This window comes from Pseudomonas sp. SBB6 (genome assembly GCF_024213215.1).
In the GTDB taxonomy this organism is placed as follows: domain Bacteria; phylum Pseudomonadota; class Gammaproteobacteria; order Pseudomonadales; family Pseudomonadaceae; genus Aquipseudomonas; species Aquipseudomonas donghuensis.
This window is the reverse complement of record NZ_JANAVH010000005.1, coordinates 314,654-365,415: the sequence shown is the minus strand read 5'-3', so window position 1 is coordinate 365,415 and position 50,762 is coordinate 314,654. Positions and strand designations below refer to the sequence as shown.

The window sequence follows — 50,762 nt, the reverse complement described above, 5'->3', positions numbered from 1 at the left end:
CAGGCCCAGTACATAGCCGCCCAGGGCCTTCGCCGCCGGCGCGATGCCGCCGAACATATCCTTGAGCTGCCCACCCTGTTGCAAGGCAACCATCATGATCGGCTGACCAGCGACGATCGACGTGAAAATATCAGTGAACTGAGCCGGCACACCTCGCAGCGCTGCAGCGGTAGCCTTTGCAGTCATGCCAGTGCTGCTCAGTGCAGCATCTGCACCGCCCAGAGCTGCCCTCGCCTGGTCAACCTTCCCCTTGTACTCAGCGAAAGTCTCAGGGTCGAGGGCGCCGCTGGCTTTGAACCCCTGCAGCTTCTGCTCCATCTGATCCAGACGGCTCATGGCTGCGACCGTAGGGTCGATTTTACCGAGCAGGTCGTCGAGAGCCTGGCCCTGATCGCGCTGGGCGGCGGTTGCGGTCTTGGCGGATCCAGCCAGGCGCTCTTCTGTCGCCAACAAAGCTTGTGCACGGGTGTTGATGGCGGCCTGCCGGCTGGCGTTATCCGACAGCACGGCATTCGCCTGGCTGGTAACTTCGGCGGTTTGAGCGGTTGCACGGTTCAGCGATTGAACGTACTCACTCGCCTCCAGCGAAGCTCGTGCCATGGTCACCAGCCGTGCCTGCTGCTCATCAGCAGTTTCGGCAGCACGGCGGCTGGCCTGGGCCCCGGCGTCCGTGGCAGTGGTCAACGCAGCCTGCGCTTGCCCGGCCTGCTCAGCCCCGGCTTTGAATGCAGTCATGCTCGCCGCGGCGGTGGTCACGGCACGGCCGACCGTGATCATCTGCTGTGCCAGCTCAGCCTGCTTGGCGTTGAGAGCCTGCAGCTCCTGAACAATCTGCCGGGTATCACCCTGCATCCCGCTCAGCGCTGACTCCCAGGCGCGCCCGGTCTTGCCCGCCGATTCCTCGCTACGCTTGCCAGCGTCTGCCAGCTTGTCGAGGTCGCTTGCAGCCTCGACAGCATCGCCGGAATCAACCTTGATCCCAAGTTCGGCAATGGTGGTCATGATCTACTCCACGGATTCGGCCATGACGGCCAAGGCCTCGGCCTCCATTACACGGAGATCGGGAAAAATATCGGGAAGGTCGCGGCGTTTGATGCCAAGCATCGAGGCGGTGAGCGGGATGATCGAGTAGTCCAGGCCTGAAGCACCGCCTATGCCCGTCCGCCACTGGGTGGACATCGCTTCGAGCAGGCGGAAGGCTGGCCAGGCGTCCGGCCAGACCTCTACCTCTTCCTCATCGATGTCGTCTGGCGTAAGCCCCAAGGCCGCTAGCTGCTCGGCGGATGGGCCACGCTCATAGCAGGCGCGGGCCGCCGCCCTCAGTTTCCCAGGCGTGCCGGGTTGTAGGCGTTCTGGAAGGCGTCGATGACAGCTTTTGGCGCACCAGTGCAGGTGCGCACCAGATTGAGGATGGCGTCGTCGCTGAACTTGTCGTCGAGATCCCAGCCAACCACGATGTCCTTCAGCTGCTCTGCCTGAAGCTCGATCTCGGCGGTGGTGGCGTCCTTCCAGCTGACACCCTCTTCCTTCGCCTTCTCCGCCCAGGCGTCACGCGCCTTGTTCCACCGATCGAACATCTCGGACAGCGCGATACGGTCCAGGTAACGGAACTCGAACCCAACCTCCACCGGATCGGAGCCCACCCGTGGAAGCTGCACAGCTGCGCCGAACGTTGGGTTCTGCGCGATTTTGATCTTTGCCATGGGATCTCCTTACGCGCCAGCCAGGTAACGAAGCGAACGAGCAGACAGACCGACGCTGATGGTTCGGGTCATGACGTTGTTCCGCTCCATGGTCGGATCAGGGGTGATGCTGACGTAGCCCGGGTACAGGATCTGGTCACCGTTGCGTAGCTTCATACGGATCACCGCGAGCTCTTTGGAGGTGTCGTAACCCTCAACAGCCTGCACGTAAGGCGCAGTAGGCTGGTCTTCCACCACGATCGACAAGGTGGTCGGGTTGCGGTTGGTAGGGAACTGCTTGTCGTCGTCATCTTCCAGATAGCCGACGGTCGCATACTGCTGCTCACCACCGGCCGAGTTGAACGACGTGACCTTCGAGATCTGAACCCAGTCGGAAACCGGGTACACGGAACCCACGCCCGCGCCTGCGGTGAATTTTTCTACGTCGCTGGTATCGAGACCAGCCATAGAGAACGCGTCATCGGCGACGTTTGAGGCCTTAACGGCGCGGTCGCTGATGAGTGCCCAGCCGGAGTTGATCAGCAGTACGTCGCCGTTCTGGATAGTGTGACCGGCAGCGGTCGCCACCGGCGGCTTTGCGTTGGTGAGTGCCGTGAACGCTACGGCGGCGCCAATGACTCTGGCGATCTCGAGCGTAGCTCCGTTCGGCAGCGGGAAGCGTGCGGCCATGGTGTATTTCCTCATTGATGCCCGCCGGGCGGCGGTTAGTTATGCCCCAGCGGGCGGTTGGTCTGCGACACCCTGGTAGGTGAAGCTGGCCGGGACCGTGTAGGTCGCCGGCTCGGTGATGGTGGGCCCCTGCTCCAGCGGCTCGACGATCAAGCCTTCGAAGCCGCTGCGGCTGAGTTCGGTGTCGACGCGGAACAGCGTGCTGAGCTCGTCGACCAGGGCATCGGCAGTAGCCAGGGCCTGGCCTGCCGGGCAGACGATGCTGATCTGGTAGATACCCCGGTACTCATAGGCCTCGGCAGCCAAGTAGCGGGTCGTGGTGCTGGCCGGCAGCAGGAAGGCCCGGAGGTAGGTTTCGTCCGGAGCGGCCTCGAAGTCTTCCTCCATGTGCGCGACCCGGATCGGGCGCGCAGCTGCCCAAGCCGCCAGCTTGATCTCAATCGCCTGGCGGGCGCGTGCGTGGCTCATACCTGGTTTTTCCTGATCTGCTCTTCGACAATTCGTTGAAACTTTTCTAGGGTCACCCGAACCATGCCGTGAGGCGCCTGGGTACTGTGGCCATACTCGAGCGGGATTGCGTATTTCAAGTTGTTCACGATGTAAGCCGTCTGGCCTATGGTCAGGGCCTGCACCTGGGCCAGCAGGTCAGCGATCGCCTGATTGCCCGATGGGTCGATGCGATCAAGCTCACCGGTAGCCGGCGTATCGATCGAGAACTGCCAGTTGCCGCGGAACCTGCCGCCGACATAGCCCTGGCCCGCCACCAGGCCGTTCACGGCGAAGTTCTGCTCGCGCTCGGTCTTGGTCAGGGGTTTGGCGTACTTCACACCCTTGCGCAGCTTGCCTGCCTTGGTGAAGTTGTCCTGATTGAGATTGATGATTGTGTTCCGGATCGCCACTCTGTAGTCGTAGTCATCAGCGGCCCGGACATTGGACTCTTGGTGCGCTACGTTGGCCGCCCAGATCTCTGGATTGCCGACTGGCGACATTGTGATGACGCTGGTGCCGACCTCAATCACGATTCCTTGAAAAGTGGCATCCAGAGCCTGCTGCGCCTGCTCTGCGAATGATCGAATGCTCTCGGCGAATCCGCCCTCCAGCCCGCCATATCGCTGCGTCATGTGTGAACCGCGTGGCATGGTCACTTCCTCAACTGAATGGTCCAGGTAGCCCGAGCAGGGTCTTCAGACACGTTGAGTGCTCGATAGCCGCTAACTTGGTCGCCAGTTTTGGGCGCCGCAGGGGTTTCGCTAACCTCCCCACCCTGCTCTTCGAACAGCTCGTTCTGCAGCACAAGCAGCTTCACGTCCTCAGTCTGGATACGTGATCCATCAATTTCCTTGGCCAAGTAGCTGCCGAACACCCCGCGACCGGTGTAGCGAATGGTCGTGGCAGGCGCTGTGCCGCCGATCGCCGGGTCATAACCACCCTTAATGGTGCGGCTGCCAGCTACAGGCTTCACTGCGTCGGCCAGGCCGTCGGGATCGCTAAACGCCTCGGCCAGCTCCGCCTGAATCTCTTCGCGCATGCCCATGGTCAAATCCTCTTGAGCATGAGGGTCCCGGAACGACGCATCCAGGGCGCAATCAGGTCCAATGCGAAGTTCTCAGCCGCGGACAACTCGACTGAGCCCTCGGCGTAGGTCTTGCTGGTTGAGGTGCCAGCCTGAGCTGACACGGTCTTGCTCAGCACCTCTTTGCCTGTGTTCTTGTAGAGCTTGTTCTCGGCAGCCAGCTTGGCCACCTGTGCACCGGCGGACACGATCGCGTCCGGCACCGGGTCTGGCACCGTCCGCCTGATCTTGGCCGTGAGCCAGGCATTGGCCATGGCTACGGCAAGAACCGCATCACCGGAGCCCGCCCAACCCGGCCCAAGCTTCTGGTCGACGTCAGGGACGGTGATGAAGTCGGTCATGGCTTATTCCTTCGGGATCAGGGCCTGCAGGTCGGGCTTGTTGAGGGCGGCGTCGAAGGTGATGCCCTGGGCCGTCAGCCACTCCTTCAGCTGCGGGACCTTCATTTTGTGCGGATCGGTCTCGTCGTCGCCGCCCTCTACCTCAATCGCTTTGTCGATCTCGGCTTGGCTGCTCACAGAGGCATAGCCAGCCGGCGGGTAAGCAGAAGCCTTGTAGCCCTCCGCTACCCACTGGGCGATGGTCGGGCCGTCCAGCCGTAGGCCTTCTTCGATCTCGCTGACGCTGATGCCTTGTCGCTGGTACGCCTCGCCGATATGAGGGGCATCGCCCTGCACAGAAACCGAGGTGGCGCCGTCGATGACGCCAAAGAACTGATCCAGGCGGCGATAGCAGGTGCCGCGCTCGCTGCCCGGGGAGTTGGTGTAGATGACTTTCATGGTGAGCTCCTGCGCAGGGCGCCATGCCGGCGCCCCACATCATGGGGTCAAGGGGTGGCAGTGCCGCTGATGACAGCGGCGAACGGAACCTGCTTGCGGTCGAACACGCGCTTCCAGTTCGCTGCGGCGGCGTACTGAGCCGCGGTCGGGCTCAGGTTGCGGTTCTCGCTGCCCTGCCAGCTGAAGCCGGCCGGCTGGAGGATGTAGGTCTTGCGCTCCCACAGGACCTCGGCGCCACCACCGTTGCCGCCATCCGGCTTGCGCTGCATCTCGACTGGCATGTGGGGGGTGCCCTCGCCATAGCCGAAAGCACCCTGGCCGAAGAACAGCGACAGGTACTGGCCTGGCGCGTAGGTCAGGGCGTCGTCCATGAATACCGGTTTGCCCAGATAGGTCGCCAGGATGATCTTGCCCTGCGAGTCGCGCAGGTACTCGATCATGTCCTGCTTCACCATCTGGTTCATGACGACCGAGTGCACACCGATGGCGGCGAACATGTCGGCGGCGTCGCCGGCGGTGAAGGCGGCGTCCTGGAAGGCATTGGCGCTAATCGAGGCGCCTGAATCCTTGACCATGTCGCCGCCGTTCTGGGCGATGTTGGCCGCGATGATGCCGCGGCCGGCGCCCATCAGGTAGCGCTGCCACTGGCGGGTCCAGTAGGTGCCGAAGCGGTTGCGGATGTGCTGCATCGGCTCGGAATTGGCCAACTCGGCAGCCAGGTCGGAGACACCGTAGCCTTTGTTGAGGTACAGGGTCCGGGCGCGCATGCTGCCCTGCTCGGCCTTGCCAACTTCCCCCTGGTCATCGGGGTTGTCGTTGGAGATGTTCGGCGCCTCGTCGGCATCCAGGTCCTGCCAGTAGCTGATCTCGGACGTACCCTGTCCGTTCTTGGCGATGTCGTCCAGAGTGGCCGAGCGGGTGATGATGCCCGACTCGAAGACGGCGGTCTTCTCAGGGGAATTCACCGCTTCGAGAGTGCCGTAGTAGTCGGACACGAAGATGTCCGAAAGTTGGGTAGATGCCATGGGTTAGGTTCCTCGGGTGGCTTGGAGTTTTTTGAAAGCGTCGGGGTTGTCACGAGCCATCGCAGCGCGCTCGGTCTCGGTGTACTCGCCCCATTTCTTCGTGGCCTTGCCACCGTTGTCGCCGGTCTGCCCGGCACCCTGAGCCCTTGGCCACAGGTGGGTAGCGGTTTCGCGCAGCGATTCCGCCCATTCGAGAGGAGACAGCGGGGTCTTGCCGTCCTTCCCGTACACGACTTCGCCGGCACGGTCGGTGGCAACGGGCTCGCCGTCTTCGCTCAATTTGAAGGTGCCCCGGGCGCGGAGGATGATGTCCTCGGCAGCCTCGGGCAGCGCGCCGGCCTTGATGGCGGCAGCGCGGATGGAGTCGGCCAGGACCTTGTCGCTGTACTTGGCAGCGAAGGCCTCGGCCTTGTCCGCACGCTCGTTGGCGGCCTTAACCTGCTTGTCCAGGTCGGTGCGCAGGCGCTCGGTGCGGCGACTGATCACTTCGTCCAGCTTGCCCTCGGCGATCAGCTTGGTCTCTTCGTCCTGGCCAACTTTGGCCAGCAGGCCCTTAACCGCTTCGATATCCAGGCCGTCGAACTGGCCTTTCAGCTTGTCCAGCTCGGTCTTGATGGTCTTGTTGGAGCCGATCAGCTCTTGGTTCTTGGACTTGAGGCCCGAGACCTCGCCGTCCAGGTATTTCTGCACCTCGCCGCCGAGCGCTGCCTTGAGCGCCGCAACTTGAGTGTCGTCGAGGGTGAGGCCGTGGGCGGCCGGGTCGAAGTCAAAAGGCATGTGGCTATCCCCTTGGGATTAATTGACCCGCCTTGCGGGCATAAAAAAACCCGCCGAAGCGGGTTTGTCAGAAATTAGCGTAAGGGTATTCGTTGCTCAGTGGGTACAGTGCTATTCAGGCGGCGCAACTGCCCCATCAGATTTCCATGAAGTCCGTTCTGGGTAGCTTTTGCTCGCCTACTGAGCTCAGCAGCAATCAGCTGCCCTGGTCCGTTGTAGATTTCCTCGTAAGAGCCATCTACGAACATTTTGATACCAAGATAGTATTCAGGTACATGTTTGGTAGGGAATGTTAGGTGATTACTAAACGTAGTCTTGATCTGGACAAGACGACCATCTTCAGCAACGGCGTCGTGATGCCTTGTTAGGCCTGGGTTTAACGTCAACCTGTAATGGAGCTGCGCTACTACCTCACCAATGTCTCCAACCAACCGGCCATCTGGAGTAAATGGTTTCTCAGGGAACGCTTCTCTGAGCATCGCTACCGATTGAAACAGAGCATCCAGCGCCGCCTGGAGCTTAACTTGTGCCTCCATGGATCAATCCTCTCCAAATCATGGGAGAGTACCTCAAAGCTCTGCCCGTTCGAATGCTAAAGGCTCTAACTCTTTTAGCTGTTTCAGCGTGAGCGGCTTGAAGTTCTTGTCCAGTTGCAGCGCGGCAAAGCGCTCGGCTGTCAGGCCGCCATCGCGGAATAGCTTTGCGCGGACGGGGCCCAGCGCGGCGTCTTGAAAAGCCGCTGGCTGCGTTTTCAGCCATTGGTAGTAGCCGAGCCCTGCCGATACCTGCGCACCGCCGCCAGCCCCCACAGATGCCCGCGTTGCGCCTTCGGCAAACAGCGCCGACAGCCTGGTTACCGGCACAGTAGTCGAGCGGCAGTTGACGTGCGCCGGCGGCAACGGGCCCTTCCCTACCTCGAACACCCGACCGTCCAGGCTCTTGCAGAGGGTGCTGGTTTTGCGGTCAAGCGTTGACACCCAGCGATAACCCGGGATGACATCGGAGTTCGCCTTGAGCGTCTCCATGCGCGCCGTGGTGGCCACATGCTGGACTGCGGTCTGAACGATCGAGCGAGCGTTGCGGTTGCTTACAGCCAGGACGCCGTCGGTGAAGTTCTGTACCGCGGTACCGCGAATGGCCTGGGTGATCTCAGCGTTGGTCTGACCCTGCGCGACGCCGAGCCGTATGGCGTTCGTTACCCGAGTCGACTCCGTGCGTGTCCAGCCGTTGAGGAAGGATTTCAGCAGCGTGCCGCCGTCAATCCCCGACACCTGCAGCGGCTGCGTGTTGATCGCCGTTCGGATCAGGGCATCGGTCGGCATGATCGCGTCGATCAGCAGCGCTTTGGCCAGGCTCCGGCCTTCGAAGGCCGCCTCATACAGCGCGATGTCCACCAGGTCGGACTGCATGCGGTCGCCGAATGCCTTGTAGATCTCCAGCAGCTTGCCGCCCACCCGCCCCAGGAACTCCTCAAGCCGGCTGCGGCTGTATGTCGTCAGCTCCTTGCGGGTGAGCTGGTCGCGGACGTGGGTATCAGCCCTGCGCAGGTAGGTCTCGAACTTCTTGACCTCGCCAGCCTTGAGTCGCTCAAGCAGTACCGAGTGGCGGCTTACCTGCTCCAGCAGCTTCTCGTCCGCCGTTTGCTCCGGTTTCGTCGCCATCTTCTTTGTCCAGGTTGACGCCGCCCGCGCCGTGGTCGTCGCCGATCAATTCGGCCTCTTCGTCGTAGGGGCGCTCGGGAAGCTTTCCGGTGGTGAGGTACTGCCAGTAAGTCTCGGCGCTGATGGTGCCGGCCATGACACTCTTCTGCAGCTCGGCCAGGACCTGGGCGTTGACCTCTGGGATCACGAACTCAGGCTTGACCGTGAAAACGACCTCATCCGGGTTGTAGCCAGTCCACTCGGCCGCGTAGCGCAGGGCCTGCTCAATCGCAGCGGCCGCGGTGATGACGATGCTGTGCAGCGTGGCGTGCTGGTCGTTCTGGCGCGTCTTGCGCGCTTCGCCGGACTCGGTGCCGGACACGTCCATGACCTTGGCGCCAGCTTCAAGGGCCGCGTTCTTCTGGTCTTCCATTGCCGTGCGGACGGCCTGGATGCCGGCGCCCTGAAACTCGAGGTATCCGCATGATCCGCTAGGGCCGAGGTCCCACGCAGCAGACGGGCCGGTGACGCTGAGCTCCACGCTATCATCCAGGCCGGAGACCCACGGTTGAGGGTGGCTGGTCTGATGTAGCGCGGTGAAGTAGTCGGCGCTGAGCTGATAGGACTTCAACGCGGCCCGCGCCATGGTCAGCAGCGGGATCTCGTCCACGTCCGGTGAGTTGTCAGTCGATCCGCAATAGATGACCGGGATGTACTCCAGACCGCGCACCAGTTGATTGTCGGTACCGACAGTACCCAGAGGACGCGCGTTCTCGACCAACTCGCCGGCCTCGTTACGCACGGCGGTGTAGCAGACCTCGCCTTCCATGTAGAACTCGCGGAAAACCGTCACGCACTCATGGCTGTAACGGTCCTCTGCATCCTTCTTCCTGAACTCACGGAACACCGAGAGGACCAGGTCCTGGCGACCACCCTGATCGGCGGTGTCCCAGTTGATGGCGTTGCGCACCGCGTAGGTGGAGAAATACGGCTGCCCCGCGTCGTCGACGTTGACCACCAGCGGCACCCGGCCATGGGATATGGCCTGGCGCACGATACGCAGGAACAACTGAATCAAGCCGAAGCCGTCGGCGGTAGCATTCTCCTCCAACTGCTTGAGGCCGGCAGGCAGTTTCACCTCAGGAATCAGTCGTGAGACCAGGCCCATCATCGAGCGCAGCGAGTCGCGCACCCAATGCTCGTACTGGGCGCGGTCAGTGTAGTTACGGTAGAGGTATGCGTTACCCGCGCCGTCCAACTTCTCTGCCTCGACCATACCACTCGGCTTTGGCAGATTGCGCGGACTGCGTTTGATAGCGCCCTCGCCCTCAAGGGCATCATCCATCATCCGCCACTCAGCAATGTGAGCGTCGTAGTCTGGGTTGGTTGATTGAACAGGCATTACGCCAAACCTCCGATGCGGCGGACACCGCCTGTGCGTTTACGTCGCGCCATGGCAACGGCGAAATAGCGGAAACCGTCGGCCGGGTGGGATGACCAGTCATGAAGCGGCTTATCCTTCCAGCACCCACGCTTGTCGTCCCACTCCTTGCGGTAGCTCTCAAGGGCGGTAATGCCCTCCTCACACTTGGCTTCATCGAAGGCGCAGTTCGGGAGGATCTCCCGCGCCTGCTCGATGCCTTCATCCACGCCAAGCTTAGGGACCACCTTGAACGTCATGCAGTACTTCTGCCCGTCGATCTCGTAGCCCTCGCGGGCCAGCTCTCGGCGGGTCTTGCCGTCGCTGCCGAACTCGCGGTTGTCGATGTCGTGCGGGCCCCAATGCTCACCGTAGGTGTAGCCGCGATCCTTCAGCACCTTCATGTAGTGCCGCAGGCCTTCGCCGCTGTTCTGGTAGAAGTCGACTACGTGGTATTCCTCGCCAACGATCCGGACAAACCAGATGGCCGTGGAGTCGCCCACGCCGATATCCCAGAACGTGTGCACCGGCAGGTGGCTGTTGTCGGGCAGCTTGCCGATGCGCTGGGCGGCGTACAGCTTGGTGAACTGCTTGGCGTAGTACGCGCCCTCGATCGTCTGCTGGAATGCTTCAGCAGGGATCGACGGGTACTCACGCTTCATGTCATCGCCGAGGGTCTTTTCCTTGGCGCTGTACCAGGCGCGCTGGCCTGGGTTGGTGACGATGCCGTGCTTGGCGGCCAGGTCGTCGAAATACTTTGTCAGGCGGTCCGGGATGGTGACATCAGTCGGATCAAGCCAGTACAGCGGGTTCCGCCACCAGCTGAAGAAGAAGAACTTCCAGTCCAACAGGCCCAGGGGCACGCCGGAGAGCTGCTGCTTCTCGGCTGACTGGCTGTAATCGAAGAAGTACCCCGCCCGGCCCTCGGCAGTCGACTCGATGGTGACGAAGCACTCGGCGGCCACGGCCTCAAACGCACCAGTGACGATCTCACGCGCCTTGTGTGGAAACTTGGCGCAGATCTTCCCGAACTCGGAAACGTGCAGGTAGCGCAGCGTACCGCCCCGGAACGAAGTGGAGACGTAGAGCGATCCGCCCTTGCTGAACACCAGCTCGCCCGCGGCATCGTTGCGTGCCGGGTTGGCCGCCTTGATCTCCTTGGGCAGGTGGTCATAGGCGTACTTCACCTTCTCCCGGAACAGGCGCTTGGCGTCGTTCAAGGTGTGGGCGATCAGCGCGCACTTTGCCGCCTCGAACAGCGCTGCATCCAACTGGACGATGCACACCAGGGTAGTGAACCCGAGTTGCCGCGCCTTCAGGATGATGTTGCGGGTATGCATCCCCTGGAAGTAATCGATCTGCTCCTGCGTCATGCGAAAGCGGACCTTCTTCCCCTGCTTGTCGGTAATGAAGTACAGGTTGTTCAGCCGCCAGAACCGGTCCCGGAGCAGTTTCAGGTGCTCGGGCTTCATGGGTCAGGCTTCCTTCGATAGTTCATCCATCAGCTTGGACAGTTCGTCCGCTTCGTCTGTCTTCTCCTTCTCGTCCAGGCCGAATGCCTGGCGCTCGAGCACCTGGAGGTTCTTCATTGCAGCTGACAGTTGGAACAGGGTCTTGGAGTTACTTGGGAGGGCCACCGCGGCAAGCATCGAGGCGCGGCGCATACCGTTGCTGTCCTCGGCGGTCTCTTCGTCGATTGCCTCCTCAATTTCCTCCCGGCGCTGGATGGTGGTCAGCAGATCATCCATCAGCAGGTTCGCAAGGTTCGTGGCCTTGCGGATGTCGCGGCGGTGGCTGCGAACTACCTGCGCGCCCTCCTCTGCGGCCTCTTCGATGATTTCGGTGTCGAGTTCGCGGTTCGCGCCTTGATCGTTGCGAACCTCACCGCGAACCAGCTTGCTGCGAACCTCTTTACGCACCTGGTCGGAAAGGTCACGCGTCCAGTTCAAGGCCTTGGCCTTCTTCCTGATCGCGGTGTCGCTCACGCCCTGGCGCTCTGCGATGGTTCTGATGGAGAGCGCCCCGGCCCGGTAGGCTCGTTCGATCGCCTCCCAGTCGGGTTGCTTAGTTGTCATCTGGTTTCCTGGCGCTTGAAATGATTGGGTGTTGCCGGTATTGGTGTAGTTTTTCCATTAGGACGTTTATGGAAACTTCAAACATTGGGCACTTCGATAATACCGTCGGCCTTGTCTTTGCCCGCTTGTATCAAGACTTCCCAATCCGGCAGGTCATCGACCCGACGATCTTGGCCCCTCTAGTCAGGCCTAATACGGATGGCTGGGAAGACCGATATCAGCACCATCAGAGAGTTTTCATCGCCACAATGATCTGGCTCATAGAGGCAGGTTACGTATGGGCATCACCCGTTAGGGACGAGAACGCTGGCGTGTTTTTGGAGTGTGTACTTTCGGCCAAAGGGCTAGAAGTGCTCAATACACCGTCAAGCCTCGGCCCATCAATTGGCTCAACCCTGAAAGACGCAGCACTATCAACGTCCAGCGATACAGTGAAGGATCTTGCCAAAGAGGCCCTTACCGCAGGCGCCACACTTGCTTGGGGCTTCGGTAGATCACTCCTAGGCGCCTAGTCGGAAACCGCGCCCGAGCAAATGAGTCTGACCCCGTTGCGCTCTACGCACTTCTCGTAGTCGTCATAGGTGATGGTGTTGCCTCGGGTGATCTGGGAGTCGTAAGCAATTACGCCGTCCTTGTAGGCAATAGTGGTCATGTGTTGTGCCCTTCCAGCGGCTGAGCAAAGGTGAACTTCACACCTTCTTCCGGGTAATAGGTGGAGTAACTGGCGTCCTGGAGGATCACCCCCTCACCCAGTACCTCCACCGCAGCACTGCCATACTTGGCGACCAATGCAGCCTTCAGGTCATCCTCTGACAACGTCAGCTTGATGTTATGGAAGTGGACAAGCGTCTTCTTGATGCTCATGTGGGCTCCAGTTTCGCGCCACGAAACGGCGCACCTTGAATTAGTGGCGCGGGTTACTGATTCGCGCCATTCAGGTTGCGGCGAATCTCAGCCAAGTCCTGAGCAATCTCCCCCAGGTCCTTATCCCGACGCTTCTCAGCCCATTTGAACCAGGCGCGCACCAAGACCCAGGCGGGCAGGCCGCAGACGAAGATCAGGCCGCCGATAGCGATGATCCCCACGTCATCGTTGGCCCAGTTGCCTATCTCCAGCCAGCGGACAATGAAGGCGCCACCGCAGATACTGGAGACAGTGGTACTGATCATGGCGACGACAAACTCACGCACCGTCTTAGGCAAGGTCATAGCCATGACGACAACGGCAGCCAATACAGCTACGAAGCCGAAGGCGCCAAGCTTGTACAGCGCAATCCCACCAGCAGCAGTGAGCGGACCGGGTTCGGACATAGTGGTGACTCTCATAGGCACTCCCGGCGTGAGCCTGGTGGTGGCAGGGATAGATCCGGCCCCAGCAGCACTCCCAGCTCGGAGCAATGGGTGTGGTGGAGCCGAAAACGAAAAAGCCCAGTTCAATGACTGGGCCTGGAATAAATACCACAAAAACGTTGTAACACCACAAATTAGTAGTATACTGGACTCATCCAAACAACGAGGCGAGGTGATGAAGTACAGCGAGTTCAGACGATGGTTGAAGGCCCGAGGGGTGATCTTCGAAGCAGGTAAAGGAAGCCACTTCAAGGTCACCGCCCCAAACGGCAAGCAAACGGTCTTTGCGGACCACGGCTCAAAGGAAATGAAAGAGCCAACCCGCAAAGGAATCATCAAACAGCTGGGGCTTGAATGAGCCCCAGCTCACTCGCATTCATCACCCGCAAACATTCAACAGAGAGCCGCCGAGTGGAGGGCTAGCAATGTTTGATTACCCCGTGACTATTCACGAAGACGAAAACCCAGGTGTCGCTGTTACCTGTGACGACCTGCCAGAGCTCAACAGTGCCGGCGACGATATCGCCGATGCGCTGCGGGAGGCCGTGGACGGGATTGAATCCGCGTTGTCGCTCTACGTGGATCAACGTCGCGCCATTCCTGCCGCGTCCGAGCCAGCACCTGGTCAGCACGTTGTGCGGCTACCAGCGGTGACTGTGGCGAAGATCGTACTGTGGAACGAGATGATGGCCCGCGATATGCGCAAGGCCGATCTGTGCCGTCTGCTGGGCCTGGCCCAGACTCAAGGCGATCGCCTGGTCGACTTCCTGCACACTTCGAAAATGGAGGCAATCGAGAAGGCTCTGGCTGCTCTTGGCAGGCGCCTAGTTGTCACTGCCGAGTCCTACACTAACTACGAAGTCATTTACACCCAAAACGGGGAGCGGAAGTCCTTGTCGCTTTTGTTCAACGATGCTCTTGACCCATGGACTGTGTTGCTTGCGAGACTCAAGCTGGAGACTCCCAAAGACTTAGAATCACCTTCGCCTGAGCAGGTCTGTCGAGCACATGGGATATCCGAAGCTTTTGGAATCGCCAAGTAAGCATCACAGCTCTTTGCGAGGCGCTGAATAGGTATGCGGTCTTTCCCGCCGTCCGCCAAAGACCATCACGACGCTGGCACCCAACTGCACCAGTCTCGCCGATCCGGTCTCGCACCACCCATGAAGCGTACATGGCATGAGTGCGCGGGCTGCCGGTGTTATTCCGTAGCACTGTACTACCGGCTAATCAGTGTCCAGGCCTCCCGAAGGCTGCCCTGGCTGCAGTGAATTCAAATAGCTGGCGAGATCTCCACGTAGTAGGCCTTGCCTACCTCCATCTTCTCGGCAACCTCGGTGACGATACCGGCGCGGAACTCGCCATAAGGCGTGTACTTGCCGTAGATCGCGTCTTCGGTATCGGGATTGCTGGAGTAGACGGCGCCGAGGCGAACAGTGCAGAGCTGGCCCTGGCTGTGCTCATTCGGCGCCACTTCGTGGCAGATCATCTTGCAGCGCATGCGATGCGACATAGCGGTTCCTCTGATGAGAGCAGGTTGGCCTATCAGTCTTTCGCCTGCTGAGAACGAAAAAACCCGGCTCAAGGGCCGGGTTCTTCGGGATTTTTGCCAAAGGCAAAACTATAACAATGGCGAAATCATGCCACTACGCGTGCGGGAACGCAATAGGCCCTCAAGCGGCCTCCTTCATTTCGTACAAAACCGCCCCGATCGGAGACAGCGCCTTCTTGTCGATGTCCTCGCACACCTCGAAGCAGATATCCACGAAAGGCTCCCAATCCCTGGCCCATGCGCACGATGGAAGACTCACGCCGTAGACATCATCGATCCATTTCTTGAACCACTCAGGGCTTGCGAATGGGTCTTCACAGGAAGACTGCCCGCCCTGGTGCATGCGGCGGTACCGGAACATGACACCCTTGGCGACGTACATGCACCGCTCACGCTTGGCAGCAGTCATGCGTGGTGACCGACTCACTGCCAGACTGAAAACCGTTTCCTCGGCCGACTCACGATCATCATCACTGCAGTGCGGCGCGTACATGAAATTGCCGAAGGTTCGCACCTGGTCATGAAGTCGGCCGATAGCGGCTTGCACCTGTCCAGCCAGCGCCTGGTGCACTGCATGGCTCGCGCTGCGCTGCTTGTCAGTGGTCTGCACCATGGCGCCCAGCAGGCCCAGTTGCTCAATGAACGCGCCTTGGCTGTCCCAGGCCGTGTACAGGCAGTCATGCCATGCTTGGCGTGCGCTGTTCAGTTGCATGGGCCGCCCCTCCGCTTGGCCTTTCTCAACAGAAACTCCTCGTAGCTGCGCTTGCGGGCGACTGCGGCACCCCAGGTAAGCACGGCGCCGGATGCCACAAGCATCGCGGCCAGAATGAAAAACGCCCATGCTGGGGTCATGCTGCAGCCCTCCGATTTAGTTGGTGTTCGCATCGCTTGCAGCGGGTCCAGTTTCCAGCCTCAAACATCGGCACCTTCTCCGTGCTAACCGCATCGATCCCACAGAGCGATTCCCAGTAGTAGGCCCGCCCTTGGCTGGTAATGGCGCCGAAGCCCTTGATGCGCGCGAAGTGGTGAGCCTTGCCCCTGATCGGGAACATCGGCTTCAGCCAGCCGCGTTCGGCTGTACTCGCAGGCCCGGTGATCATCACTACCTGGTTCATGCAGCCTCCTTCAGCTGTTTGATCTTTGCCCGGTACTCGGCCTTGATGGCCTTCAGGTCTTCGATGGTGTACTTGCAGGCCTGATGCGGCCCTTCCAGCCAAGCCACCCGGTCGGCTCCAATGCGCTGAACCAGCCGGATGCGGTACTCGACCGCGTTACCGGACAGGTTGCGATTGCACTTCACGCACTGGCGATGCACGTTGAGCGGCTCGAAGCGCAGCTCCGGGCACGCCCCTACGGATCGATAATGGCCGGCGTCCCAGCGGCTGCCGGTGATCAGGTCGTGGTCGCTGGGCAGCGAGTCGCAGCTGATGCACGGTAGGTGCTGGTCGCGCAGGCGGATGTAGGTGTTGAACTCCGCCTGGGCCTCGCGCATGTAGTCGCTGCGGCTCTTGAGCTTCTCCTTGCGGACTTTGATCTCGCGGCGCTTGCGCTGGTCGATGGCCTTTCGGGCTTTGTCGTGATTCGCCGGCGCCAGGGCCAGGGCACACTTCACGCTGCAGGCCTTCTGCGTCGACAACGATGGCCGGAACTTCTCGCCGCAGGCCTTGCAGGTCTTCTGCTTCACTTCCTTGAGGGCAGTTCGTGTCATGCAGCCCTCCCGCGGCGCTCGCCGTAGATCGCCATCATCAGGTCCTCTGGATGCGGTAGGAGCAACTGCAGGCTCTCCGCGCAGTAGGCGTCCAGCAGCTCCAGGTATTGGGTCATCTGCTGGGTGCTGAACTTGCGGGTCTTGGCACGGCCAACGCGGTACCGGGTGCCGTCGGGCAACTCCACCGGGTGGACCTCGGCCGGCCACAGTTTGGCGACCAGGATCTCGTGCCACTCTTCGCTGCTTGCTGCCTGGCCGTAGGAATCGCGCAGGTGCTCCTGGATTAGGCCATTCCACATCCACAGCAGACGGTTCTGGGCATCGCTGCGCTTGTTCCGCACCTCGACGATGGTCAAGCGTCGCGGCTTGGCCAGGTCCAGGCCGGTGAGGTATCCGATCAGGCGAGCACGGTCTTGCTCGGTGCGGAGCATGAGATCAGCCATGGGATGCCTCCTTGGCCATGACCGCATCAAAGCTCTCAACCCGGGTATCGGTCTGCTGGTCGAACTGCGCGTCGGTGAATCCCTGGCGATTTGCTACGCGGCGCACACCGCGATACCGCTCGGCATCCTTGCGCAGCGCCGCAGCCTCTGCCCTGGCATCATTTAGCGCAAATGCCAGCCTCTTCTTGTCAGCGGCGTAGGCGTCGTGCGCTTCGCGGGCAAGACTCAGCTCTGCCAGCAGCTGGAGGGCTACCTCCTCCACGGTGTGCCCCCCAAGGAATCCATCCAGCGCATCAGTGCGCAAATGCAGATCCTGGTCGCCAGCCCTCCAGGCGCCTACCACTGCCCACAGCAGGGGCTGCAGCTTTGATTTGTCGATATTCATCAGAATCGTTCCTTCGATTGCGCTGCGGCGATTGCCTCGCGAGCCTTACGCTTGCGCAAATACGTATTGACCCGATCGGTCTGCGCCTTCTTGCGCTTTTCACGGTCCTGTCGGGCCTTAGCGGCCTCAACGATTGAGCGGACTTCAGCGAGCTTCTCGCGCAGCTTCGGGGATGCCTGGACGGTACTGCCGGTGAGCAGCCCGGCAATGGCTTGGCCGTCGGCGGTAACAGGGGTGATGCGCAGATCGGCCAAGTACTTGGCGCCCGACTCTTGGGTGATCAGTTGCATGCGCACAGCCGATTCGATGGATGTCACTCGACGAACCGGATCGAATCCGAGGGAAACACTCCAGGCAGCTGGTTTCGCTTCAGCCCGCGCCCCGGCAACCATCCGTTCGTAGGCGCTCATGAACGCCATCCGGGCACCGACCTTATCGCCCAGCGCAAGCACCGGTTGCGCCGCAGCCATGGCCTGCTGAATCTCGGCAGTCATCACCACGGTCTCGCTTTCATCGCTGGCGGTCAGGGCAATGGACCACGCCTCATCCTTGCCAGGGCGACCGTCAGCGGCCTGCACTCGCTGCAGGATGTCGGCCATGGCGAGCTTGCCCTTCACTTCCAGCCGACAGGCCTTCAGGGCGGCGCGGACGGTAGCTACTGGGTAAGCGCAGAGGTCCTCAGCCATCATCGCGGCAGTGCCTGGGTTCATTTCCTGCCCCATGGCTTCTGCCGTAGCGCAAATGGCAGCAGCCAGCCCGGCAACCTGGGCATCGTTCATCTCACAGGTACTCATTGCGCTCCCCTGCCTGGCGCTTGGCCAGAACCAGTTGAGCCGCCTGTTCAGCTGCGGACAGGTTCGCCTCAGTGCGCTCCATCTGGCGCGCGGTGGTCCCGTTGACGCGCTGACCGGTCATCCATTGGGTGTGGTAGCTCTCAGCATTCACCAGCAGTTCGTTGAGGCTGTGGCACTTGCGCAGAACCGCCGCGTCGCTGGTTTTCAGGTAGTGGGCGGCGACGTGGTGGGCGACGTCAGCACCGAGGCGGTCTACCAGTTGGCCGAGCTGGCCACCGACCTTGGCGTTCCACACCGGCCAGGTGCTGTAGCGCTTGCGGTAGGCCATGGCGTAGTTCGCCCAGACCTTAAAGGTTTTGCAGGCCTGGTCTTTGGGGCCCGGCATGTCGGCCGGGATCTCAACCCGGGGGGCATCGGTGCGATCAACAACCAGCACCAAGCCGCGGGACTGGTTCGGCTTGTCCGAGCCGTCCTGCAAGCTGTGACTGGTACCCTGATTGGTATCCTGATTACTGGTATCCTGATTTGTCGGAGATTTTTCCGACCCTGGCACGGATTTTTTTCCGACCTTGCTCGGAGATTTTTCCGAGGTAGATCGGATTTTTTTCCGACCCTTGGTTTGTGGTGGGGTCGGATATTTTTCCGACCCATCCTGCTTCTTGTTCCACTCAGCTGCCTTGTCGGTCAGGCGGAAAAGGGTGATGTTCGAAGTGCTGGAAAGCTCGATCAAACCGGCTTCTTCCAAGGCCTTAAGCATCCGATAGGCCGTGTCGGGCTTGTCGGTCAGCAAAGGCAACTCTTCCACGATCTTGGCCTTGCTCAGTGCAAAGAAGATCCCGTCATCAGTCTTCAACGCTTTTGCCCAGCTCGGGCAGCCGTAGACGAACGCGAACAGCAGCGCTTGCTGGGAGTTCAAACCCCACTCAAGAGCCTTCGCCTGGTTGATCGTCACGGTAAATTGCATGTCAGATCTCGCCCAGGTTGTACTGAGCCCACAGGCCGGCCACCCAGGTGACGCCCTTCGGGGTAAATTTGGTTTGGTTGAATGCATGACCGCCATCGGTGGTGCCGGTCTTGATATCGAACCGGCCGGCGTCAATGTGCTGCTGGTACGCCTGCCACTCCCCGCCCATGCGGTACATGATCTTCTTGTCGAGCAGGAACTCACGGAAGCGGGCCTCGTTAGCCCGCAGCAGCTTGGCGGTCTGGCGAAAGCCCTTCAGGCCTGTGGCTTCGACATAGCGGTCGACGAACTCAACCTTTGGCGCAGCAATGGCCAGGGCCTGGTTGGCGGCCTGCTGCAGTTCGTACTGCTCAGCCCAGGCTCGTGCGGCGGCAGCCGGGCTGGAGAAGTCTGGCAATGTTGCAAGCAGACGTGGAGTGGTGGCCTGCTCCAACTCATGCAGGCGATGAATAACCTTCCGGCGCAGCGGAATGCTGTAGCCAGTCAGCAGCGTTTCGGTGAGCTCGCGATCAAGGTGGAATTCAGCGGTATAACCACGACCATCCTTTGCCTCCAGGACATGGCTCAGATCTGAGCCATCCCGCTGCAGTGCGTCGAGCATCTCGCGAATGTCACGAATCACGTTCTTGTGAAGCTTGCCGGTAAGCTCGGCAATTTCGACACTGCTCATCGTGACTGTGCGCGCCACGAAATCGTGGTTCGCATTTTGTGGCGCGGCCAGCTTGAGGGCCTGTACACTTTGGGTCTGCATATGCATAATTCCCCTACAGAGTTTTGTATTGCAGAGAGCTGGGCCGCGAACCCGGCTTTTTTGTCTCTGCGATTTGGCGCCCCTTATGAGGGACTGGTGACCGGGTCCCTAATCAGGGATCAGGCGGTTACCTCGGAGCTGCGAACGGCACCACGTTGTTGCGCTTGGGTTTCACGCGCTGCGACAAGAACTGCGCAGCTTTCTTCAAGATCTGCTCGGCCAGTTGGTCGGTGCTGATCCCTACCTCTTCGGCCCAGGCCTCAAGGTCCTCGAAGTCGTGCGCCCTGAAGCGCGCAACCTCTACGTCCTGCTTCGGTACTGCGTCATTTGCAGGTGGCATTCGCCCTCCCCTGACCTATTCAGGCCCTGGCCTTCTTCTCGTTGATCAGCGGCAGATGCCCGTGCTCTTTCTTGAACGCCAGCGCGGCCAGAATGATTTCCCTGGCCAATACGCTGTGCTGAGCCTTGAGCTCCAGGGCATACCCCTTCAACTCGTTGAAATCCTCGTCATCCAGACGGACCTTGACCTGGTGGTCGTGGCGGTGGGTTTTGTCGTCATAGGCCATCAGGTGTACCCCTGGTTGCTACGTGTCCGGATGAGGGCCTGTTCAGGCCTTTCGGTGAAATGGTGTAACGGTTCCCCGCGGACTGCGGGGTTTAGTTCGGTTGGCCAGTTCACGACGGATCAACTCAGCGGCGAGCGTCTCGGGACTTACGCCCCGTCGCATCGCTTCTCGCTCCAGCTGTTCCATCTGCCCCTGGTCCAATCCGATTTCTTCGCTCGGCATGGGGCCTCCTGCGGGCCTTCAGGCCACGTGCTGATCGCCGTTATTCTCCGAAGCCAGGGCGGCCAGCTGAGCCTCCAGCAGTTCGCGGCAGAGCACTGCCCGCTGGGTGCGATGGAACTTCGCCAGCGCCTGGATCAGTTCAAACGTGTCCTCATCGACCCGGACCTTGATCTCGCGGTCATGCAGGTGCTTAGGGTTGGCGTACATGCGGGGACAGCTCCTTGTTGAGGTAATGGGTTAAGCGGCTGACTTCTTGAGAACCACTTGGCACGGGAACGGGCGGATCTCTTCAGCACTGAAGGTTCCGTCTGAGTTTTCGGTGACAAAAACAACCCGACCTACTCGGATGGCTTTGCTCAAGGCGCCCTGGGTCATCCCCAGAAGCGCAGCGGCCTCTGCTTGTCCACGCTGGCTGGCGAACTGCGTGATATGTACTCGGCTCATGGGGGTCTCCATGGGTTTCTCTTGAGAAGATATTACCTATGGCATTTTTATATTTCAATACCGGCGGCGTTTGTCGTGTATTACCGCTGGGAATACGATTCGCCACATGAAAAAACGCCCGCTCCCCGACGCCCGAAAAGATGAGTGCCTTCGGCTGAAGGCAATCTTCAACGCCAAGAAAAAGGACCTAGGCCTGACTCAGGAGAAGCTGGCTCACCAGCTGGAAATGAATCAGAGCTCCGTGAGCCACTACTTAAATGGGATTAACCCGTTAAACGCTCACGTTGCGGCAGCGTTTTCGCGAATCCTCAAGGTTCCCGTTCGTGAGTTCAGCGAGAGGCTGGCCGACGAGATCGAAGGGATAGCAGCTGCCGCTTCAATTACGGTGATTACAGGGCCTGTTGATTCAGCGCCTCGGGCGAACGCCACAATGCTCGGCCCGATTTCCATATGGGACGACGACACGCCGCTGGATGATGATGAGGTGTATGTGCCGTTCCTCAAGGAAGTAGAGCTGTCGGCCGGATCGGGCCGGACGGTGATCGAGAAGTCCAGCACCCGTAAGCTAAGATTCGGGAAGCTGACCCTGCGCAACCAGGGCGTCCAGTTCGATCAGGCCGTGTGCGTTACCGTACGCGGCAACAGCATGGAGCCGGTCCTTCCAGACGGCAGCACTGTTGGAGTGGATAAGGGCTCAACCGCGGTTAAAGACGGGAAAATGTATGCGGTCGACCACGGCGGCGAGCTGCGCGTGAAGACGCTGTACCGGATCCCTGGCGGCGGCCTGCGCTTCCGCAGTTTCAACCAAGACGAGCACCCCGATGAGGAGTACACCGCGCAGCAGCTGGCCGAGAGCGGGATCAGCGTACTGGGCAAGGTGTTCTGGTATTCGGTTTTGCTGTAAGGCACAGATCTGACCGGTTCAATGGAGCGCACTTATGGACAAAAGCGACGAAATTAAACTTAACCTTCAGGTATCTAGGTTGAGTAGGCTTGCCATCATCAATCTTGAGACGGTAATGCGATTGACCACCGCCATTGAGAGTATGCCTAACGCCCCAGACCCCGTTCTGCTTGAGGCCAGAAACTCTATCAATGAGCAGATCGATTTGCTCCGGGAGATTTTCCAGCTGGAGGCGGATCATGCCGAGCAATGAGCACCCGAATGATGGGCTGCCTGAGGCATGGGCGAGGAACTTAGACCGGCTACTGACTGCCCAAATGATCTCCAGCCGTAATGACAATCTTAGGGATAAAGCCGATACTGCTGTCATGAACGACATAACGCGCGAAGAATTCAACGCCAGGCTCGAGACCATCGAGGTCAAGATGGATGCTCGTGTTGAGGCGATTTCGTCCAAAATTGATGGCTTCCTCGCTGCTCAGGCTGAACGTGATCGCCGCCTAGATGATTCGATTGCAGACGTTCGCCGCGATCTCGGTCGGCTTGGTAGCCTTAAGCTGAATATCTGGGGAGCAATGGTCACGGCCGTTACCGTCGGGATCGCAATCACAGCATTGAGCCTGACCTTTTATCAGACTGGGAAAGCCGATAGTTCGGCTGCCGCTAGCGCTCCGCCGGCGATATCGGCACCTCCCGCCGCAGCCCCCAAGAACTGATCAAGCCCGCTTCGGCGGGCTTTTTCATGCCCGCGCGCCGGCTTGGCGCCTGAAAACCTCCCTCCTGTAACTCGCCACTGAGCGGGATTTCTTCGTCTTCACGAAATAATATTACCAATGGTATTGACACATAAATAATGCCATTGGTAATGTTTGCTCCATCGCAGTCACCCAACAGGGACTGCGGAGGCCCTCAACCGGCCGCCGCTCTTTAACAGCCAGACGTGACCACCGCGACGTACCCAGGCCATTACCTGGGTCGGAAGAAGCTAAACCGCCGCCCAAGCAGCCTCTGGATAGCTGCCGGCCTCCGTAAGGGAGGACGCCAAACCATGCAAGCCAGCCGGGAAGAACACCGAACACGAAATGTGTGACCCGGCCAGGTGGGGAAACCGCGGCGCTGCGCATGGAATGGAATGGAGAACAGATTTCACTGGCTGGCCTTGGCGACAGGGCCAGACGGGAAATCAAACGGAGCACCGCCCATGAACAAAGAAGAGATCTACGACGAGCAGATCAGCCCACTGATGCGGCAAGTGATTCAGATCGCGAGGGATAACGGTATCGCCATGATCGCGAGCTTTGCCATTGGCCATGAAGACGGCGGCCCCAACGGCGAGGATGCCACCAGCCTGACCGTGACCACCCACTTGCCTGATGGCGACGATCAGTTCGACGCACGCTTCAGCAAGTCGGCGAACACCATCCGCAACGGCCTCCCTCTCCCCGGCAGTTTGGGCTCAGTTATGCACATGACTACAACCAAGCCTGACGGCAGCAAGATCCTGACCGCGGTTATCTGATCAACCAGCGCCACGTCAGCCTGACGCTAACTGCCCGATCCCTCGAAAGAGGCTGCATCGGAATGTCGGCGGGTCATGAAAAAAGCATCTCCAGAGCAATCGGATTGTGGCGAATACCCGGACGTCGATTGCAAAAAATGGTGTGGACCGACATTCCAATGCAGCTTCGATAGGTGGCCACTGCCTTTCCAGTGAGCGAGCAACGGAGGATTCGCCCATGAAGCCTTAACGCACCGTCGCCGCGCGACAGCCTACCTGGCCGCTACAGAGTCAGACGCTTTGACCGACGAGAGAATATCGGTCACGGAGCGCGCGCTTTGTCAGCGCCCCGCAGCGGGTATAGCCCACAGGATCTGCTGGTGACATCAGCGCCGGACAAGTAACCGGCACCGCAGGCGAGTCCGAGGGCATCAGCTGGCCAGACTCGACGCATCCCGGGCAGCGCCGGGCGCCTGCATCCCCTTCCCTTCAAATCGACCGCATCGGCAGGTGCCAGGCCAGTCTCAAGGCTGGGTTTGGTCACCCGCGCCTGGCATCTGGCCAATGCGATCGAATCACCGCCAACTTGGAGTCGACCATGTCAGCACTACGCAAAGCCCAGTGGCTCTACGACAACGCCGAGCCTGAAGACGATTCAGCGCATCAAGAAACGATCCAGGCATGGATTGAAGACAAGGCCGAGCAGTTGATTGGTGGCGCTGACGTTCTGGTCCGCCAACGCTTTGGCTCACCGGTGGGCATCCGCCAAGACCAGTTCGTTGCCAAGGTCGCCGAGCACCTCAGGGCATTGCAGGAGGCCGAGCAAGACGACCTCAACGCCCTGGCCCTCCTCCTGCTTCAAGCGGAAACAGGCGGCGCCGTGAAGAGCATGGTCGGGGAAGTCGTCGGCCAGAGCGACCACCGCCGCGGCAAGCTCTACGAAATCGCCGAGGCGATCCTTGAGCAGTATGCGCAGGCCGGGGTCGAGGCGGATGCAGAGGATGCTGCGCTATGAGCCCGCACGTTCTCATCGGTGAAGCAATAGCGCAGCTGGAGCAGCGCTACACGCTCCGCGCAGATAAGCGGCTCGAGTCGCTGATCGTGAATCACTTCACCGCCGGCGCTCTCGATTCCGACGAGTTCAAACACTACTGCGAGCGCGTTCGCCGGGTTGCCGAGCGGCGCAAGGAGGTTGCATGAGCACTGCACCGGTTAAATCGCTCATCGATGAGCAGATCGAAGAACTGCCGAGTGACCGCATGATCCTGGCGTTCACGCATCCCAAGTGGCTCGGCGCCCTCTCATTGGCCCATGACGCTGGAATCCCGAACGTGCACGCCTGGAGCGGCCGCGCTTGCCTGTGCGGTGAGTGGACGGTCGCCTATGAGGTGAAGGCGTGACCTGCTACCAGCGCGCCAAGCGCGTCGCCTTCTGGCGCGGCTCTGCCATCACCCTTCTCGCCTGCACCGCCTTCATGCTCGCCAGCTCGCTGGCCGGCGCCATCACTCAGTAACCCCTTCATCAGCGCCCACCGCAGGGATGGCGCGGGAGATTCGTATGTCCGCACAAAAGCAGCTGATCACCATCGACCACATCAGCGAAGAAACCGCCCCAGTCGTCTATGTCCAGAACGGCCTCAAGCCGTTTCTGCAAATGATCAAGGATGAGGTCTGCGGCGAGGTTCCAGACCTCACCACACGCAAGGGTCGAGAACGCATTGCTAGCCTGGCAGCGACAGTGAGCAAGCGAAAGGCAGCTGTCGAGAAGCCGGGGCGTGACTATCTCCGCAAGATCAAAGAACTGCCAAAGGTTATTGAGGCAGAGCTGCGCGAGTTCGTGAAAGAGTCAGACGCTTTGCGCGACCAGGTGCGCCAGCCGCTGAACGAGTGGCAGGCCGCCGAGGATGCTCGGGTAGACGGGCACAACAACGCCATCGCCCACCTGAAGCTCCACGCCGAAGCGCTGGAAGGAATCACTGCCGAAGACCTGGCCGATCGCATCGCCAAGGTTGAGGCCGTCGCCCTGGGCGAGCAGTGGGAAGAGTTCGAAGCCGAAGCTGCCCGGGCCAAGGACGATTCGCTGAAGGTGTTGCGCGCCGCCCTTGCCTCCCGCCAGAAGTACGAAGCCGAGCAGGCCGAACTGGCCCGCCTGCGTGCCGAAGCTGAAGCCCGCGAGCAGAAAGAGCGCGAAGAACGCATCGCGCGGGAAGCCGCCGAACGCACCCGGGTCGAAGCCGAGCAGAAGGCCCAGGCCGAGCGCGAAGCCACCCAGCGCCGTGAACTTGAAGCCAAGGCCGCCGCCGACCGCCGCGAATTGGAGCTGAAGCTGAAGGCCGAGCAAGCGGAACGTGCCAGGGCCCAGGCCGAAGCCGATCGGGTCGCCACAGAGCAGCGCGCCGAGCAAGAGCGCCAGGCCGCCGCCCGGCGGGCCGAAGAGGCTGCCGAGCAAGCCCGCCTGGACGAGCGCCGCCGCGCCGATGCAGCCGCCGCCGAGATCCTCCGTCAGCAGCAGGCCCGGGAAGCCGACAAGGCCCACAAATCCAAGGTCATGGGCGCCGCAAAAGAGGCCTTGATGTCGATGAACATCACCGAGGAACTGGCCAAGGCCATTGTGCTCAAGATCGCCCGCGGCGAAGTCCCGAACATCACCATCAACTTCTGAGGCCCCACTATGACCAGTCCAATCATCGTGCCGGAGCAGCGCCGCCAGGTTGCCGCTGCAGCACCTGCCGACAGCAGCATCCTGGCTGTCATCAGCCGCGTAGCGTCCGACCCGTCCTGCGATATGGACAAGTTTGAGCGCCTGATGGTGATGCATGAACGCATGCAGGCCCGGGACGCCGAAACACAGTTCAACGCGGCCATGGCCGCAATGCAAAGCGACATCCCCAGTATTGCGGAGCGCGGCGCCATCGTTGTGAACGGGCAGAAGCGCAGCGACTATGCCACCTTCGAAGACATCAACGACGTGATCAAGCCGATCATGCAAACCCACGGCTTCGCCATCACCTTCAAAGTCGAGAACACGCCGGGCGGCATGAGCGTCACCGGGATCCTGATGCATCGGGCCGGGCATCGCGAGAGTACCTCTATGTTGCTGCCCCTCGACACCAGTGGCAGCAAGAACGCAGTCCAGGCGGTCGGTTCGTCGGTCAGCTACGGCAAACGCTATGTCATGAGCGCTCTACTCAACCTCACCACTCGCGGTGAGGACGATGACGGCCATGCGGCCGTGCCAACGGCCAATGTGACCACCATCCAGGCGGCAGGAATCAATGCGCTGCTGGAGCGCTGCACGGAAAAAACGCGCGACTGGTTCATCGGCGAATACGGCTCTGCCGAGGTTGTGCCGAAGGGGGCACATGATCGCCTGGTAGCTCAGTTGAACAAGGCCATCAAGGCCTCGGAGGCTGCAAATGCGGATAGTCACTGACATCGAGCAAGGCACGCCGGAGTGGCTGGCCCTGCGCCTGGGCATCATCACCTGCTCGGAGCTGGATTGCCTGCTGGTCAGCGGTAAGGGCGAAGCAGGCTTTGGTGTGGCCGCCTTCACCTACATGGACCAGCTGATCGGCGAGCGCATCACTGAAGAGGCAGCCGAGATCCCTTTCCAGACAAAGGCAACAATCCGGGGCCACGAGCTTGAGGGTGTCGCGCGCGGGCTCTACGAGGACCGCGAAAGCCTCAAGACTCGCTCAGTCGGGATCATCCTGAACCACGGCATCGGCTACTCGCCTGACGCCCTGGTCGGCGACGATGGCCTCACCGAGATCAAGACCAAGCTGCCAAAGTTTCAGGTTGGCGTGATCTTGGCCGGCGATGTTCCAAAGGAGCACGTCGCCCAGTGCCAGGGCGGCCTGTGGGTATCCGAGCGCGAGTGGCTGGACTTCATCAGCTACTGGCCGGGCATGCCGCTCTTCGTCAAGCGCGTGTACCGCGACGAAGCCATGATCCGCAAGCTCACCGAACGGGTAAAGACCTTCTACGAAATCCTCGACGAGCGCATGCACAAGGTGCTCGGCCTGGCCGCATAACCAAGGAATCACGATGCCTACTCTTACCGATATCGGCCGCCTGGGCCGCGACGCTGAACTGCGCTACACGCCTGACGGGAATGCCGTCTGCAACCTGGCCCTGGCCTGCGAATATGGCCGCAAAGGCCAAGATGGCAAGCGCCCCACTCAGTGGGTCGACGCCACGCTCTGGGGCAAACAGGCCGAAGCCATGGCACCCTACCTGCTCAAGGGCCAGCAGCTGCACTTCACCATCGACGACGCCCACGTCGAGACCTACACAAAGGCCGACCACTCCCAGGGAGTGAAGCTCACCGGCCGCGTGATCATCATCAAGTTCGCCGGCAGCCCGCCGCAGCAGGTGCAGCAAGGGAGCCAGCAGCAACAGGCTCGGCCCCAGCAGCAGCGCCAGCAGAGCCGCCCGCAGGCCCAGCCGCAGAACCAGCAAGGCGCCCCGGGCCCCGACTACGACAGCTTCGACGACGACATCCCCTTCGCTCCACTGCATCACCTGGCTGGTGCGTAGCAATGAAGGCTCGACGGTTCCGCCTCATCTACCCCACGGCCTACTACCAGGGCCGGGCCTGCCGCCAAGACGGAAAGTGCCGCCTCTCCCAGCCCTACGGAAACATGACCGTCGACGGCGGGTGGTGGCTTGCAGGCTGGCACGACACCGATATGGAGCTCACCCATGAAAATCAAACGAATGGCCCTGCAGCGCCACCAGCGCCGGGCACAAGCTCACTTGCCGCCTAGCGGATAGAAGGAGGTGGTGTATGGCGATGGACCAGGCCGAGCGCGACCGGCGCAGGCGCGAGAAGTCCGCGAAGGTGCAGGAAGAAGATCTACGCTTGAAGGTTCGACCAGGGACTAAGCAGGCCCTGCTGGAGCTGATGGCCTGGGGCGGGATTGAGGAACAGGGCGAGGCGATGACGCTGATGATTCATCACCTGCATGGGCTTGGCCCGGGCGGAGCGCTTCCCCTACTTACTCCACCGCGCCACAAATACGAGATCTCGCAATCTGTGGCGCTGGAGTTCAGCCGCAAGAGCATGCTGATGATTCAGCAGAATCCAGGCGATGAGGTGATCACGCCGACCTGAGGTACATCACAGTTCTTTTATCGCTGTGCGGACAATGTGTCAGCCTCTTTAATCGCCGCCTCGAGGGTGTGAAGCCAGGTCGGATCCGACTTTGGACCAACCACGTTATAACCCTGAACGTTCGTTTTGTTGTTCATGAAAGTTTCGACGACTTCGTAGACTTTGTACTCACCAGCCTTGTGCACGACATTTCTTCGATTTGCCATTTTGACCTCCTAGAACCGGCCCAGTGCCGGAACCTCTTCATACCGCGGAAGGTATGACCGAAAAAAGCTTTTTTAGATATTTATGCCCTCCTGCGCTGCCCACCAATACCCTGCCCCGCAAACGAAAACGCTGCCCGAGAAGGCAGCGCTTTCTGACAAAGAACGGGTATTACCAGGTCTTCGGCTCTGATTTCTTGTACGAGCCACCAGTCATGCACTTCTCGACCAAGTCTTCGCGAGCCTTATTGTCTGGGAGCGTTTTCAGGTAGTCAGGCTGACAGTGTTCGGTCGTCGGCTCGTAGGCGGCGGTGTCGACGGCGTCTTCTTTGCAGCCAGCCGAAATGGCTGCAGAGGCTGCTACGAGGGAAATAAAGAGGAGGGATTTCAGAGACATGAGCTCATTCCGTTGAAGTGGCCGGGATTTATAGCAAACCTCGGCCCGCGTCGCAAAGACCACTCAGCGCTGCCCGCCAGCGCCACAGGTCAGTTCAACTCCTCAATTACTTCCGCTCGTACTTGAACTTGCCAAACTCGATTTTGGTACCGGGCTGAGTGAGTCGGTAAATTCCATAGCCCACGGTCGCGGCCGCAGCGACAGACGCTGTGATCTTCGGGTTGGCAACAGCCACTCCAATCACGGCAGAGCCCGCTGCTGCAATTGCTTCTTTGTTCTGAATCGCCAGAGTTATCAGCGTGGCGGTACCGGCGCCTGCCGCTACAACGTCGGCGTCGATCGTTCGGCCTGACTTGTGATCTATGGTATCCGTCATCTGCTTTTCTCCTGGGCATTAGATTGCCAGCACATAAAACACTAGTCGGTGGCTGCTGACTAGCGGCCCCACTCTCTTTTTTGAATACGCCACCCTGGCGAGGGCGGCGCCTGCCTGGAGGCATCCATGAAAATTCAGGTCAAAGCTCTCTACAGGTGCTGCTCCTGTCGAGAGATCCATGATTGCGAGGATGGCGCGCTCGAGTGCTGCCGCCCTGGGATAGAGGAACTTTACGAGTGTCCAGTCTGCAAGACCGTGCATGACGACGAAGATGTCGCCATCAGCTGCTGCGGAGTCGATGCAGTTCAGTGCCCATCCTGCCGCCGGGACTATCCATCGATCACGCTTTCCTTCCAAGCCATCAAGATCGCCGGACACTGCACCACCTGCAACCCGATGTTCACCATCGACCAGCAACAGGCCATTCAGGACCTGCACTACCACGAAACCGGGCGCCGAGAGCACCTGTTCGACTGAGGACGCCAAATGTCACCTTACCGCCTGCGCGGCAAGACCGTCCTGAGCTTTTCAGGCGGCCGCACCAGCGCCTACATGCTGCGCCAGGTGCTCGACCACAACGAGGACTTGAGCGATCTGCTGGTGCTGTTCGCCAACACCGGCAAGGAACATCCCGCCACCTTGGAATTCGTCCGCAAGTGCGCCGAGCGCTGGGCGGTGCCGATCACCTGGCTGGAGTATCGCGACGATGAGCAAGGCTTCGCCGTGGTGGATTTCGACACCTGCAGCCGCAACGGCGAGCCGTTCGAGGCGGTCATCCGCAAGCGCAAGTATCTGCCGAACCCGGTGACCAGGTTCTGCACTGTAGACCTGAAGATTCGGATCATTCACAAGTACCTGCGCACCCTGGGCCTATCCACCGAGGAGGAGCCGGTCGACATGATGACCGGCATCCGCGCCGACGAACCACGCAGGGTCGTGAAGATCCGGAACCGGGGTAGCACCAGCGAGAGCAAGCACGCCACGATGATCATGCCCCTGGCGGATGCCGGCGCGGGCGTGCAGGACGTGACGGACTTCTGGGCAGCCCAGCCATTTGACCTGATGCTGTCCACCGTCAACGGCCGGACACTGGAGGGCAACTGTGACCTGTGCTTCTTAAAGCCGCTGAACCAGGTCTACTCGATCATTGCCAGTGACCGCAGCCGCGGTGACTGGTGGGCGCGCCAAGAGCGGTCGACCGAATCAACCGGCCCGTTCGCCGGGGACGGCGCCCGCTTCCGAAAGGACCGCCCCAGCTATCAGCAGATGATGGATTACGCGGAGATTCAGTTCGACCTGTTCAGCGAGACACATGAAGCTATTGAGTGCTTCTGCGGAGATTAAAAGGTAAAGAACATTTATCCAATCTAAGTCGTAACGCTATCGTCTCGCATAAACGAAATACTTCCCGGCTCAGGGTCGCAGTCCATAACAAACCTGCAAAAACCTTTAACCGTATCACGCTCTGTGTAAAACACAACTATGGCAACATCTTCACCCGGGGAGTCGATATGCCACATGCATTTAGCATCAACACTTTCCCCTCGATCCAGAGTACGAACGACATGGAAATAGTGCTGATTACCACCCTTTATGAGCGCAAAGTTCAAACTATAGATTTGAGCACCATCGTTAAAAAGCCTGCATGTCGCGACCCACCTGCTATCTAGAAACTCAAGATTGATTCCAGTTAGGTGCAGAATCGGACGGAGGCTTTGTCGATATCTTACATTCTGCTCTTGCCTTTCCTTGTGTTCCAACTCTAGTGCCTGCAGAGAAATCGAAGCTAACTTTCGCTGCTGCTCGACCGAGTTCCTGAGCTCTTCCCCTTGAAAATTGAGAGCGGCCGTACCTTGCCTTAATTCGATGCCTTGTTGGAAGAATCCAAGTACAAGCCAAAGAATTGCAAGAGGACCAAAAGCCCCTGCCAAGAAATCCCCAACTTCGTTTAAGTCCATCCCCTTGAGGTCGGCGATCCGATCCCCAGTCAGCCACCACACAAATCCTAAGTACACCAGCGAAAGGACTATCCCCAAGACAGCCAACAACCTTCCCATAGAAACAGCCCTCAGAGGTAAGTCGTTAGTCTATCGGTCAAATCATAAGCGAGGTATCCCCATGCCCACAGAAAACCGATCCAGCAACACCGAACAGATGGTCAGCGTGCCCGAAGGCTACATGCTGGTTGAGCGCAGTATCTGGACCGAGCAGCAGGTTGAAGCTGCCACTGCCTGCATCACCCGCCTCAAGGTCGTTCCCGGCATGAGTGACCGCGACCTGGCAATGGCCGCAATTGACGCCGCTCAGTGCAAAGCACCTGATGTAACTCTCGCTGACCTCCAGGCAGCCGCCAGGGTTGACGAACTCGACTGCAAGGAGTGCGAAGGGGCACAGCGCCTGTGCTGGTCCTGTAATGCAGCCGCCCAGCCCCAGGGCGAGCAATTCACCTACAGCTCAAAGCAAGCAACCAATTGCGCTGGCTGCGGCACTCGCAAGCACACGCCGTTGCGAGTGGATGAGATGGGCGGATATGTGTGCTTGACCTGTATCGACCAGAAACTTGAATCTCTGCTGTCGTCGCAAGAGCACCAGGGCAAGCCGGTGGCATATCTCGTCACTGATGTTCACGGTCAAAAGAAGGCTCTCCGCGCCGGAGCCGAAGGCATTGAAAGGCATCGCCATTCAGGCTCTATCCTGGTACCGCTCTACACCCACGCCGATGCTGGCGAGGTTGAGCGGCTGCGCGCCCAGCTGGCCGGGCTTCGGTCTTCAGTGCATGAGTTCGTGCGGGTTCTTGGACTGTCGGTTGACGGCTCGGCAGCACGAAACAAAGCTCTCATCGAGCTACAGGCCGCTGTCGAAGGCTGAAGCGGACAAGGAGTACATTTGTACTCCAACTGATTATCAGCATCACAGCCGCCTGAGCATCCGGACTGCGCTTTCAATCTCATCGATAGCACCGGGCACGTACTCAGCTGTTACCCAGCGCCAGGAGACGTTGCCGATCAGGCCGCCAGTGGCTTGCCTTCGAAGCTCATCAGCATCGAGCCCCTTCTGCTCAGCTGCAGCCAGGATGGCCACAAGCGCCTGCTCTAAATGCACAACCCGTTCTGCGGACATGGCTGCTCTCCGGTTGAGAGATTCAGCCTAGTTCCTCTCCCCTCCATTGAACAGCCGCAATATGGCGGCCAAGGACGAAGTCATGCCCCAACAAAAGCAACAGGCCGCACCGAAGGCATGCACCTTCCAGCGCGGCACCTGGGAGTGTCGTGGTGACGGTTTTCTGTGGGACGCGGATAGCGATGGCTGGGACCCCAGCGAAACAGACAATCCCTGCCCATGCTGCAACACGCTCGAATACCTGGAGCGCGCAAAGGAAGAGGCCGAGAGCTGTAGCGCTTGGTCGGATGGGTATTCCTCAGGCACGGGCGAAGACATCTGGCTCAATTGCTTGAGCTGGGCGGAGGCGGCAAACCCTGAAGGGCTTCCGGCGATCCTCCAGCAGATCGGCCCGGTAGAAGCCCTGGTCAGTGATCCAGGGTCGCCCGACGGCTACTTTGTCCGCACCAACAACGCTGAGGTGCGCCCATGACCCGCCTCGCCCTCTGCCTCCTACTGCTGGCCACCGGCGCCAGCGCAACCGAGAACGTCATCGAGGTGCAGCACGACAGCCAGCGCGGCGTCACCTGCTACCTGCTGAACGGGGTCGGCATCAGCTGCATCCCCGATAGACAGTTGCAGGCCGGCAACGAGCGCCAGCTCTCCCCGCACGAACAAGACACCCCTACCCCTGCAAAGGCGCCAGTGCGCTGGAATGAAGAGAGGTATTCGCTGTGAGCATATGGATTAAGTGCAGTGACCGGCTGCCGGAAGCAAAAGACGACACAGATACTCAAGTGATATTGGCCGTGAAGCGAGCGAACGGGAAGACCTACGTCTTTGCGGCAAGCTTCCTGCAGAACAAAGAGCTTTACAGCGAAGGTGACGACGCAGACGAAGAAGGTCGCATCTACGTTACGGGTTGGTATGAGCTACGCGACGACCCTGAATACGATACAGCTTGGTATCAAGTGCTGAACCCAGGTGATGTGGTAACGCACTGGCAACCGCTCCCCGGGCCACCGGAGGTGGCGCCATGATCGTCCTAAGCATTCCTGCTGCGATGTACATGGCCTGGATGATCTGGAAGGGGCCAAGGCCATAACAGAGGTCAGCCTTCACCACGGCGACTGCCTGGAGGTGATGAGGTCGATACCAAGCCGGATCAAGAGCCATCCTTTTTGCGAGCAAAGGCTTCGTCCAGCAGCTTCTGAACCTCCTTACACTCCTTCAAACTGTTTTTTCGGACAGTGTCTATATGCTTAGACATAGCACGCTCAAGGGGCCCTGGCTGTCGTTCTTTGTTTGCAGGATTTTCTTCAGGAAAGTCTTCAAAATAATCAGACCAATCACCCATCTTGTGCTCCTCCAAGTGTGAGCTTAATTAAAGCTCACATTCAGCACCGTCGAGACCCTACACCCCACAACAATCAAGCCTGCCGATAGGCGGGCGAGGATGAGCTATGTCCGCAACAACCCGTTTTCACGAAGCCGCCAACGACGCCCTGGTGCAGATCAGCAACAACCTGTGGCCCGAGGCCAAGCTCGCCCTGGTCATCTACACGCCTGGCGAGCCCGGCAAGGACATCGTCCTGAAGGACCAAGGCATTTTCCTTGATGAAGTGCTCAGCACCCTGCGCCGGTCCGGCTTGAGCATTGACGGCGACAACGCCTACAAGCAGGACCTGTGCGACTCGATCATTGGCTCTTTAGCGCTCGGCAAGCAGGGCAACAATCCGCCACCCAAGGGGCACTGGTGCCAGGAGTTCTGGGATATCGGCCGGGCCGAAGGCGCTCGGCAGGAAGAGTTGTTGGAGGCGCTGGCCCAAGCGCGCGAACAGCGGGATGCCCTGCTCAGCGCGGCACAAGAAGCCCTGAGGGTGATTGATCGAATCAAGCCCGCAGGAAATGGAAACGGAACCCAGGTGCGCCTCGCAACAGCCATCGAGAAAGCCACCGCCTAACCCCTCCCCAACTCTGCCGCCATGCGCGGCGTGGAGACAATCATGCAAACCATTAGGAAAAAGCCCGGCGATGAACACGCCGAACAGGAACAGGCCGTTGCCCAGGGAATGGACAAGGTCACAGAAGAGAAGATGGCCGAACTACTGGGGATCACGCTGCGAGCGCTCCAGACCAGGCGCCAGCGGGGAAAGATCCCTGAAGGCATCTGGAACCGAAACGGCCGCAGCATCATTTACAGCAGATGGAGGTATGAGGAATGGCTCGAAAGCCTGTGGGTTTGCCCCCTGGAGTTGAAATCAGAGGGGACGCGCTCCGGATCCGTTTCACTTGGAACGGTGAGCGCCGCGGGGAAACACTTGCCCATCCCCCGACAGCGCAAGGGATCAAGGCGGCCAGCCGTCTACGTGATCAAGTAGTCAACCTCATCAAACACGGCCTGCTGGATGACGAGAAGTACGCCGACCTGTTCCCCGGGTCGGACTTGGCGCTCTCGGCCCAGGCCGCGATACCGAGCTTTGGCGAGTACGCCCAGCTGTGGCTGAACAGCCGCCACATCGTTGGTGGCACCCGCAACAACTACAAGAGCAGTTTCAACCTCTACTGGATGCCGTACCTGGGCCTGCGCCGGATCGACATGATCACGCCGACCATGCTGCGCGGGATCATCGCCAGCATTGAGTGGTCCTCCACCGGCGTGAAGCGCAATGCAATCATCAAGCTCGCCAGCGTGTTCAAGACAGCGGTGCTGGATGGGCTGATCGCCAAGAACCCCACCTCATCGCTCGACAAGCCAAAAGCAGTGAAGAAGGTGGTTGACCCCTACACCAGGGATGAAGCCGAGCGGATTATTGCCCACCTATATAAGACGCTGCACAAGTACTCACAGATCTATGCCCCCTTCTTCGAGTTCGCTTTCTTCACGGGGCTGCGTCCAGGTGAAGCCATGGGCTTGCAGTGGGATGACATTGACCTGGAGGCGAGAACCGCGAACATCCGGCGTATCATCGTCGATGGCCAGCCAGAAGACCGGACCAAGACGAAGCACCACCGGGTGATCCTGCTCAATGAGCGCGCACTTCACGCCCTGCGCCAGGCCCGGCGCCTGGCCGATCTGCGTCGGATCGCTTCGAAGTCCGCGACTCCCACCAGCCCATTTGTGTTCCAACCGGGCAAAGGCGGGATGTGGATCAGAGAGCCAAGTGTTACAATCAAGCACTTCAAGCTCGCGCTCAAGGCGCTGGGCATCCGTGAACGTCGGCAGTACGACACGCGCCACACCTACGCAACCATGTGCCTAATGGCTGGGATGAACCCCGCGTTCATCGCGAACCAGCTCGGCCATAGCGTCGAGATGTTGCTCTCTACTTACGCAAAATGGATCAGCTCCTCCTCGGATTGGAGGGAGCTGGAGAAGCTGCCGGCTAGAGTCTGATTGGCCCAAAATTGGCCCAAATCAGGCGACGGCACCTAAACACACCTCTGGAACCCCCGCAGGATAAGCACTTGATTTCTACCGCTAACATCACCATGCAGTTCGGCGCCAAGCCCTTGTTCGAGAACGTCTCGGTCAAGTTCAACAACGGCAACCGCTACGGCCTGATCGGCGCCAACGGCTGCGGCAAGTCGACCTTCATGAAAATCCTCGGCAACGACCTCGAGCCGTCTGCCGGCCAGGTCATGCTCGAGCCGAACGTACGCCTGGGCAAGCTGCGCCAGGATCAGTTCGCCTACGAAGAATTCACCGTGATCGACACCGTGATCATGGGCCACGAGGAGCTGTGGAAGGTCAAGGCCGAGCGCGATCGCATCTACTCGCTGCCGGAAATGACCGAAGAAGACGGCATGGCCGTGGCCGAGCTGGAAACCGAGTTCGCCGAAATGGACGGCTATACCGCCGAGTCCCGCGCCGGTGAGCTGCTGCTGGGCCTGGGTATCCCGCTGGAACAGCATTTCGGCCCGATGACCGAAGTCGCACCAGGCTGGAAGCTGCGCGTGCTGCTGGCCCAGGCGCTGTTCTCGGACCCGGAAGTGTTGCTGCTCGACGAGCCAACCAACCACCTGGACATCAACACCATCCGCTGGCTGGAAAACATTCTCACGGCGCGTAACAGCACCATGATCATCATTTCCCACGACCGGCACTTCCTCAACAGCGTCTGCACGCACATGGCCGACCTGGACTACGGTGAGCTGCGCCTGTTCCCGGGCAACTACGACGAGTACATGACCGCCGCGACCCAGTCGCGCGAGCAGCTGCTGTCGGACAACGCCAAGAAGAAAGCCCAGATCGCCGAGCTGCAGACCTTCGTCAGCCGCTTCTCGGCCAACGCCTCGAAAGCCAAGCAGGCCACCTCGCGGGCCAAGCAGATCGACAAGATCCAGCTGGCCGAGGTCAAGCCTTCGAGCCGGGTCAGCCCGTTCATCCGCTTCGAGCAGACCAAAAAGCTGCACCGCCAGGCCGTGACCATCGAGAAGATGTCCAAGGGTTTCGATGGCAAGACCCTGTTCGAGAACTTCAGCTTCACCGTTGAAGCGGGCGAGCGTGTGGCAATCATCGGCCCCAACGGCATCGGCAAGACCACCCTGCTGCGTACCCTGGTCGGTGAACTGAGCCCGGATGCCGGTGCGGTGAAATGGACCGAAAGCGCCGAGCTTGGCTACTACGCCCAGGACCACGCCCACGACTTCGAAGAAGACCTCAGCCTGTTCGACTGGATGGGCCAGTGGACCCAGGGCGAGCAAGTGATCCGCGGCACCCTGGGGCGCATGCTGTTCTCCAACGACGAGATCCTCAAGTCGGTCAAGGTGATCTCCGGTGGTGAGCAAGGCCGCATGCTGTTTGGCAAGCTGATCCTGCAAAAGCCCAACGTACTGGTGATGGACGAACCGACCAACCACCTGGACATGGAATCGATCGAGGCGCTGAACCTGGCGCTGGAAAACTACCCGGGTACGCTGATCTTCGTCAGCCACGACCGTGAGTTCGTGTCGTCGCTGGCCACCCGCATCATCGAGCTGAGCCCGAGCGGTGTGGTGGACTTCAGCGGTACCTACGATGACTACCTGCGTAGCCAGGGTGTGGTGATCTGATCCAGACCTGATCGCGGGGCAAGCCCGCTCCTACAATCCTGTAGGAGCGGGCTTGCCCCGCGATGCTTGAAAACCCGTTAGCCTGCTTCCTTTTCTCCTCGCACCCGGCGATCATGGGCCCTCTCCCACCGCCCGCCAGCGAACGAGCTCATGTCCGCGCAACAACCCGCTCCCGTCGACACCGGGTCGATCACCCGGCAAATCCTTTCAGTTGTCTTCTACACCTTCATCGCCTTCCTCTGCATCGGCCTGCCGATCGCGGTGCTGCCCGGCTATGTGCACGATCAACTGGGCTTCAGTGCGGTCATCGCCGGCATCACCATCGGCCTGCAATACCTCGCCACCCTGCTCAGCCGGCCGTTTGCCGGGCGCGCGGCCGACAGCCTGGGCAGCAAGCGGGCAATCATCTACGGGCTGCTGGGGATCGCCGCCAGTGGCGTGCTGACCGTTGCCTCAGCGTTGACGGTGAGCGTGCCGCTGCTGAGCCTGCTGGTACTACTGGCCGGTCGCGTGCTGCTGGGGATCGCCCAGGGGTTGATTGGCGTGGGCACGTTGAGCTGGGGGATCGGCTCGCTCGGCGCCGAACAGACCGCGCGGGTGATTTCCTGGAACGGTATCGCCTCCTATGGCGCCATCGCCATCGGCGCGCCGCTCGGAGTCATGCTGGTTGCCGAGATCAACTTCGCCACCTTGGGCCTGGCCTTGAGTGCGCTGGCGCTACTGGCGTTGCTGGTGATCCGCAGCAAGCCCTCAACACCGATAGTGCGTGGCGAACGCCTGCCCTTCTGGGCCGCATTCGGCCGCGTGGCGCCGTGCGGCGTCAGCCTGACCCTGGCGTCGATCGGCTATGGCACCCTGACCACCTTCGTCACCCTGTTCTATCTGGAACAAGGCTGGAGCGGCGCCGCCTGGTGCTTGAGTGCCTTTGGCGTGTGCTTCATTGCTTCACGGCTGCTGTTCGTCAACGCCGTAAACCGTTTTGGCGGTTACCCGGTGGCGATGGCCTGCATGGCCACCGAAGCCTTGGGCCTGGCCTTGCTGTGGCTGGCGCCCAGCCCACTGCTGGCACTGATAGGCGCAGGGCTTGCCGGTTTCGGCCTGTCGCTGGTGTACCCGGCGCTGGGCGTGGAGGCGATCAAACAGGTGCCCAGTTCCAGCCGTGGTGCCGGCCTGGGCGCTTATGCGGTGTTCTTCGACCTGGCCCTGGCAATTGCCGGGCCGTTGATGGGCGCGGTGGCCCTGCACCTGGGCTATGCCTGGATCTTCTGTGTGGCGGCCTTGCTGGCGCTGCTGGGTGTCGGCTTGACCCTGCTGCTGTCACAACGCCCTCGCGCTTACTGATCAGCCATGTGCAGCCCGCTTTGTTGCCGGGTAGCCAAGGTGTGGTTGAAAAAACGCGCAGCCTCGGCCTGCAAGGACAGATGAATATCCTCACGATCGACGCCGTCCGGGTCGTTGCACAGGGCCGCCATCTTCTGCCGCTGTTCGTCGTCGCAGGGCGCCATGAAGACGAAATGCCCGGCACCCGCGAGCAGTGTGTAGTTGGGCGTGAGCGGCAGCTTGCGCGCCAGGGCCTGGGCGTTTTTGTCGATGGCCAGCAACTGGTCCTTGTCGCCACTATAGATAAGCGCCGGGACCCTGACCTCGGCCAGGGCGTGGCGGCCGAACATCAGGCTCAGGGGCGCCATCAACAGCAGCGCCTTGACCCGTGGATCAGGCACGGCGCGCAGGTCGGCGCGATCAGCGATCAGCACACCCTTGGTCTTGCAGGCATCGGCATCCTGCGGCCGCTCCTGGCAGTAGCGCTGCAGGCGCTCCAGGTCCGGTTGCGCGCCCGACAGGATCAGCGCCGTCTCGCCACCGGCCGAATAGCCAATCACGCCCACCTGCGGGCCGTTGATGTACGGGGCGAGAAACCCATCGTCGAGGCTGGCGCTGATCGCCGCGCTGATCTGCAAGGGGCGGCCGTAAAGATTACTCAGAGTTCCCAGGCGGCTGTGGTCACGGGCGTTGTCACCCGGATGGGTCACGGCGACAACGATAAAACCGCGACGCGCCAGGGCCGTGGCCAGATCGTGCAAGGCCAGGGGCGTGCCGGTGTTGCCGTGGGAAAGCATCAACAGCGGATAGCGGCCCATGACCATGGGCGCGCCTTCCCAGGCCTGGACCCGATAGCCGTCGATACGGCTGCTGCGCTCGGGGCCGCTGGACGGATAGAACGCCAGTGCCTGCACCGGTTGCGCATCCAGCGGGTCGGCGAAGCTCAGCCGGTGCACGCCGACACTCCAGTGCGCAGCCGGCTCGGCGTGCACCGTCAGCGGGCCGCCCAGCAGCACAAGCAGGAATAACACGCCAAGACGCCGCATCGTTTTGCACCTTACCCAACGCTGTCGATCAATGCACACAGTGCGCAGCATAGAACGGGCCGGATCGGCGCAGATGAAGACTCCATGAAAAAACCGACTGCAGGCCATGCCTGCAGTCGGTCTGGGTGACGCTAGCGCTATCAGGCAGCGGCGAACAGGTCGTTGCTGATCTGCAATTGCGCGGCGTTCAGGGCCTTGACCCGGTGCTCATCGCCATAGGCCAGGCCATGGGCGCGGACGATTTCCAGGTCGGTGATGCCGATGAAGCCGAGGAACACCTTGAGGAATTCTTCATGGCCGACCGCCGTTGGCTGGCCAGCGTGCAGGCCGCCTGCGGTCGATACCAGGATCACTTTTTTGTCGCCGCACAGGCCTTCGGGGCCGGCTTCGGTATAGCGGAAGGTCTTGCCGGCAACCGCGACGCGGTCGATCCAGGCCTTGAGCTGGGTCGGCACGGTGAAGTTGTACATCGGCGCGGCCAGCACCACGGCATCGGCGTCGAGGAACTCCTGCAGGGTTTCGGCGCTGAGCGTGGCTTCATGCTGTTGCGCGGCATCGCGCAGTTCTTCCGGGGTGCCCGCAGCGACCAGGGTCGCGGCCGAGAAGTGGCTGATGGCGTCGCCAGCCAGGTCACGGTAGGTCACCTGCAACGATGGGTCGGCGGCTTTCCAGGCTTCAACCACGCTGCGGCTCAGCTGACGGGAGGCGGAATTGTCGCCCAGGATGCTCGAATCGATATGCAACAGTTTCATGGGACTCTCCTGAATGAAGACCGCGAGTGGGCGATCACGATGGAGAGAATCCTACCCGGGTGACGAATAGCTGATAAGTCAGCAAAAATGCGTTAGTTTGTCCTACTGGCAGGACAATGGTGGCACGCATGCAAGACCTCAATGACCTTTTCTACTTTGCCCGAGTGGTCGAAGCCGGCGGTTTCGCCGCCGCTGGCCGCTTGCTGGGCATCCCTAAATCACGCCTGTCGCGGCGTATCGCCGAGCTGGAAGAACGTCTGGGCACGCGCCTGCTGCAACGCACCACCCGGCAATTGAAGCTGACGGCCGTGGGCGAGCGGTACCTGCGCCACTGCCAGGCGATGCTGCTGGAGGCGGAAATGGCCGACGAAGCGGTCGCCAGCATGACCAGCGAACCACGCGGGCGCTTGCGGGTGTCGTGCCCGGTGGGCCTGGCCCATGAATTTCTGCCCGATGTGATCAGCCGCTTCCTGCAGCAATACCCGCAGGTGCAACTGGACATGATCCTGCTCAACCGCCGGGTCGACCTGATTACCGAAGGCGTCGATGTTGCCCTGCGCGTGCGTGACCTGGGTGATGAAGACCCAGCCCTGGTCACCCGCCGCCTGCGTCAGGCGCAGATGCTCCTGGTGGCCTCGCCGCCATTCGCCGCCGCGCAGGCGCTCAATCATCCGCAAGACCTGGCCAGCCTGCCGGTACTCGGCGCGGTGGATGCCGACCGCCTGGTCCACCTGCGCCTGCTCGATGCCCAGGGCCATAAGCACGAACTGGCGCTGGAGGCGCGCCTGGCCATCGACGACTTTGTGGTGCGCAAGGCCGCCGCCGTTGCAGGCCTGGGCTTTACCGCGCTGCCGATCATGCACTGCGAAGCGGAACTTGCGCGTGGCGAGTTGGTGCGCGTACTGCCAGACTGGTCGCTGCCCGGCGGTTATCTGCAGGCAGTCTACCCCCATCGGCGCGGGCTGTTGCCGGCGGTACGGGTATGGATCGATCATCTGGTGGCGGAATTCGCCCAATGCGGGGAGCGTTATGTCTGAAGGGAAAATCACCGAAGCCCAGGTTGCGGCCTTCTGCCTGAGCCTGCCGGGTGCGCAGGAAGACTACAAATGGGGCGGCGTGCGGGTGTTCTCGGTGGCCGGCAACAAGATGTTCGCGGTGCTTGACCTGGCCGGTGCCGGGCTTTCGTTCAAGGTCGATAACGAGCTGTTTCTGGGCTATGCCGACCGCCCCGGCGTGCGCCCGGCGCCCTACCTGGCGCGGGCCCACTGGATCAGCATGGCACCGCCCTACCCCATGGGCCGGGCTGAACTGACCGAGCTGCTGCAGCGCTCGCACCAACTGGTGGTGCGGCGCCTGCCCAAGCGCCTGCAGCCGGGGCTGCTTATCTGAGCACGGGCGCCAACGCCGCCCCCAACCAGCGGCCACCCAGCAGCAGGTGGTCGACCCAGAACAGCTGGTGCACAGCGACAATGGCCCAGAAACTCAGCTGGAACGACAGCTTGCGGGTCTTGTGCCGAAAGCGTTGCTGGGCCAGCAAGGCGCCCGGCCAGCCGCCACACAGCTCACTGGCGTGCAAAACCTTCTCCGGCGTGCGCCAGGCCTGACTGCGGGCCTGCTGCTTGTCGCGCCAATACAACACAAAGCTCACCAGGCTGGCCAGCGGGTAGGCCAACGCCGGCACCCACGACTGCGCGCTGAGCAGCATCTGCAGGGCCCCGCCCACGGGCAGCAGGCACAGGGCGACAAAAACCAGCAGCTTGCTGCGCGGGTTTTGGATGGCGCCGCTGGCAGAGGCTGCGCGGCGCTGTTGGCTCTGACTACGGCTCATCTCAACCGTGCGCCGTGGTCCAGTCGACCCAACCGAACAGCCAGGTGCCGAGAATGATCAGGCCGAACCCGATGCGGTACCAGGCGAAGGCCGCGTAGCTGTGGTTGGCGATGAACTTGAGCAGGCCGCGCACGGCGATCATGGCGAAAATGAACGACACCACGAAGCCAATGGCAAATACCGGGAAGTCGTCGGGCTGGAACAGCTCGCGGTACTTGTAGCCCGAGTACACGGCGGCACCGACCATGGTCGGCATGGCCAGGAAGAACGAAAACTCGGTGGCCGCCTTGCGCGACAGGCCGAACAACAGGCCGCCAATGATGGTCGAGCCGGAGCGCGAAGTGCCCGGGATCATCGCCAGGCACTGGGCACAGCCGATTTTCAGGGCGTCGGTCCAGCGCATGTCATCGACCTGATCGACGCGGATCACATGCTGGCGGCGCTCGGCCCAGAGCATGATCACGCCACCGACCACCAGGGCGGCGGCCACGGTGATGGGGTTGAACAGGTATTCATGGATCAGGTCGGCGAACAGCACGCCGAGCACCACGGCCGGCATGAAGGCGATCAGCAGGTTGACGGTGAAGCGTTGTGCTTCGCGCTGACGCGGCAGCCCCACCACCACGTCGAAGATCTTGCGGCGAAACTCCCAGACCACCGCCAGGATCGCACCCAGCTGGATGATGATATTGAAGGCCATGGCCCGCTCACCACCGAAGTTGATCAGATCGGCGACGACGATCTGGTGGCCGGTACTGGAGATCGGCAAGAACTCCGTCAAGCCTTCGACAATACCTAGAATGACAGCCTGCAGGCCGGTCCAAAGATCCATGCTTCCCCCGTGGAGCGATGCCTGCGGCATGCCCCTTTATAGTCTTTTGATTGCCAATGGCTGTTCAGCGCCTGGCCGTTTTACAGCGACAGTTGGTCGCAAAGCCAGCAGAAAAGTTCACGCGGCCTTCAGGTTTACCCCGTCGAGGCCGAAATCCTATCAGACCTCTCGAATAAACGCTGCCGGGACGATGCAACAGACCTCAACGAATCAAGCACTTAGCCCTTGGTCGAGTAGGTTCGGGGGGCAAAGCATGCTTGGATGTAGGCAACAATAAAAAGAATTCGGGGTAAGCATTCCATGAAAACTCTTCGCAGTATGTCGATCAGCCGGCGCTTGTGGCTGATCCTGGTGGTGGCAGTGGTGATGCTGGTAACCCTGGGGCTGCTGATGCTGCGCCAGATCCACGGTGACCTGTACCAGGCCAAGGCCGAAAAGACCCGCCACGTGGTCGAGACCGCAGCCGGGGTGCTGGCGTATTACCAGGGCCTGGAAGCGGCCGGCACCCTCAGCCGCGATGCCGCCCAGCAACAAGCCTTGAGCGCGGTGCGCGGCCTGCGTTACGACCAGAATGACTACTTCTGGATCAATGACCTTGGGCCGAAGATGATCATGCATCCGACCAACCCCAAGCTCGACGGCCAGGACCTGTCGGCGATTCGCGACCCGGACGGCTTTGCCCTGTTCAACGAAATGGCCGCCCTGGCCAAGGCCAAGGGTGCCGGCAGTATCGACTACCGCTGGCCGAAGCCGGGTGCCAGCGAGCCGGTGAAAAAAACCTCCTACGTTCAACTGTTCAAGCCGTGGGGCTGGGTGATTGGCTCGGGCGTCTACATCGATGACATGCAGGCCGAGTTCATCCGCCAGTTGCGCGACGCCTCGATTCTCGGCCTGGGCATCGCCCTGGTGATGACCCTGCTGGTGGTGCTGATCGCCCGCAGCATTGCCCGGCCGCTGCAGGAAGCGGTCGACGCGATGGCCACCATCGCCAGTGGCGAAAGTGACCTGACCCGGCGCCTGGATACCCATGGCAGCGATGAAGTCACTCAGTTGGGCAGCCACTTCAACAGCTTTACCGGCAAGTTGCAGGGCGTGGTCAGCCAGTTGCAAGGCGCGGTGCATGCCTTGGGACAATCGGCCACTGATGTTGGCAACAACGCCGGCCAGGCCCAGCAACGCAGCGAGCAGCAGTCACAGCAAATGGAACAGGTGGCCACGGCGATCAACGAAGTCACCTATGCGGTGCAGGATGTGGCCAAGAATGCCGAGCAGGCTTCCAGCGAGATGCGCGATGCCCAGTTGCGCGCCGAACAAGGCCAGCAAAGTATCCATGGCAGCCTGCAACGTATCGATCAGCTGTCGGCGACCATCGATGAAGCCGTGCAGGTCATTCGTGCCCTGGCCGGCCAGAGCACACGCATTGGCAGCGTGCTTGAGGTGATTCGCTCGATTGCCGAGCAAACCAACCTGCTGGCCCTCAACGCGGCGATCGAAGCGGCCCGCGCCGGCGAACAAGGTCGAGGGTTTGCCGTGGTGGCCGACGAAGTACGCTTGCTGGCCCAGCGCACCCAGCAGTCCACCGCAGAAATCCAGAGCATGATCGAGCACCTGCAGGGCCAGTCCGAAGCGGCCGTCAAGGCCATCGACGCCAGCAGCGAGGCCTCGCGCCAGACCGTCGAGCAGGCCAGCGAAGCCGGGGTGAGCCTGGACGCCATCAGCCAGGCACTGCACAACCTGACAGCGCTCAATGCCTCGATTGCCAGTGCCACCTTGCAGCAGTCCCATGTGGTCGAAGAGATCAACCGCAACGTCACCGAAACGGCGGACCTGTCGCAGCAAACTGCCCTGGCGGCGCAGCACTCCAGCGACTCGGGCAAAGCGCTTACGCGGTTGAGCACGCAGCTTGAGCAACTGCTGCGACCGTTCCGGGTTTAGCGCAAATCATGTAAGACTTTTGCCAATAGACTGCCTGACGAAAATGCACCTAAGGTAAAGCCTCCCCCATGGAAGGAGGCTACACCCATGCACAAGCACCCCTTGGCAATCGCCTTGCTGCTTTGCCTGCCGGCAGCACACGCAGCACAATCCGTTACCAGCGCACTCGATCCAGCCCAGACCCTGGAACGGATCAACCGCAACTACAACACCGTCATCAGCGCCGCAGTCCCGTGCAAGGAGCCCGATACCGGCGCACCCCGCGGGCACAACTACTGCAGCGGCGTGACCGTGCGCATGGTCGACGACGGGCCGTTCAACTTCTGGGATTACAGCGAGTTCGCGAAAAAGCTCGGCGCCAGTTCATTCACCTGGATTCGCAAAGACCTCAGCATCAGCAAACTGGTGCGCCCGGCCGGTTTCATCCTGCGCACCCCTGCCGATGCCTGGGCGTTGAAGCTGCCCGTGATGGAAACTGGCTACCTGTGCATCTTCAGTTTTGACGGCTACACCGGTACCGAACGCCAATGGCACGGTTGCGGCCTGTACAACCAGCCGATCCCGGCGGGTGCGGCGCCGACCCCCAACCAACCCAACAAGAACCGCAGTCTGGCATTTGGTAGCTGCGATATCAGTGGCGTCGACACCGCCGGCCAATGGCGGGCCAAGTACCGCAACGGTATCCAGCAGGGGCAATGCTCATGGAACGCCGAGCAGCCGGCCGACTGGGACGCGATGATCGATGTCCACCAGAACCCCGGCAAGCAAGGCGAAGCCTGGATCGCCAAGGACCAGTTCAACGAGTTCCTGATCCGTACCGCCACCGACACGGGTGACGGCAGCGCGCGCCTGCCTCACATCGACGCGTTAGTGTACGACCCCAACAGCACCTTTGTTGCGCCCACCCGCGGCGACGTGAAAAGGCCGGTGCCCACCAATGGCCTGGAAGTGGCCCGCAGCTTCCAGCGCAAGCTGTTCGCCCAGGGCTATGCCGTGCCCGTGCTCAGGATGGACTTTCAGCAGCCTGCAGAAAACCGCTTCGCCTATCTTGCCAACGACCAGGTGGTCAGCCTGGGTATCAGCGGCGTGATCGAGCAAACGTACATCCAGGCGGCGAACTGGGAACTGCGCCTGGACCCGGGCAGCGGCCGCCAGGAGTGGACCCTGGTGGTCATCCCCACCGCGCAGGGCAAGGCCCGTCAGGCCAGCGACCAGCAGGCGCTTTATGACGAGCTGTTCAGCTTGCGCGGCGCCGACCCGCAATGGCAGCAGCACGAAACCAGCGCGGGCAGCATGCGCCAGCAACTGGCCTGCCTGATCGGCAACTACCCGGCCAAGACGCAGTGGAACGTCGAGCCCTTCCGACCGAAGGTCAGTGACAGCGAGGCCGCCAAGGCGGGCTGCAACCCCATCGCCCCGACAACGTCAGGGCTGATTGCCGCCTCGTCCTGGTCGCAGTTCAAGGACTCGGTCAGCGGCAGGCAGGTCTGGGGCTTGCGCGTGGTGCCGACCGCCGCGGGACGCACGGCCCCTGGCGAGCAGCTCTACGCTGAACTGCTACGTCTGCGTGGCAACGACCCGCAGTGGCAGGAAGGCGGCCCGGGCAGCATGCGCGAGCAACTCGATTGCTTGCAAAACAACTACCGGGCCAAGGCGGAGTGGAACCTTGAACCCTATCGCCGGGCAGCCGGCAAGGAGCAAACCAGGGCGCAGGGGTGCAATCCGGTCTAGGCAACAGCGCCTGAACGGCTGCGCCTGCGAAAAAAAACCTGCCGACACCCCTGAAGGGCTCGGCAGGCAGCAGCGTTCAGGCTGAAAAAACCCGGCTTATGTCAGTCAACCCGGCTCAGTACGGGTTGCACTGCATGGCCACGGCTTTCTGCTGATCGACATAGGGACGCGCCGGCTCCAGGTTCCACTCGGGCTTGTTGCGTACCGGCCGGCCATCGTAGACCGCCGCCAGATGACAAACCAGTTGCCGGCGGATGGAGCCACCATTGATGCTGTATTGCCGCCATTGATCGTCGTTTTTGTGGGCGTTGTACAGTTCGGCAAACATCCTGTCGGTTTCATTATCGGCGATCTGGCGTCCGCACTCGGTCGGTACTACCTGCAGCGACCAAGTGTTGGGGCCAAGTTTCGGGTCAGGACGTTGTACCCAACTGCTGGACTGGATGTACTTGTCACAGAACGGCTTGGCGGGCGGTTGCGCAGCTGCGGCGCAGGAGAACGTCGCCTTGCCATTGGGGGTTCTCGGAAAGTCGATCTTGATGATGTTGCGCTGCTTGCCGGTCTTGTTGAAATAGTCCTGCTGGTTGAGCTGCGCATCCCTCAAGCCGCGATTATCACTGTAGAAAAAAGCCAGGATCGGCAGTTCATCTTCTTTCGGGTTGCCCAGGCGAAACTCCGTCTGGGTCTGGAACTCGCGGGTATTGATGACCTGACGGGCGCCCATGAAGTTTTTAAACGCGTCCACCCGCTCCTTGCTGCTCATCGGGTTGCGCATGTTGAAGCCGCACTGCAACTGATCCTGCTTCCTGTCGTTGTTGAACCTGGTGAAATGCGCGACCCAGGCATTGGCACTGCTGATCGGTGGGTTCATGGCCTGGCAAACGGCCTCGGTCTGGGTTGTATTCCTGTTGTTGCCACAACCACGATCGTCACGAAAGTCGGTCCAGGCATCATTTGGAAAGGCGCAGTAAACGTGCACCGGGGTCTCGGGTTTGCGAACCAGGTCAACCGGTGTAATAAGGTAGCCGTTCTGCGTACTCATGCCAGGGTCTTCATAGCTGATGCCATCCGCGCGCATCCAGGAAGCGGCGAACGTGCCCAGTTCCTTGGCTTTCGGGCTGGGGTTCCACACATCCCATTGCTGGCCCTTCGCAGGGTCCGCACGGTGGGTGCCCCTGACCAACAACCCCGAACAATCCGATGCCGGGTCTTCCCCGCAGCTGGGCACGGTCTTGTTGTACAACGTCTCGACCTGTTTGAGCGTCTCTGCGCATGACTCGGCATGGGCCGAGGTCGCTTGCAAGAGCAACGGAAACACGAGTACCGGGATGATCTTGTTCAAACGTCTTTGCATGGCGTGCATCTCCCTGATTAGCCAAGCTCACAGCGTATGGGCGTGTATCTGAAGCAGCTTCAGCGACGGCGAGCCGTTGCAAACGTCAATCTGCCAAGTACGGCGTCCTGCCGAAACTGAGCAAAATACTAGTTTGAAATCAGCACGACGAACGCTGTTAGTGTTAAGAATCTCTCCAGCAGCCAATGCAATGCCCTGCAGTGCGCCCCCCAACGTCATACTTGTACGTCCCGCGCGTATGCCAGAAGTGGCGCCAACAGGTACAATCGCGCCTTTGCGCACACTACCAAGGAACGCCGATGTCCGGCCTCGAACTGTTCGCCGCCGTGCTCGGCGTTATCGCCGTCTGGCTCACTGCCAAGCAGAACCCCTGGTGCTGGCCGATTGGCCTGGTGATGGTGCTGCTCTACACCTGGGTCTTCTATGACGTGAAGCTGTATTCGGACATGCTTCTGCAACTGGTCTATGCCGTGCTACAACTCTATGGCTGGTGGCAATGGACGCGCCCCGACAGCGTCCGCGAGGCGCGCCAGGTCAGCCTGTTGCCGGCGCATTCGGTTGCTTTTGGCCTGGGCATCGGCTTGCTCGGCAGCCTGGGCCTGGGGGCGGCGATGGCGACCTGGACCGACGCCGCCCACCCTTGGCTGGACGCCGCACTGACCGGTTTCAGCCTGGTCGCGCAGCTGTGGATGGCGCAAAAGCGTCTGCAGTGCTGGCCGCTGTGGATCGTGCTGGATGTGATTTTCGTTGGCCTGTTCCTGTACAAGGCCATGTACCTGACTGCCGCGCTGTATGCGCTGTTCACCTTGATCGCGGTGCAGGGCTGGCGCGATTGGCGGCGCGATCCGGCGCTGGCCTACGCATGAAGGTCTTGGTACTCACAGGCCCTGAGTCCAGCGGCAAAAGCTGGCTCAGCAATGAAATCCAGGCGCACTTCGGTGGCGAGCTGGTGGGCGAGTACGTACGTCACTTCATTGACGAACAGGCACGCGATACCTGCTATGCCGACATCCCGACCATCGCCCGCGGGCAGTTGGCCTGGGAAGACGCGGCCCGCGCCCGGCAGCCGCATCTGCTGATTCTCGATACCCATCTGTTGAGCAACATGCTCTGGAGCCGCACGTTGTTTGGCGATTGCCCGGCGTGGCTCGAAGCGGCCTTGTTGGCGCGCCATTATGACGTGCACTTACTGCTCAGCCCCGAGTCAATCGCCTGGCACGACGACGGGCAACGCTGCCAGCCGCAACTGGCCGAACGCCAGGCGTTTTTCCAGGCTACCGCTGACTGGCTGGCGCTGCACCATCTGCCATATCAGGTGGTGCAAGGCGACTGGGAGCAGCGCCGGTGCGCGGCATTTGCAGCGGTAGAGCGCTTGCTCAAGGCCTGAATGGCCGCCCTCTGCAGGCAAATGTCCATTCCTGAAACACTAATCACTGCGCAAACCCGCGACCTAAAGCGGCCCCCGTGCGCGTACGCAACAGTGTTAAACACCTGAAACAGCCACGGTCCGGGCCCCTTGATGAGCGCAGGCGCGCGCTGGATCCATGTTTGTATGCCATCTGCGTCTCAATGGCGTTACACGAAATTTTCACAATTGCGCTCAATAAACTCAAACCGTTGTTTTTCCGCGATAAATAGAAACCGGCACACCTTCTGCTCTCTTCCTCGCACCGCTAAATACGGCCCGCGCACTCGAAGAAGGAATTGCCATCGTGGGAAAGATTGATAAGGGTATTTATCGCCTCCTGCTGGTCGGATGTGCATTGGGGTCAAGCTTGAGCTGGCCTGTCCAGGCCGAAAACGGGATCGTCGTGATTACCCGCGATGTGCAAACGCGCAACGCCATGCGCCCCCCCCTGGCTCCCGACCCCTACCCGACCACCGTCAATACCAACCCGTCGGCACAGGTTCTCAAGCAAACGAACGAGTTGAGCGATGGCGACTTTGCCTCGATCAGCAGCGGTGCTGGCATCGATGTCCTGGTCACGCAACAGACCAATAATCTGGGCGGCAACATCAACAACCAGACCCAACTGCCCAACCTGGCCGGCGGACGTTCCGGCAACGCCGGCAACGGCATCTCCAACATGGTCAATTCAAGTGTGCAAAAAGGCCTGGCGCCCCTGCAGATCCTGACCGGAGGCCAATGAGATGAAGCACTCGCTGCTGATTCTGGCCATGTTTTGCAGTGCCCCGGCCCTCGCCCAGCCCCCAGTAGTCAACAACGCCACCATCGACAGTTCCGGCACGCACTACCAAGGCAACCTCACGGTCAACCAGGCTGCCGGCGATCAACAGCAACAGGCCAACGCCCGGGCCATCGCGGTTGGCCATGGCGCCAGCGCAACCACACAGATTCGTCAACGCTTGCGCACCCATGTCGACCCGGCGATGGATGCCCAGTCCGGCATCCAGGGTGACGCCTTCAGTCACGGCAACGGTGCGCTGGGGGTCAACCAGAGCGCTGGCGCCAGTAAC

At 60.8% G+C, this 50,762-nt stretch carries 72 protein-coding genes and 2 pseudogenes (2 of these 74 running past the window's edge); 32 read left to right on the top strand and 42 right to left on the bottom strand.

The features are described 5' to 3' along the window. The 19 genes and pseudogenes from NLX68_RS13335 to NLX68_RS13245 all read right to left on the bottom strand — a co-directional run. Window positions 1-1,002, bottom strand: partial view of a phage tail tape measure protein gene (locus NLX68_RS13335; protein ID WP_254284379.1) — the beginning only. Its footprint begins 2,376 nt before the window's first position; the window shows 1,002 of its 3,378 coding nt (coding positions 1-1,002); the start codon lies at window positions 1,000-1,002; its stop codon lies off the left edge, out of view. A 3-nt stretch (window positions 1,003-1,005) separates the two neighbouring features. Next, window positions 1,006-1,263, bottom strand: a complete 258-nt coding sequence (locus NLX68_RS13330) for a DUF1799 domain-containing protein (RefSeq protein ID WP_254284378.1) — start codon at window positions 1,261-1,263, stop codon at window positions 1,006-1,008. A gap of 56 nt (window positions 1,264-1,319) precedes the next feature. Continuing rightward, window positions 1,320-1,703, bottom strand: a complete 384-nt coding sequence (locus NLX68_RS13325) for a phage tail assembly chaperone (protein ID WP_254284377.1) — start codon at window positions 1,701-1,703, stop codon at window positions 1,320-1,322. A 9-nt stretch (window positions 1,704-1,712) separates the two neighbouring features. After that, a complete protein-coding gene (locus tag NLX68_RS13320) occupies window positions 1,713-2,372 on the bottom strand; it encodes a phage tail protein (RefSeq protein ID WP_254284376.1) in 660 nt (219 codons plus the stop codon). Window positions 2,373-2,411: 39 nt separating this feature from the next. Next, entirely contained in the window at window positions 2,412-2,840 is a 429-nt protein-coding gene (locus tag NLX68_RS13315) for a phage tail terminator-like protein (RefSeq protein ID WP_254284375.1), read from the bottom strand. Next, window positions 2,837-3,511: a hypothetical protein gene (locus NLX68_RS13310; RefSeq protein WP_254284374.1), complete on the bottom strand. Its 675-nt coding sequence runs from the start codon at window positions 3,509-3,511 to the stop codon at window positions 2,837-2,839. The genes NLX68_RS13315 and NLX68_RS13310 overlap by 4 nt, the downstream gene beginning before the upstream one ends. Window positions 3,512-3,513: 2 nt before the next feature. Beyond that, window positions 3,514-3,906: a hypothetical protein gene (locus tag NLX68_RS13305; protein ID WP_254284373.1), complete on the bottom strand. Its 393-nt coding sequence runs from the start codon at window positions 3,904-3,906 to the stop codon at window positions 3,514-3,516. A gap of 2 nt (window positions 3,907-3,908) precedes the next feature. Further along, complete coding sequence (locus tag NLX68_RS13300) at window positions 3,909-4,286, bottom strand: hypothetical protein (RefSeq protein WP_254284372.1); 378 nt, start codon at window positions 4,284-4,286, stop codon at window positions 3,909-3,911. A 3-nt stretch (window positions 4,287-4,289) separates the two neighbouring features. Continuing rightward, on the bottom strand, window positions 4,290-4,724 hold the full coding sequence (locus NLX68_RS13295; protein ID WP_254284371.1) for a HeH/LEM domain-containing protein: 435 nt from the start codon (window positions 4,722-4,724) through the stop codon (window positions 4,290-4,292). Window positions 4,725-4,771: 47 nt separating this feature from the next. After that, complete coding sequence (locus NLX68_RS13290) at window positions 4,772-5,749, bottom strand: major capsid protein (protein ID WP_254284370.1); 978 nt, start codon at window positions 5,747-5,749, stop codon at window positions 4,772-4,774. Window positions 5,750-5,752: 3 nt separating this feature from the next. After that, window positions 5,753-6,526 (bottom strand): hypothetical protein, encoded by a 774-nt coding sequence (locus NLX68_RS13285; protein WP_254284369.1) that lies wholly within the window; start codon window positions 6,524-6,526, stop codon window positions 5,753-5,755. A 74-nt stretch (window positions 6,527-6,600) separates the two neighbouring features. Next, window positions 6,601-7,062, bottom strand: a complete 462-nt coding sequence (locus tag NLX68_RS13280; RefSeq protein ID WP_254284368.1) for a hypothetical protein — start codon at window positions 7,060-7,062, stop codon at window positions 6,601-6,603. 33 nt (window positions 7,063-7,095) lie between these two features. Then, on the bottom strand, window positions 7,096-8,187 hold the full coding sequence (locus NLX68_RS13275; protein WP_254284367.1) for a minor capsid protein: 1,092 nt from the start codon (window positions 8,185-8,187) through the stop codon (window positions 7,096-7,098). After that, a complete protein-coding gene (locus NLX68_RS13270) occupies window positions 8,114-9,514 on the bottom strand; it encodes a DUF4055 domain-containing protein (RefSeq protein WP_254284366.1) in 1,401 nt (466 codons plus the stop codon). Before NLX68_RS13270 ends, NLX68_RS13275 begins: the two co-directional genes overlap by 74 nt. A gap of 53 nt (window positions 9,515-9,567) precedes the next feature. Then, window positions 9,568-11,058 carry a terminase gene (locus NLX68_RS13265; protein ID WP_254284365.1) on the bottom strand — a complete coding sequence of 497 codons (1,491 nt, stop codon included), beginning with the start codon at window positions 11,056-11,058 and terminating at the stop codon, window positions 9,568-9,570. 3 nt (window positions 11,059-11,061) lie between these two features. Beyond that, window positions 11,062-11,661, bottom strand: coding sequence for a hypothetical protein (locus NLX68_RS13260; RefSeq protein ID WP_254284364.1), 600 nt, complete (start codon window positions 11,659-11,661; stop codon window positions 11,062-11,064). Window positions 11,662-12,172: 511 nt separating this feature from the next. Further along, a pseudogene (locus NLX68_RS13255) lies at window positions 12,173-12,313 on the bottom strand (proteasome subunit beta); the annotation flags it as partial. Further along, complete coding sequence (locus NLX68_RS13250) at window positions 12,310-12,525, bottom strand: hypothetical protein (RefSeq protein WP_254284363.1); 216 nt, start codon at window positions 12,523-12,525, stop codon at window positions 12,310-12,312. The pseudogene NLX68_RS13255 and the gene NLX68_RS13250, both read right to left, overlap by 4 nt. A 53-nt stretch (window positions 12,526-12,578) precedes the next feature. Further along, entirely contained in the window at window positions 12,579-12,986 is a 408-nt protein-coding gene (locus tag NLX68_RS13245; RefSeq protein ID WP_254284362.1) for a hypothetical protein, read from the bottom strand. Between the two features lie 199 nt (window positions 12,987-13,185). Between NLX68_RS13245 and NLX68_RS13240 the strand changes: the two genes are divergently transcribed. Both NLX68_RS13240 and NLX68_RS13235 read left to right on the top strand, forming a co-directional pair. Next, window positions 13,186-13,368: a type II toxin-antitoxin system HicA family toxin gene (locus NLX68_RS13240; RefSeq protein WP_254284413.1), complete on the top strand. Its 183-nt coding sequence runs from the start codon at window positions 13,186-13,188 to the stop codon at window positions 13,366-13,368. Window positions 13,369-13,435: 67 nt separating this feature from the next. Continuing rightward, a pseudogene (locus NLX68_RS13235) lies at window positions 13,436-13,846 on the top strand (type II toxin-antitoxin system HicB family antitoxin); the annotation flags it as partial. Between the two features lie 437 nt (window positions 13,847-14,283). On the opposite strand, the gene NLX68_RS13230 reads toward NLX68_RS13235, so the two are convergent. The 13 genes from NLX68_RS13230 to NLX68_RS13170 all read right to left on the bottom strand — a co-directional run bounded on the left by NLX68_RS13230 (window position 14,284) and on the right by NLX68_RS13170 (window position 20,839). After that, a complete protein-coding gene (locus NLX68_RS13230; protein WP_254284361.1) occupies window positions 14,284-14,523 on the bottom strand; it encodes a hypothetical protein in 240 nt (79 codons plus the stop codon). Window positions 14,524-14,683: 160 nt separating this feature from the next. Beyond that, the gene (locus tag NLX68_RS13225) at window positions 14,684-15,274 is read right to left on the bottom strand and encodes a hypothetical protein (protein WP_254284360.1); all 591 of its coding nucleotides are present in this window, start codon (window positions 15,272-15,274) and stop codon (window positions 14,684-14,686) included. A 136-nt stretch (window positions 15,275-15,410) separates the two neighbouring features. Next, the gene (locus tag NLX68_RS13220; protein WP_254284359.1) at window positions 15,411-15,677 is read right to left on the bottom strand and encodes a hypothetical protein; all 267 of its coding nucleotides are present in this window, start codon (window positions 15,675-15,677) and stop codon (window positions 15,411-15,413) included. Then, window positions 15,674-16,270, bottom strand: coding sequence for a recombination protein NinG (locus NLX68_RS13215; RefSeq protein WP_254284358.1), 597 nt, complete (start codon window positions 16,268-16,270; stop codon window positions 15,674-15,676). The genes NLX68_RS13220 and NLX68_RS13215 overlap by 4 nt, the downstream gene beginning before the upstream one ends. Beyond that, window positions 16,267-16,713 (bottom strand): recombination protein NinB, encoded by a 447-nt coding sequence (locus tag NLX68_RS13210; protein WP_254284357.1) that lies wholly within the window; start codon window positions 16,711-16,713, stop codon window positions 16,267-16,269. Before NLX68_RS13210 ends, NLX68_RS13215 begins: the two co-directional genes overlap by 4 nt. Continuing rightward, entirely contained in the window at window positions 16,706-17,098 is a 393-nt protein-coding gene (locus tag NLX68_RS13205; protein WP_254284356.1) for a hypothetical protein, read from the bottom strand. Before NLX68_RS13205 ends, NLX68_RS13210 begins: the two co-directional genes overlap by 8 nt. Beyond that, entirely contained in the window at window positions 17,098-17,892 is a 795-nt protein-coding gene (locus NLX68_RS13200; RefSeq protein WP_254284355.1) for a hypothetical protein, read from the bottom strand. Before NLX68_RS13200 ends, NLX68_RS13205 begins: the two co-directional genes overlap by 1 nt. Then, a complete protein-coding gene (locus NLX68_RS13195; RefSeq protein WP_254284354.1) occupies window positions 17,879-18,856 on the bottom strand; it encodes a phage replication protein in 978 nt (325 codons plus the stop codon). Before NLX68_RS13195 ends, NLX68_RS13200 begins: the two co-directional genes overlap by 14 nt. A gap of 1 nt (window position 18,857) precedes the next feature. Then, window positions 18,858-19,613 carry a phage antirepressor KilAC domain-containing protein gene (locus NLX68_RS13190; protein WP_254284353.1) on the bottom strand — a complete coding sequence of 252 codons (756 nt, stop codon included), beginning with the start codon at window positions 19,611-19,613 and terminating at the stop codon, window positions 18,858-18,860. 121 nt (window positions 19,614-19,734) lie between these two features. Next, entirely contained in the window at window positions 19,735-19,947 is a 213-nt protein-coding gene (locus tag NLX68_RS13185; RefSeq protein WP_254284352.1) for a hypothetical protein, read from the bottom strand. Between the two features lie 19 nt (window positions 19,948-19,966). Next, the gene (locus NLX68_RS13180) at window positions 19,967-20,173 is read right to left on the bottom strand and encodes a hypothetical protein (RefSeq protein WP_159388571.1); all 207 of its coding nucleotides are present in this window, start codon (window positions 20,171-20,173) and stop codon (window positions 19,967-19,969) included. Window positions 20,174-20,413: 240 nt separating this feature from the next. Continuing rightward, entirely contained in the window at window positions 20,414-20,602 is a 189-nt protein-coding gene (locus tag NLX68_RS13175) for a hypothetical protein (RefSeq protein WP_254284351.1), read from the bottom strand. 30 nt (window positions 20,603-20,632) lie between these two features. Beyond that, a complete protein-coding gene (locus tag NLX68_RS13170; protein ID WP_254284350.1) occupies window positions 20,633-20,839 on the bottom strand; it encodes a Cro/CI family transcriptional regulator in 207 nt (68 codons plus the stop codon). Between the two features lie 106 nt (window positions 20,840-20,945). Between NLX68_RS13170 and NLX68_RS13165 the strand changes: the two genes are divergently transcribed. The 12 genes from NLX68_RS13165 (at window position 20,946) to NLX68_RS13110 (ending at window position 28,356) form a co-directional block, all read left to right on the top strand. After that, window positions 20,946-21,743: a helix-turn-helix transcriptional regulator gene (locus tag NLX68_RS13165; protein WP_254284349.1), complete on the top strand. Its 798-nt coding sequence runs from the start codon at window positions 20,946-20,948 to the stop codon at window positions 21,741-21,743. A 34-nt stretch (window positions 21,744-21,777) separates the two neighbouring features. After that, complete coding sequence (locus tag NLX68_RS13160) at window positions 21,778-21,996, top strand: hypothetical protein (RefSeq protein WP_254284348.1); 219 nt, start codon at window positions 21,778-21,780, stop codon at window positions 21,994-21,996. Further along, a complete protein-coding gene (locus tag NLX68_RS13155) occupies window positions 21,983-22,459 on the top strand; it encodes a hypothetical protein (RefSeq protein ID WP_254284347.1) in 477 nt (158 codons plus the stop codon). Before NLX68_RS13160 ends, NLX68_RS13155 begins: the two co-directional genes overlap by 14 nt. A 485-nt stretch (window positions 22,460-22,944) precedes the next feature. Then, entirely contained in the window at window positions 22,945-23,262 is a 318-nt protein-coding gene (locus tag NLX68_RS13150) for a hypothetical protein (protein ID WP_254284346.1), read from the top strand. Between the two features lie 577 nt (window positions 23,263-23,839). Continuing rightward, the gene (locus tag NLX68_RS13145; protein ID WP_254284345.1) at window positions 23,840-24,256 is read left to right on the top strand and encodes a hypothetical protein; all 417 of its coding nucleotides are present in this window, start codon (window positions 23,840-23,842) and stop codon (window positions 24,254-24,256) included. Beyond that, window positions 24,253-24,441: a hypothetical protein gene (locus NLX68_RS13140; RefSeq protein ID WP_254284344.1), complete on the top strand. Its 189-nt coding sequence runs from the start codon at window positions 24,253-24,255 to the stop codon at window positions 24,439-24,441. The genes NLX68_RS13145 and NLX68_RS13140 overlap by 4 nt, the downstream gene beginning before the upstream one ends. After that, window positions 24,438-24,641 carry a hypothetical protein gene (locus NLX68_RS13135; protein ID WP_045194498.1) on the top strand — a complete coding sequence of 68 codons (204 nt, stop codon included), beginning with the start codon at window positions 24,438-24,440 and terminating at the stop codon, window positions 24,639-24,641. The genes NLX68_RS13140 and NLX68_RS13135 overlap by 4 nt, the downstream gene beginning before the upstream one ends. A gap of 157 nt (window positions 24,642-24,798) precedes the next feature. Beyond that, window positions 24,799-25,902 (top strand): hypothetical protein, encoded by a 1,104-nt coding sequence (locus NLX68_RS13130; protein ID WP_254284343.1) that lies wholly within the window; start codon window positions 24,799-24,801, stop codon window positions 25,900-25,902. A gap of 9 nt (window positions 25,903-25,911) precedes the next feature. Then, window positions 25,912-26,673: an ERF family protein gene (locus NLX68_RS13125; protein WP_254284342.1), complete on the top strand. Its 762-nt coding sequence runs from the start codon at window positions 25,912-25,914 to the stop codon at window positions 26,671-26,673. Then, a complete protein-coding gene (locus NLX68_RS13120) occupies window positions 26,657-27,274 on the top strand; it encodes a lambda exonuclease family protein (protein ID WP_254284341.1) in 618 nt (205 codons plus the stop codon). Before NLX68_RS13125 ends, NLX68_RS13120 begins: the two co-directional genes overlap by 17 nt. 13 nt (window positions 27,275-27,287) lie before the next feature. Next, window positions 27,288-27,779: a single-stranded DNA-binding protein gene (locus NLX68_RS13115; RefSeq protein ID WP_254284340.1), complete on the top strand. Its 492-nt coding sequence runs from the start codon at window positions 27,288-27,290 to the stop codon at window positions 27,777-27,779. 250 nt (window positions 27,780-28,029) lie between these two features. Further along, complete coding sequence (locus NLX68_RS13110) at window positions 28,030-28,356, top strand: hypothetical protein (protein ID WP_254284339.1); 327 nt, start codon at window positions 28,030-28,032, stop codon at window positions 28,354-28,356. Window positions 28,357-28,731: 375 nt separating this feature from the next. On the opposite strand, the gene trbK is transcribed toward NLX68_RS13110, so the two are convergent. After that, window positions 28,732-28,956: an entry exclusion lipoprotein TrbK gene (gene trbK, locus NLX68_RS13105; RefSeq protein ID WP_038995136.1), complete on the bottom strand. Its 225-nt coding sequence runs from the start codon at window positions 28,954-28,956 to the stop codon at window positions 28,732-28,734. A 106-nt stretch (window positions 28,957-29,062) separates the two neighbouring features. After that, window positions 29,063-29,332 carry a hypothetical protein gene (locus NLX68_RS13100; RefSeq protein WP_038995135.1) on the bottom strand — a complete coding sequence of 90 codons (270 nt, stop codon included), beginning with the start codon at window positions 29,330-29,332 and terminating at the stop codon, window positions 29,063-29,065. Window positions 29,333-29,458: 126 nt separating this feature from the next. Here NLX68_RS13100 and NLX68_RS13095 point away from each other — a divergent pair, with 126 nt between their 5' ends. Together NLX68_RS13095 and NLX68_RS13090 are read left to right on the top strand one after the other, a co-directional pair. Beyond that, window positions 29,459-29,809, top strand: coding sequence for a hypothetical protein (locus NLX68_RS13095; RefSeq protein ID WP_254284338.1), 351 nt, complete (start codon window positions 29,459-29,461; stop codon window positions 29,807-29,809). Between the two features lie 9 nt (window positions 29,810-29,818). Further along, a complete protein-coding gene (locus tag NLX68_RS13090; RefSeq protein WP_254284337.1) occupies window positions 29,819-30,676 on the top strand; it encodes a phosphoadenosine phosphosulfate reductase family protein in 858 nt (285 codons plus the stop codon). A 23-nt stretch (window positions 30,677-30,699) separates the two neighbouring features. On the opposite strand, the gene NLX68_RS13085 is transcribed toward NLX68_RS13090, so the two are convergent. Continuing rightward, window positions 30,700-31,389 (bottom strand): hypothetical protein, encoded by a 690-nt coding sequence (locus tag NLX68_RS13085; RefSeq protein WP_254284336.1) that lies wholly within the window; start codon window positions 31,387-31,389, stop codon window positions 30,700-30,702. A 61-nt stretch (window positions 31,390-31,450) separates the two neighbouring features. Here NLX68_RS13085 and NLX68_RS13080 point away from each other — a divergent pair, with 61 nt between their 5' ends. Then, a complete protein-coding gene (locus tag NLX68_RS13080; protein ID WP_254284335.1) occupies window positions 31,451-32,200 on the top strand; it encodes a hypothetical protein in 750 nt (249 codons plus the stop codon). 42 nt (window positions 32,201-32,242) lie between these two features. On the opposite strand, the gene NLX68_RS13075 is transcribed toward NLX68_RS13080, so the two are convergent. Then, the gene (locus tag NLX68_RS13075; protein WP_159388547.1) at window positions 32,243-32,452 is read right to left on the bottom strand and encodes a hypothetical protein; all 210 of its coding nucleotides are present in this window, start codon (window positions 32,450-32,452) and stop codon (window positions 32,243-32,245) included. An 82-nt stretch (window positions 32,453-32,534) separates the two neighbouring features. On the opposite strand from NLX68_RS13075, the gene NLX68_RS13070 reads away from it, so the two are divergent. Genes NLX68_RS13070 through NLX68_RS13060 form a run of 3 tightly spaced genes read left to right on the top strand, consistent with a single transcriptional unit; the run spans window position 32,535 to window position 33,471 of the window. Further along, window positions 32,535-32,924, top strand: a complete 390-nt coding sequence (locus NLX68_RS13070; RefSeq protein ID WP_254284334.1) for a hypothetical protein — start codon at window positions 32,535-32,537, stop codon at window positions 32,922-32,924. Beyond that, window positions 32,921-33,169: a hypothetical protein gene (locus tag NLX68_RS13065; protein WP_254284333.1), complete on the top strand. Its 249-nt coding sequence runs from the start codon at window positions 32,921-32,923 to the stop codon at window positions 33,167-33,169. The genes NLX68_RS13070 and NLX68_RS13065 overlap by 4 nt, the downstream gene beginning before the upstream one ends. After that, window positions 33,166-33,471, top strand: a complete 306-nt coding sequence (locus NLX68_RS13060; RefSeq protein ID WP_254284332.1) for a DUF551 domain-containing protein — start codon at window positions 33,166-33,168, stop codon at window positions 33,469-33,471. Before NLX68_RS13065 ends, NLX68_RS13060 begins: the two co-directional genes overlap by 4 nt. Window positions 33,472-33,596: 125 nt before the next feature. On the opposite strand, the gene NLX68_RS13055 is transcribed toward NLX68_RS13060, so the two are convergent. Then, window positions 33,597-33,788 (bottom strand): hypothetical protein, encoded by a 192-nt coding sequence (locus tag NLX68_RS13055; RefSeq protein WP_254284331.1) that lies wholly within the window; start codon window positions 33,786-33,788, stop codon window positions 33,597-33,599. A 106-nt stretch (window positions 33,789-33,894) separates the two neighbouring features. On the opposite strand from NLX68_RS13055, the gene NLX68_RS13050 reads away from it, so the two are divergent. From NLX68_RS13050 to NLX68_RS13035, 4 genes are all read left to right on the top strand, one after another. Then, window positions 33,895-34,395 carry a hypothetical protein gene (locus tag NLX68_RS13050; protein WP_254284330.1) on the top strand — a complete coding sequence of 167 codons (501 nt, stop codon included), beginning with the start codon at window positions 33,895-33,897 and terminating at the stop codon, window positions 34,393-34,395. Between the two features lie 257 nt (window positions 34,396-34,652). Next, complete coding sequence (locus NLX68_RS13045; protein WP_254284329.1) at window positions 34,653-35,828, top strand: site-specific integrase; 1,176 nt, start codon at window positions 34,653-34,655, stop codon at window positions 35,826-35,828. 71 nt (window positions 35,829-35,899) lie between these two features. After that, window positions 35,900-37,486: an ABC-F family ATPase gene (locus NLX68_RS13040; protein WP_010226270.1), complete on the top strand. Its 1,587-nt coding sequence runs from the start codon at window positions 35,900-35,902 to the stop codon at window positions 37,484-37,486. A gap of 150 nt (window positions 37,487-37,636) precedes the next feature. Next, on the top strand, window positions 37,637-38,827 hold the full coding sequence (locus NLX68_RS13035; protein ID WP_254284328.1) for an MFS transporter: 1,191 nt from the start codon (window positions 37,637-37,639) through the stop codon (window positions 38,825-38,827). On the opposite strand, the gene NLX68_RS13030 is transcribed toward NLX68_RS13035, so the two are convergent. Further along, window positions 38,821-39,852, bottom strand: a complete 1,032-nt coding sequence (locus tag NLX68_RS13030; RefSeq protein WP_254284327.1) for a dienelactone hydrolase — start codon at window positions 39,850-39,852, stop codon at window positions 38,821-38,823. The genes NLX68_RS13035 and NLX68_RS13030 overlap by 7 nt on opposite strands. Window positions 39,853-39,992: 140 nt before the next feature. Next, window positions 39,993-40,604 carry an FMN-dependent NADH-azoreductase gene (locus NLX68_RS13025; RefSeq protein WP_254284326.1) on the bottom strand — a complete coding sequence of 204 codons (612 nt, stop codon included), beginning with the start codon at window positions 40,602-40,604 and terminating at the stop codon, window positions 39,993-39,995. Between the two features lie 128 nt (window positions 40,605-40,732). Between NLX68_RS13025 and NLX68_RS13020 the strand changes: the two genes are divergently transcribed. Next, window positions 40,733-41,641 (top strand): LysR substrate-binding domain-containing protein, encoded by a 909-nt coding sequence (locus NLX68_RS13020; RefSeq protein ID WP_254284325.1) that lies wholly within the window; start codon window positions 40,733-40,735, stop codon window positions 41,639-41,641. Continuing rightward, complete coding sequence (locus NLX68_RS13015; protein ID WP_254284324.1) at window positions 41,634-41,993, top strand: MmcQ/YjbR family DNA-binding protein; 360 nt, start codon at window positions 41,634-41,636, stop codon at window positions 41,991-41,993. Before NLX68_RS13020 ends, NLX68_RS13015 begins: the two co-directional genes overlap by 8 nt. Here the strand turns inward: NLX68_RS13015 and NLX68_RS13010 are convergent. Together NLX68_RS13010 and NLX68_RS13005 are read right to left on the bottom strand one after the other, a co-directional pair. Beyond that, window positions 41,986-42,432 carry a DUF1294 domain-containing protein gene (locus tag NLX68_RS13010; protein WP_254284323.1) on the bottom strand — a complete coding sequence of 149 codons (447 nt, stop codon included), beginning with the start codon at window positions 42,430-42,432 and terminating at the stop codon, window positions 41,986-41,988. The genes NLX68_RS13015 and NLX68_RS13010 overlap by 8 nt on opposite strands. A 1-nt stretch (window position 42,433) precedes the next feature. Next, window positions 42,434-43,264 carry an undecaprenyl-diphosphate phosphatase gene (locus NLX68_RS13005; RefSeq protein WP_036995815.1) on the bottom strand — a complete coding sequence of 277 codons (831 nt, stop codon included), beginning with the start codon at window positions 43,262-43,264 and terminating at the stop codon, window positions 42,434-42,436. 300 nt (window positions 43,265-43,564) lie between these two features. On the opposite strand from NLX68_RS13005, the gene NLX68_RS13000 reads away from it, so the two are divergent. Beyond that, window positions 43,565-45,199 carry a methyl-accepting chemotaxis protein gene (locus NLX68_RS13000; RefSeq protein ID WP_254284322.1) on the top strand — a complete coding sequence of 545 codons (1,635 nt, stop codon included), beginning with the start codon at window positions 43,565-43,567 and terminating at the stop codon, window positions 45,197-45,199. A gap of 87 nt (window positions 45,200-45,286) precedes the next feature. Continuing rightward, complete coding sequence (locus NLX68_RS12995) at window positions 45,287-46,930, top strand: DUF2599 domain-containing protein (protein ID WP_254284321.1); 1,644 nt, start codon at window positions 45,287-45,289, stop codon at window positions 46,928-46,930. A gap of 115 nt (window positions 46,931-47,045) precedes the next feature. Here NLX68_RS12995 and NLX68_RS12990 read toward each other — a convergent pair whose 3' ends face one another. Then, a complete protein-coding gene (locus tag NLX68_RS12990; RefSeq protein ID WP_254284320.1) occupies window positions 47,046-48,284 on the bottom strand; it encodes a DUF2599 domain-containing protein in 1,239 nt (412 codons plus the stop codon). A 299-nt stretch (window positions 48,285-48,583) separates the two neighbouring features. Between NLX68_RS12990 and pnuC the strand changes: the two genes are divergently transcribed. The 4 genes from pnuC to NLX68_RS12970 form a co-directional block, all read left to right on the top strand. After that, window positions 48,584-49,150 carry a nicotinamide riboside transporter PnuC gene (pnuC, locus tag NLX68_RS12985; protein ID WP_036995817.1) on the top strand — a complete coding sequence of 189 codons (567 nt, stop codon included), beginning with the start codon at window positions 48,584-48,586 and terminating at the stop codon, window positions 49,148-49,150. Beyond that, window positions 49,147-49,671, top strand: a complete 525-nt coding sequence (locus NLX68_RS12980; protein ID WP_254284319.1) for an AAA family ATPase — start codon at window positions 49,147-49,149, stop codon at window positions 49,669-49,671. The genes pnuC and NLX68_RS12980 overlap by 4 nt, the downstream gene beginning before the upstream one ends. 325 nt (window positions 49,672-49,996) lie before the next feature. Further along, window positions 49,997-50,434 carry a hypothetical protein gene (locus tag NLX68_RS12975; protein WP_254284318.1) on the top strand — a complete coding sequence of 146 codons (438 nt, stop codon included), beginning with the start codon at window positions 49,997-49,999 and terminating at the stop codon, window positions 50,432-50,434. A 1-nt stretch (window position 50,435) separates the two neighbouring features. Beyond that, a protein-coding gene (locus tag NLX68_RS12970; protein WP_254284317.1) for an adhesin crosses the window boundary here: on the top strand, window positions 50,436-50,762 show its 5' portion. The gene runs 246 nt beyond the window's last position; 327 of the gene's 573 nt are visible here — the first part of the coding sequence; it begins with the start codon at window positions 50,436-50,438; the stop codon falls past the right edge of the window.

What these genes read in the sequence shown, in the direction of transcription:
- NLX68_RS13325 (WP_254284377.1), bottom strand. Translation starts at nt 1,703, where the DNA reads ATGGCAAAGATCAAAATCGCGCAGAACCCAACGTTCGGCGCAGCTGTG.
- NLX68_RS13320 (WP_254284376.1), bottom strand. Translation starts at nt 2,372, where the DNA reads ATGGCCGCACGCTTCCCGCTGCCGAACGGAGCTACGCTCGAGATCGCC.
- NLX68_RS13315 (WP_254284375.1), bottom strand. Translation starts at nt 2,840, where the DNA reads ATGAGCCACGCACGCGCCCGCCAGGCGATTGAGATCAAGCTGGCGGCT.
- NLX68_RS13310 (WP_254284374.1), bottom strand. Translation starts at nt 3,511, where the DNA reads ATGCCACGCGGTTCACACATGACGCAGCGATATGGCGGGCTGGAGGGC.
- NLX68_RS13305 (WP_254284373.1), bottom strand. Translation starts at nt 3,906, where the DNA reads ATGGGCATGCGCGAAGAGATTCAGGCGGAGCTGGCCGAGGCGTTTAGC.
- NLX68_RS13300 (WP_254284372.1), bottom strand. Translation starts at nt 4,286, where the DNA reads ATGACCGACTTCATCACCGTCCCTGACGTCGACCAGAAGCTTGGGCCG.
- NLX68_RS13295 (WP_254284371.1), bottom strand. Translation starts at nt 4,724, where the DNA reads ATGAAAGTCATCTACACCAACTCCCCGGGCAGCGAGCGCGGCACCTGC.
- NLX68_RS13290 (WP_254284370.1), bottom strand. Translation starts at nt 5,749, where the DNA reads ATGGCATCTACCCAACTTTCGGACATCTTCGTGTCCGACTACTACGGC.
- NLX68_RS13285 (WP_254284369.1), bottom strand. Translation starts at nt 6,526, where the DNA reads ATGCCTTTTGACTTCGACCCGGCCGCCCACGGCCTCACCCTCGACGAC.
- NLX68_RS13280 (WP_254284368.1), bottom strand. Translation starts at nt 7,062, where the DNA reads ATGGAGGCACAAGTTAAGCTCCAGGCGGCGCTGGATGCTCTGTTTCAA.
- NLX68_RS13275 (WP_254284367.1), bottom strand. Translation starts at nt 8,187, where the DNA reads ATGGCGACGAAACCGGAGCAAACGGCGGACGAGAAGCTGCTGGAGCAG.
- NLX68_RS13270 (WP_254284366.1), bottom strand. Translation starts at nt 9,514, where the DNA reads ATGATGGATGATGCCCTTGAGGGCGAGGGCGCTATCAAACGCAGTCCG.
- NLX68_RS13265 (WP_254284365.1), bottom strand. Translation starts at nt 11,058, where the DNA reads ATGAAGCCCGAGCACCTGAAACTGCTCCGGGACCGGTTCTGGCGGCTG.
- NLX68_RS13260 (WP_254284364.1), bottom strand. Translation starts at nt 11,661, where the DNA reads ATGACAACTAAGCAACCCGACTGGGAGGCGATCGAACGAGCCTACCGG.
- NLX68_RS13250 (WP_254284363.1), bottom strand. Translation starts at nt 12,525, where the DNA reads ATGAGCATCAAGAAGACGCTTGTCCACTTCCATAACATCAAGCTGACG.
- NLX68_RS13245 (WP_254284362.1), bottom strand. Translation starts at nt 12,986, where the DNA reads ATGAGAGTCACCACTATGTCCGAACCCGGTCCGCTCACTGCTGCTGGT.
- NLX68_RS13240 (WP_254284413.1), top strand. Translation starts at nt 13,186, where the DNA reads ATGAAGTACAGCGAGTTCAGACGATGGTTGAAGGCCCGAGGGGTGATC.
- NLX68_RS13230 (WP_254284361.1), bottom strand. Translation starts at nt 14,523, where the DNA reads ATGTCGCATCGCATGCGCTGCAAGATGATCTGCCACGAAGTGGCGCCG.
- NLX68_RS13225 (WP_254284360.1), bottom strand. Translation starts at nt 15,274, where the DNA reads ATGCAACTGAACAGCGCACGCCAAGCATGGCATGACTGCCTGTACACG.
- NLX68_RS13220 (WP_254284359.1), bottom strand. Translation starts at nt 15,677, where the DNA reads ATGAACCAGGTAGTGATGATCACCGGGCCTGCGAGTACAGCCGAACGC.
- NLX68_RS13215 (WP_254284358.1), bottom strand. Translation starts at nt 16,270, where the DNA reads ATGACACGAACTGCCCTCAAGGAAGTGAAGCAGAAGACCTGCAAGGCC.
- NLX68_RS13210 (WP_254284357.1), bottom strand. Translation starts at nt 16,713, where the DNA reads ATGGCTGATCTCATGCTCCGCACCGAGCAAGACCGTGCTCGCCTGATC.
- NLX68_RS13205 (WP_254284356.1), bottom strand. Translation starts at nt 17,098, where the DNA reads ATGAATATCGACAAATCAAAGCTGCAGCCCCTGCTGTGGGCAGTGGTA.
- NLX68_RS13200 (WP_254284355.1), bottom strand. Translation starts at nt 17,892, where the DNA reads ATGAGTACCTGTGAGATGAACGATGCCCAGGTTGCCGGGCTGGCTGCT.
- NLX68_RS13195 (WP_254284354.1), bottom strand. Translation starts at nt 18,856, where the DNA reads ATGCAATTTACCGTGACGATCAACCAGGCGAAGGCTCTTGAGTGGGGT.
- NLX68_RS13190 (WP_254284353.1), bottom strand. Translation starts at nt 19,613, where the DNA reads ATGCATATGCAGACCCAAAGTGTACAGGCCCTCAAGCTGGCCGCGCCA.
- NLX68_RS13185 (WP_254284352.1), bottom strand. Translation starts at nt 19,947, where the DNA reads ATGCCACCTGCAAATGACGCAGTACCGAAGCAGGACGTAGAGGTTGCG.
- NLX68_RS13180 (WP_159388571.1), bottom strand. Translation starts at nt 20,173, where the DNA reads ATGGCCTATGACGACAAAACCCACCGCCACGACCACCAGGTCAAGGTC.
- NLX68_RS13175 (WP_254284351.1), bottom strand. Translation starts at nt 20,602, where the DNA reads ATGTACGCCAACCCTAAGCACCTGCATGACCGCGAGATCAAGGTCCGG.
- NLX68_RS13170 (WP_254284350.1), bottom strand. Translation starts at nt 20,839, where the DNA reads ATGAGCCGAGTACATATCACGCAGTTCGCCAGCCAGCGTGGACAAGCA.
- NLX68_RS13165 (WP_254284349.1), top strand. Translation starts at nt 20,946, where the DNA reads ATGAAAAAACGCCCGCTCCCCGACGCCCGAAAAGATGAGTGCCTTCGG.
- NLX68_RS13160 (WP_254284348.1), top strand. Translation starts at nt 21,778, where the DNA reads ATGGACAAAAGCGACGAAATTAAACTTAACCTTCAGGTATCTAGGTTG.
- NLX68_RS13155 (WP_254284347.1), top strand. Translation starts at nt 21,983, where the DNA reads ATGCCGAGCAATGAGCACCCGAATGATGGGCTGCCTGAGGCATGGGCG.
- NLX68_RS13150 (WP_254284346.1), top strand. Translation starts at nt 22,945, where the DNA reads ATGAACAAAGAAGAGATCTACGACGAGCAGATCAGCCCACTGATGCGG.
- NLX68_RS13145 (WP_254284345.1), top strand. Translation starts at nt 23,840, where the DNA reads ATGTCAGCACTACGCAAAGCCCAGTGGCTCTACGACAACGCCGAGCCT.
- NLX68_RS13140 (WP_254284344.1), top strand. Translation starts at nt 24,253, where the DNA reads ATGAGCCCGCACGTTCTCATCGGTGAAGCAATAGCGCAGCTGGAGCAG.
- NLX68_RS13135 (WP_045194498.1), top strand. Translation starts at nt 24,438, where the DNA reads ATGAGCACTGCACCGGTTAAATCGCTCATCGATGAGCAGATCGAAGAA.
- NLX68_RS13130 (WP_254284343.1), top strand. Translation starts at nt 24,799, where the DNA reads ATGTCCGCACAAAAGCAGCTGATCACCATCGACCACATCAGCGAAGAA.
- NLX68_RS13125 (WP_254284342.1), top strand. Translation starts at nt 25,912, where the DNA reads ATGACCAGTCCAATCATCGTGCCGGAGCAGCGCCGCCAGGTTGCCGCT.
- NLX68_RS13120 (WP_254284341.1), top strand. Translation starts at nt 26,657, where the DNA reads ATGCGGATAGTCACTGACATCGAGCAAGGCACGCCGGAGTGGCTGGCC.
- NLX68_RS13115 (WP_254284340.1), top strand. Translation starts at nt 27,288, where the DNA reads ATGCCTACTCTTACCGATATCGGCCGCCTGGGCCGCGACGCTGAACTG.
- NLX68_RS13110 (WP_254284339.1), top strand. Translation starts at nt 28,030, where the DNA reads ATGGCGATGGACCAGGCCGAGCGCGACCGGCGCAGGCGCGAGAAGTCC.
- trbK (WP_038995136.1), bottom strand. Translation starts at nt 28,956, where the DNA reads ATGTCTCTGAAATCCCTCCTCTTTATTTCCCTCGTAGCAGCCTCTGCA.
- NLX68_RS13100 (WP_038995135.1), bottom strand. Translation starts at nt 29,332, where the DNA reads ATGACGGATACCATAGATCACAAGTCAGGCCGAACGATCGACGCCGAC.
- NLX68_RS13095 (WP_254284338.1), top strand. Translation starts at nt 29,459, where the DNA reads ATGAAAATTCAGGTCAAAGCTCTCTACAGGTGCTGCTCCTGTCGAGAG.
- NLX68_RS13090 (WP_254284337.1), top strand. Translation starts at nt 29,819, where the DNA reads ATGTCACCTTACCGCCTGCGCGGCAAGACCGTCCTGAGCTTTTCAGGC.
- NLX68_RS13085 (WP_254284336.1), bottom strand. Translation starts at nt 31,389, where the DNA reads ATGGGAAGGTTGTTGGCTGTCTTGGGGATAGTCCTTTCGCTGGTGTAC.
- NLX68_RS13080 (WP_254284335.1), top strand. Translation starts at nt 31,451, where the DNA reads ATGCCCACAGAAAACCGATCCAGCAACACCGAACAGATGGTCAGCGTG.
- NLX68_RS13075 (WP_159388547.1), bottom strand. Translation starts at nt 32,452, where the DNA reads ATGTCCGCAGAACGGGTTGTGCATTTAGAGCAGGCGCTTGTGGCCATC.
- NLX68_RS13070 (WP_254284334.1), top strand. Translation starts at nt 32,535, where the DNA reads ATGCCCCAACAAAAGCAACAGGCCGCACCGAAGGCATGCACCTTCCAG.
- NLX68_RS13065 (WP_254284333.1), top strand. Translation starts at nt 32,921, where the DNA reads ATGACCCGCCTCGCCCTCTGCCTCCTACTGCTGGCCACCGGCGCCAGC.
- NLX68_RS13055 (WP_254284331.1), bottom strand. Translation starts at nt 33,788, where the DNA reads ATGGGTGATTGGTCTGATTATTTTGAAGACTTTCCTGAAGAAAATCCT.
- NLX68_RS13050 (WP_254284330.1), top strand. Translation starts at nt 33,895, where the DNA reads ATGTCCGCAACAACCCGTTTTCACGAAGCCGCCAACGACGCCCTGGTG.
- NLX68_RS13045 (WP_254284329.1), top strand. Translation starts at nt 34,653, where the DNA reads ATGGCTCGAAAGCCTGTGGGTTTGCCCCCTGGAGTTGAAATCAGAGGG.
- NLX68_RS13035 (WP_254284328.1), top strand. Translation starts at nt 37,637, where the DNA reads ATGTCCGCGCAACAACCCGCTCCCGTCGACACCGGGTCGATCACCCGG.
- NLX68_RS13030 (WP_254284327.1), bottom strand. Translation starts at nt 39,852, where the DNA reads ATGCGGCGTCTTGGCGTGTTATTCCTGCTTGTGCTGCTGGGCGGCCCG.
- NLX68_RS13025 (WP_254284326.1), bottom strand. Translation starts at nt 40,604, where the DNA reads ATGAAACTGTTGCATATCGATTCGAGCATCCTGGGCGACAATTCCGCC.
- NLX68_RS13020 (WP_254284325.1), top strand. Translation starts at nt 40,733, where the DNA reads ATGCAAGACCTCAATGACCTTTTCTACTTTGCCCGAGTGGTCGAAGCC.
- NLX68_RS13015 (WP_254284324.1), top strand. Translation starts at nt 41,634, where the DNA reads ATGTCTGAAGGGAAAATCACCGAAGCCCAGGTTGCGGCCTTCTGCCTG.
- NLX68_RS13010 (WP_254284323.1), bottom strand. Translation starts at nt 42,432, where the DNA reads ATGAGCCGTAGTCAGAGCCAACAGCGCCGCGCAGCCTCTGCCAGCGGC.
- NLX68_RS13005 (WP_036995815.1), bottom strand. Translation starts at nt 43,264, where the DNA reads ATGGATCTTTGGACCGGCCTGCAGGCTGTCATTCTAGGTATTGTCGAA.
- NLX68_RS13000 (WP_254284322.1), top strand. Translation starts at nt 43,565, where the DNA reads ATGAAAACTCTTCGCAGTATGTCGATCAGCCGGCGCTTGTGGCTGATC.
- NLX68_RS12995 (WP_254284321.1), top strand. Translation starts at nt 45,287, where the DNA reads ATGCACAAGCACCCCTTGGCAATCGCCTTGCTGCTTTGCCTGCCGGCA.
- NLX68_RS12990 (WP_254284320.1), bottom strand. Translation starts at nt 48,284, where the DNA reads ATGCAAAGACGTTTGAACAAGATCATCCCGGTACTCGTGTTTCCGTTG.
- pnuC (WP_036995817.1), top strand. Translation starts at nt 48,584, where the DNA reads ATGTCCGGCCTCGAACTGTTCGCCGCCGTGCTCGGCGTTATCGCCGTC.
- NLX68_RS12980 (WP_254284319.1), top strand. Translation starts at nt 49,147, where the DNA reads ATGAAGGTCTTGGTACTCACAGGCCCTGAGTCCAGCGGCAAAAGCTGG.